The organism is Nocardia testacea NBRC 100365 (assembly GCF_000308775.1).
Classification (GTDB): domain Bacteria; phylum Actinomycetota; class Actinomycetes; order Mycobacteriales; family Mycobacteriaceae; genus Nocardia; species Nocardia testacea.
Genome location: NZ_BAGJ01000058.1, coordinates 1 through 56,438, shown reverse-complemented (window position 1 = coordinate 56,438; position 56,438 = coordinate 1). Strand labels below are relative to the sequence as shown.

The following is a 56,438-nucleotide window of genomic DNA, read 5'->3' as shown; positions in this document are numbered from 1 at the left end:
GTCCACCCCCGGCACGCCCGACCAGGGAATGGTGTCGTCGATGACTCCGCCCCACAGTTTCGCCAGCTCGTGCACGTCGAACCGGGCCAGGAACTCGAACCACGACCGGGGCGGGTTCTCACCCACCGGTTTGCCGTCGACGACCTTGGCCGGGGCGTCCACGATCAGGTGGATCAGGGTTTCGCGGATCTCGTGGAAGTACTTCTCGGTGTCGCTGGTCGGCACGCTGCCGCCGGAGACCATCGCCGACAGGATCGAGCGCAGGTCATCGACGTTCGGGGTCGACCACAAGTCCAGGCCGGTGCGGTCGGGGAACAGCCCGATCCGCTCCTCCGGAACCCCGAGAGCCTTGAACCACGGCATCAGCCGGTTCGCCGCCTTGCGGGAGTCCGGGCCGCCGTTGCAGTCGATCACCAGCACCAGCGGACGACCGGGACGGTCTGTGCGCCACCACTGCCGGTGCCGCTGCCAGCCGGTCACAAACCAGCTGATCAACGCCCGGTTCATCAGCGTCGACTTGCCCTTACCCGAGGACGCAACGCTGGTGCCGTGCTCGTTCATCTTGATCCACGGCACGATCAACCGGGTCTCGGTGCGGCCCATCAACGCCCGCGCCCGCGACTTGGCCGGCGCCTGCGTGTGCTCCACGGCCAGCCGCCCGATCACCGGGTGCGGGTTCAACCCGCCGGTGGAGAACGGGAGCCGATACCGGCTCAGCCGGGCCGCGGCGCGCTGCTCACGCTGGGCCTGGCGGTGCAGGGCCCGCTCGGTCGCGGCCGGAGACCGGAAACCGGTGGTCGCGGCCTTCACGCGCCGGTCGGTGACCGCGAGGGTCGCGGCCAGCCAGGAGGCCGGGACCAGCAGCACCGACATCAGCAGCAGCCCGTGCACGGGGTTGCCGGCCAGCAGTTCGGTAGCGCCCTGGTGGAACTGGGTCAGCGGCGCGGTGGCCTGCAGGCCGTCGAACACGATCGCCGAGCCGGGCAGCGCCAGCAGCGACGCCATCGTCCAGTTCCGCATCTTGGCCGGAGTCCACGCCAGCAGCGTCGACGGAACCAGCAACAGCAGGGTCAAAAGCAGCACGAACACCAGACCCGCACCGGTGACCACCGTGCCGTCCACGACACCGTCCCACGTCCAGTCCGGCATGTTCAGCCAGTCGAACCACTCACCGTCCGGGTCGATCCCGGGCAGCGACGGGCCGAATTCGGGCATCGGATCACCGTGCGGAGCTTGGGACGGCTCCGCCGGGGTCACCGGCACGGTCGGCATCGAGGTCACATGCGGCCCGCAATCGGCCGGGGTCAACACCGGCTGGCAGCCCGGATCCTGCGCGTAATACTCTTCGGTGCTCATCACGACACCGCCTTTCCGGCCTGGGGCCCGTGATCGGCTGCTCCGCCAGCGATCACCGTCAAGCCGGGCCGAACAGCGGAGTCCCGGTCAGGAAGAAGTTCTGACAAACCCGCCACCCGCACCGAGGGACCCTCGACGGAGGCGGTTTCCCGGGCCGCGGCCCGGATCAGATTGCGGATCTCGTCACTGCGCTGACCGGTCGGATTGCCGTACCGGTCGGTGATCTCGGGATCCGCGCAGTAGTAGGTGATGCCGGCACACACGCCGTGCGCGGCCTGCTTCGCCCGTGCGACCGCCGCTTTCGCGACGTGCGGGGTCTTCGGGGTCAGTTCGATCTCGACCGCCCGCCAGTCGCCGGCCGAGTCCAGCCACCGGCCGTCATGCACATGCGGGCGCGGGGCATCCGGCTTCACCGGCCCCAGCTGGGCCCGCAGTTCACGCTCGGAGATCCAGCGGTCCAGATCCAGGCCCACCAGCGCCAACCGGGCTTCCAGCACGGTCACCACGTGGGCGGCCATCTTCGGGGTCGGGGTCCAATACCGGGCCCAGAACGGCAGCAGTGCCTCGACCGCTGATTTGGTCGGGAACACCCAGGTCGGGCCGGGCACCGGGCGGATCTTCAGATTCGAGACCATGTGCGCGCCGCGCCATTTCCGCACGATCCGATACGCGCTCGGCAGCGAAACACCCAGCATCCGGGCCACCACATCCAGCGGTGCGCCGTAATGCTCGGCCAGCACCGTCAACACGACCATGTCGCGGGGATTCAGCAGGTGAATCGTCATCGTTCCATCTCCTCTCGTTCTCGATTGCTGGTCAGGTCCGCGAACGGGTGACCCGGGATCGGTTCCCGCTTCGCCTGTTCGGCCTGCTCGATCTCTTCCTCGGTCCAGTACTGCGGCCGGACCGGCCGCAACTTCTGCCCCGAGCCGAGCCACTGGCCCGCCGCCCGGCCCGGAGTCCGGACCTGCTGCGGGGCCGGGAGATCCACCAGGACCTTTCGATCCGTCTCCCCGCGGCGAACTGCGGCGGCTGCCAGGTGCGGCAACTCGGTGACCGGGACCATCTGCTGCCCGTGAGCCTGGGACTGCTCCTCACGGACCGCAGAGGTCCTCGACCGGCGGCGGGTCACCGCTCCAGCCCTTCCCGCTCCCGACCCTCGACCAGATCGGCGAAGGCGTGACCCGCGATCCGTTGAGCCGGTGTGGAATCGGTCCACCCGGGACCGGGATCTCCGGCCGACTCCATCTCCTCGCGCCCGAAACCACGGCGCTCCGCCGCCCGCAGCTGCCGCTCCCGGGTCGCCCGCTCCAGCGCGGCCAGTTGCACCGGAGACGCTTCGCGCTTCGACGCCGCCAGCCGGATGTCGTAGAGGTAGGCCGTCAACGGCTCACCACGACGCCGAGGACGCTCGACCCGACCCGCGATGTCCTGGCTGTTCGGACGCAAACCCTCCGCGGCCAGCTGACGACGGGTGCGCAGATGATCGGGGGCGCACCGCCACGGGTAGACCGGGACTGCGTCGCGATACTGCTGCTCAGCCGACATCACGGCCGCCCCACCGGGGACTGCACCTGCGGCGCCGGCCGGACACAACCCAACTGCTCCGCATACGGGGCCTGATCGACCCGGCACACATTCGGCGACGGCTGATACGACTGCTGATCAATCCACGCCGCCGTGCAACCGCACATCCCGACCAGGATCAGAACCGCCCACACGATCAGCTGCACACCGATCGGCAGGGCCCGGACCGGAGCGAACACCGAGCTCGTACCCGTGAACTCCGGACCGGCCATGCTCTGGAACGCGTAATTGCCGCGCACCCGGTCGTAGTGTGTGACGGCGTACCTGCTCGGCTCCTGGCCGTTCTGCTGGCCGTTCACCGCCGCACCCCCTTCCGAGGGCGGATCCGCCAGAACGCAATAGCGCCCAGCAGCATCACCGTGAACCCCACAACCTCCGGTGCGGTCAACATCAGGAACCCGATCGACACGGCTGCCACCGCGAGACCGAATGTGCGCGCCCTCATCACGCAGCCCTCCGATCGGCGCTACCGAGAACGGCCGAGAGCCGGGCCCGCGCTATGGCCGATATGGGCGGCGCCTGCTCGACCACCTTGGCGACGTACTCCGCCAAGCGATCGGCATCGACCCGGCTCGGCGCTGCGGCTTTCTTCTGGTTTGTCATTCCGCCTCCCCCGCCAGAGGCACGCTTACCGGCTGCACCAGCGCCAGCAGTTCGGCGTGGTTGACCCGCAGCAGATGACCGTTGACGCGGAACCCGCGCAGCTGGCCGGCGTGGATCCAGTTGCGGATCGTCTTCGCATCGACGTCGACCAATGAGGCCGCCGTCTTGAGGCTGATCAGTCGGCGGGCGTCGGTCCCGCTGGCCTGACCGAAGTGCTTGTGCGACACGGTTGCTCTCCTTCGAAAAGTAGGAAATGCCTTGCAATCCGTTACTTTTCGGGAAATCGGATGTCGCAATGACCGCATAGCTGGACGGCTGAGGACGTCTCACCTACACTTAAGAAGTCCCTAGTCGTCCCTTGGGAGTTGAGATGCCGAACGATCGGTTGCGAGAGGCGCTTCTGCGCAATGGCCTGGATATCTCCGACGTCGCGGCCGATGTCGGAGTCGAAGAGAAGACCGTCGAGCGATGGATCACCAAGGGGCGAACGCCGTACCCACGCCATCGACACAAGCTGGCCGCGATGGTGCGCGAGACCGAGAACTATCTCTGGCCCGATGCGCTCGCACCGGAACGCCGCACCGAGGTGGCGCAGTCAGAAGTCATCAACGTTTACCCTCATCGGAGCGCGATTCCGCATGATCTGTGGACGCGCCTGCTGTCGCAGGCAACCGAGCAGATCGACGTCCTGGTTCTCGCCGGGCTGTTCCTCACCGAAGAGCCGTTGTTCGCGCGGACCATCAAACAGAAGACACGTGAGGGCATGAAAGTCCGAATGCTGTTCGGGGATCCAGACGAAGACGAAGCGACCAAGAGAAGCGGGGAAGAGCGGCTGGCGGCGGCTACCGTGCCCGCGCGGATCCGGAACGCGCTCGCCCTGATCGAACCGCTGGCGGCGATCGACGGGGTCGACATCCGGTACCACAAGACGACGCTCTACAACTCCATCTTCAGGTTCGATGACGAGATGATCGTCAACATGCATGTGTACGGGCAGCCGGGGGCCTACGCGCCGGCACTTCATTTGCGGCAGCTCCCAGCGGCCGACCTCTTCGAGACCTACACGACCAGCTTCGAACAGGTCTGGACAGAGAGCTACGAAGCCGACTTCGGGAACCGAGCATGAGCAGAACGGACTACTTCCACGATCCGGCCGCGCCGACACCCAACACCGTCAAGGTGGCGGTAAGCGCTCTCGTCCAGGATCGCAAGGGCCGCATTCTGCTGATCCGGCGCTCTGACAACGGCAAGTACTCCGTACCCGGTGGCGGGCTCGAGGCTGGCGAGACGGTTGCTCAGGCCGTTGTTCGAGAAGTCCGTGAAGAGACCGGCATCGAGGTCGATGTGATCGAACTGGTGGGCGTCTTTTCGAACCCTGAGCATGTCATCGCATATGACGACGGCGAGGTACGTCAGGAGTTCTCGATCTGCTTCCGCGCGCGGCCGATCGGTGGCGATCTGCGGACGAGTGAGGAATCCACGGAGGTCGAATGGGTCCGTCCGGCGGAGTTGTCCGAGCGGGATATCCACCCATCCATCCTGCTCAGGATTCAGAAAGGGCTCGAGGGCTCCGACAGCCCATACTTCACTTGATCGATCGGGCTCCGAGCCTGGCTTCCGTCCGATCGGACGCTCCGAGCAGGTACGGCGCGGCCTCCGCTACCGACTGAGCGACAACGTGCTCGGGTCCGTACCGGGCCTGAACCTCGGCAATCCGCTCACGAACCGCAGTAGTGCCACCGGTCGGCGTCGTGGTCATATCGGCCCACCACAGGGCATCCCGGAGCTCTGTTTCCTCGTCGGGCCACTCGATCTGCACTCCGCGGCGTCGGGCCTCGACGCACGCGCAAGAGTGATTCGCGACCAGGGCGCACAACCGATCGCTGACTCCGCGGTCACGCAGAAACTCGGCACCGTCGACCGGGTGAAACCCGAGTCGCTCGATATTCGGCGCATAGCCGATATCGTGCAGCCACGCCGCGGCGACCAGCAGTGCTGGATCGTCCACTACTTCTTCAGCGCGAGCAGCCTGCCGGGCCACCCCTTCCACATGGGCCAACCGTCGGGGCAGCGGCGCCAGGTGCTTACGGGCCAGCCTTTCAGCCCATACCGGAGTCTCACCGCCGCTCATAATGCGACCGTATCGACCTGCGGCGACAGACGACACCGTGAACGGGCCAGCCGAGTTGGCCGGCCCGCCGGAATCCGTTCTCCGCTCACCATCCCCGGCTCTGCCACTCCGCCAGATGTGGCCGTTCGGCGCCGAGTGTGGTGTCATCTCCGTGCCCGGGATACACAGCGGTGTCGTCGCCGAACCGGTCGAAAACCTTGCTGGTCAAGCCGGTGAACAGCGAATTGAAGTCTTCCGGATTTGTTGTCCGCCCAGGACCCCCCGGAAAGAGGCAGTCACCGGTGAAGAGGTGGGTCCGGCCGGACCCGTCGGTGAGGGCCAGGGTGACCGATCCCGGGGTGTGGCCGACCAGGTGGATCACTTCGAGGGAGAGGTCACCGACGGTGACCGTGTCGCCTTCGGCCAGGATGCGCTGGGGGGTCACCGGAAGCGGGCCGGCGTCGAGTGCGTGGGCCGCTGTGGGGGCCGCGGTGGCCGCGGCGACGGCTTCGAGGGCCTGCCAGTGGTCGCCGTGCTGATGGGTGGTGACGATCAGCCCGACCCCGTCGGTGGCCTCCTGCTCGATCAGCTCGATGATCCGGTCGGCTTCGTTGGCGGCGTCGATGAGCAGGGCGGCGCCGGTGGTGGCGCACTGGACGAGGTAGGTGTTGTTGTCCATCGGGCCGACCGACATCTTGGTCACCCGGGCGCCGGGGACCTCGCGGCGCTGCGGCGCGGAACCCGGTGAGACATGGCCGGTGTAGGTGGTATCGATGGTGATCACACCCCGATGCTAGCGAGCGGGGCGGCCGTGTTCGTGGCTTGCGGGTCTCCCGCGGTGTTGCCGTTCCGGTCGTCGCCCGGACACGGTGTGCTCCTTCCGCTCCCCGCCCACGCGGTACCCGGAGTGGGGCAGCGGATACGGCGAGGAGCGGAAGGAGCGCAGGTCAGCAGCCGATCAGTCGTTGCGCCAGATATCCCTCGACCTGATCGAGAGCAATCCGCTCCTGGGCCATGGTGTCGCGTTCCCGCACCGTGACCGCCTGATCGTCGAGGGTGTCGAAATCGACGGTGATGCAGAACGGGGTGCCGATCTCGTCCTGGCGGCGGTAGCGGCGGCCGATGGCGCCGGCATCGTCGAACTCGACGTTCCAGTTCTTGCGCAGTTGTGCGGCGAGTTCCTTGGCCTTGGGGGTGAGGTCGGCATTGCGCGACAGCGGCAGCACCGCGGCCTTGACCGGCGCGAGACGACGGTCCAGGCGCAGCACCGTGCGGGTGTCCACGCCGCCCTTCGCGTTCGGGGCCTGGTCCTCGGCGTAGGCGTCGACCAGGAACGCCATCAGCGACCTGGTCAGGCCGGCGGCGGGCTCGATCACGTACGGGACATAGCGTTCCTCGGTGGTCTGGTCGAAGTAGCTCAGCTCCGCGCCGGAATGCTTGGCGTGCGTGGACAGATCGTAATCGGTGCGGTTGGCGATACCTTCCAGCTCGCCCCATTCACCGCCCTGGAAACCGAACCGGTACTCGATATCGGTGGTACCGGCCGAGTAGTGCGAGAGCTTCTCTTTCGGGTGCTCGTAGAGGCGCAGGTTCTCCGGGTCGATACCCAGATCGGTGTACCAGGAGAAGCGGGTGTCGATCCAGTACTTGTGCCATTCGGCGTCCTCGCCGGGTTTGACGAAGAACTCCATCTCCATCTGCTCGAACTCGCGAGTGCGGAAGATGAAGTTGCCGGGAGTGATCTCGTTGCGGAAGCTCTTGCCGATCTGCGCGATACCGAACGGCGGCTTCTTACGCGCGGTGGTCATCACGTTGGCGAAGTTCACGAAGATGCCCTGGGCTGTCTCGGGGCGCAGGTAGTGTAGGCCTTCTTCGTCGTCCACCGGGCCCAGGAAGGTTTTCAGCAGGCCGGAGAAGTTCTTCGGCTCGGTCCAGCTGCCTGGCTGGCCGGTTTCCGGATCGTTGATATCGGCGAGACCGTTCACCGGGGGATGGCCGTGTTTGGCTTCGTAGGCCTCGAGTAGATGGTCGGCCCGGTAGCGCTTGTGGGTGTGCAGGGATTCGACGAGCGGATCGGAGAAGGTCTCGACATGGCCGGAGGCCACCCAGACCTGACGCGGCAGGATCACCGACGAGTCGAGGCCGACCACATCCTCGCGACCGGTGACCATGGACCGCCACCACTGCTTCTTGATGTTCTCCTTGAGCTCGACGCCCAGCGGACCGTAGTCCCACGCCGATTTGGTACCGCCGTAGATCTCACCACACGGGTACACCAGGCCCCGGCGCTTGGCGAGGTTGGCAACGGTGTCCACCTTCGACTTGGGTGCCACGCGAGAATTCTCCATCCACTACGAATCGCCAGTAGTTACGCTGCCCGGATCGGGCTACGTGATCGCAGTTGCCCACGGTAGCTGCTCTGCCGTGCGCGGCTGATCGGGTACAGCCTAGTAGGTGCCCGCGGGCCCGCCCCATCCGCAGCCCGCGCGTGCCCGGCGTCTGCGCGCGAGCACGATTCGGGCGGGCATCGGCACGGATATTTGACATGCATACCCATGCATATCAAAATGGGACCGGTTTCCAATAAGGAGTGGACGATGACAACCGACACTGCCGCCGCCGGGCAGCACAATCCCTACCGCTCCCCCGCACCGGTCCCCATACCCACCCGGACCGTGCTGGAGAACGCCGGCGAGCTGCTGCGCGCACTCGCGGCCCCCGTTCGCATCGCCATCGTGCTACAACTGCGGGAGTCGCCGCGCTGTGTGCACGAGCTGGTGGATGCCCTCGGCGTTACACAACCGCTGGTCAGCCAGCATCTGCGGATTCTCAAATCGGCCGGGGTGGTACACGGTGAGCGATCGGGCCGGGAGGTCCTCTACGAACTGGTCGACGACCATCTGGCGCATATCGTGGTCGACGCAGTAGCGCACGCCGAAGAAGAAGGGTAATTCGTGTCCGAGAACCTGGTCACCGGCAAAGGGACCGCCACACAGCGAGCTGTCGGCATTCGCACCACGCGGCAACGCAACGCGATCGCGGCGCTACTGGAGGACATCGACAGGTTCCGGTCGGCTCAGGAGTTACACGACGAGCTACGCCGGCGCGGCGAGGGAATCGGACTGACCACCGTCTATCGCACACTGCAATCGCTGGCCGACGCCGGAATGGTCGATGTCCTGCGCACCGACAACGGCGAATCGGTCTACCGGCAGTGCTCGACCGGTCATCACCATCACCTGGTGTGCCGCCACTGTGGTCGCACCGTCGAGGTCGCCGGACCGACCGTGGAGGCGTGGGCCGCCAGCACCGCCTCCAGCCACGGGTTCACCGAAGTCAGCCATACGCTGGAGATCTTCGGCACCTGCCACTCCTGCTCGGTGGTCGGACGGGGCTAGTACTCCGGAGAAAACCTCCGAAGATGCGGCGAAGGCCGCTACCACCCGGTGGTAGCGGCCTTCGCCGTATGCGCTGCGTGGGTCACGCGGTGACCGGGACCGGCGCCGGCTCTGCGGGCGATGCCGGCTCGGGACGAGCGCGGTCGCGGAGCGCGCCGATACCGAGCAGGACGAGGGCGAACCCGGCCCACGCCAGCAGCACCAGCAGCGGCCGCTGCGCGCCCGCGCCGTCGAAGAACGCCACCGAGCGGAGCAGCGAGGCCGCGGCGCCCGGGGGCAGCAACTGCCCGATCGTGCCCCACGGCTGCGGCAGCAGTTCGGGAGCGGCGGTGGCGGCGGAGAAGGGATTGCCGATGAGCAGCATGGTCAGGGCGGCGACCCCGATACCGGCCCGGCCGATCACAGTGGCCAGCCCGGCGACCGTGCCGGCGACCGCGAACGAGACCAGCCCGGCCACCACCGACAGGGCAAGATAGCTACCGGGCACGATGGACAGCCAGGTCTGCGTGACGAGCATGCTCAGCAGACCACCGGCGATACCGAAGACCAGCACTCCGAGCGCACGACCGCCGGCGGAGGGAACCAGGAGGGTCAGTAGCACGCCACCCGCGATACCGGCCATGACCAGCGGAAGTGCCATGGCGCCGAACCCCGCCCCGCGCGGGTCGTCGGGATCGGCGGGTACGACGTCCTCGACCGGCGCGGCAGGCGCACCCGACATCTGCTGGCCGATCTGGGTGAGCTGTTGAGCGACGGCGGGAGCCGCGCCCGAGGCGACCAGCACCCGGGGCGCGCCGCCACCGGTCACGATCGCGCCGTAGACCTCACGGTCCCCGATGGCCGCGCGGGCCGCCGCTTCGTCGGGGACGACCGTCAGTTCGAACGCGCCGGGATTCTGGCCCGTCAGCCGGGCCTCGACCATTTCGGCCTGCGGGCCGGCGACGGCGAGCGGTAGGTCGCGGGGCGCGATATTGGTCGCCGGCCACGCGAAGGCGATCAGCATCAGCGCTTGTAGCAGGGCCGCGCCCACCCCGAGTGCCACAGCGCGCTGGATGACGTTCATGACGTTCTCCCCAGAAAATCGAAGGCTCGTTCTCTTTTGGTGCCCTCACCGTCCCACCGCCCCCGCGGCTTGTCAAGAACGAACATTCGTTTTAGTTTGGAGTCATGCCCCGAGTCAGTGACGAACACCTGGAACGCCGCCGCCGGCAGATCCTGGACGCCGCCCGCATCTGCTTCGTCCGCAAGGGCTTCCACCAGACCTCCATGCAGGACGTCTTCACCGAATCGGGCCTGTCCGCGGGCGCTGTCTACCGATATTTCAAGAGCAAGGACGAACTGGTCATCGCGCTCGCCTCGACCGCCGCCGGTGATATCCGCGCGCAGATGACAGCCGTCATCCAGAGCGACCCGCTCCCCACCCCGGCCGAACTGCTCGCACGGATGACGAAATGGATCGACGCCCAGAGCGGGCCCGAAGGCCGAATCCGGCTCGCGCCGCAGGCATGGTCACTCGCCCTCGTCGACGAAGAGGCGGCCGCACCCGTGCGCCGGACCCTGGCGGGCATCCGGGGCATGTGGCGCGAATACGCCGAACGGATGCTCGTGGCCGGATGGCTACCGCCCGATACCGACGTGGACGCGGTCGCCGCCGCGCTCTTCGGCCTGCTCCCCGGATACGTACTACAGCACCTGCTGCTGGGTGACCTGGTCCGCGACCAGTACCTGCGCGGCGTCGACGCCCTGTTCCCCTACGGCGACCCGGAAGGCCGCCGCACCCCGCCGGCGACCGAAGTCGCCGACCCGGCCTGATCGGGTCAGGGCAGCAGCCCCTTGCGGGCCTCACCGGCGCCACCGAGCACCAGCAGCAGCATCGTGGTCAACGCCATATCGTCCAGACCGGCCGCCGGGAAGGTGTAACGGAGGATCACATCGGCGAGTTTGTCGTGCGCGATCACCGCGATCGAACCGAACTGCAACGAGGCATTCCGTTCGGCCACCCGCTTGTGCAGCTGCGGTTTGAGCGGCCGATCCCAGGCCAGCACACAGGTCAGCGACAGCACATCCAGGCCGGGCGTCAAAGTGAACGCGCTCAGCGAACACAGCGCACCCTGGAAATCGAAACGCAGCGAACCGTCGTTGTCGACCCGGACGTCGATATCGTAGAGCCCCAGCCCCGCACCGGCCCGGGCCTGCAACTCCAGATCCGGTGCCAGCGCACCCGATTCGGCCTCGCCACTCATTTGGTACCCCCGAACCGGCGATCCCGCCGCGCGTACTCGAGACAAGCATCCCACAGATTGCGCCGATCGAAATCCGGGAACAGCGTCGCCTGATAGACGAACTCGGCGTACGCCGACTGCCAGATCAGGAAATTCGAACTACGGAACTCCCCGGACGGCCGCAGGAACAGATCCACATCCGGCATATCCGGCTCGTCCAGGAACCGGGCGATCGTGTCCTCACCGACCTTCTCCGGATCGATCTCCCCCGCCGCCACCCGGCGCGCGATCTCCCGTGCCGCATCGGCGATCTCGGCACGACCCCCGTAGTTGACGCACATGGTCAACGTCATCACGGTGTTGTCCTTGGTCAGCTCCTGCGCCGTCTCCAACTCCCGGATCACACTGCGCCACAGTCGCGGCCGCCGCCCCGCCCAGCGCACGCGCACCCCCATCTCATGCATCTCGTCGCGCCGCCGCCGGATCACATCCCGGTTGAACCCCATGAGAAACCGCACCTCATCGGGGCTGCGCCGCCAGTTCTCGGTGGAGAACGCGTAAGCCGACAACCACTTCACACCGATCTCGATACAGCCCTCGACGGTGTCCATGAGCACGGCCTCGCCCTTTTCGTGACCCGCCGTCCGCGGCAGCCCGCGCTCCTGCGCCCAGCGCCCGTTGCCGTCCATCACCAGCGCGACATGCCTGGGGATGAGCTCCGCGGGAATCTCCGGCGGGCGGGCCCCGGAGGGGTGCGGTGACGGCGGTCGGATGGTACGGACGGTATCGGACGCGGATACGTCCGAACCGGTGGTGTCACGACGCAGGATCACGTCCAAAGACTAGCTGTGTTCATGGCTCCGCTTCCGGCCGGGCGGGCGGGGGGTGCATGCCGGTGCGGTCGGCCCACTCCAAGGACCAGGGCGGGCGGCCGGCCAAGGCTGGAGCGGGCGGCGGGAGGTAGGCGTGGCGGTTCGAGAAGGCGAGAAGGCGGGCTCACCTCCGATGGGGAGATGGCGGGCTCACCCACAATGGCCGGCATGTGGAGCCGTGCGGGAAGGGCGGGTTGTGGGCTTGTTCGTGAAGGTGCTGTGTTTTTTGGCGCCGCCTGCGGCGGCGCGGGGTTGAGGCCCCCTTGGTCTCGCCGTTTCGGCCTCGAGACTTGCGCCTTCGGCGCGGGCGCTTTCGAGGCCGAAACGGCGAGACGGGCCTCAACCCTTGGAGGTGTCTCGCAACACTCGACACATGCAGTTGCGTCGGCAGCCGATCTCCGGGTCCGCATGTAGACCTCGCCGGTGAGCCGTCGTCGGTTCTCTCGACGGGGGCGCCGGCCATCGCGGAGCGAGCCGGGCCGATTCAGCACTACCGTGTGCCCGCCGCACCGGCAACCCGGTCTGCGCCGCGCAGTTCTTCGCCGGTGTTCGCCGGTGCTCCGGGGCGGGGGGTTCCACCGCTGCGCTCCACCAGCGGGAGGGTGCGTAGTTTGTGTTCCAGATGCCATTGCAGGTGGGCCGCGATGAGTCCGCTGGCCTGTCGGCGGGCCGATTCGGGGATGGTTTCGACGCGGTCCCAGCGGCCGTGGCGCAGTGCCAGCAGATGGTCGAAGACCGCGGGGGCGGGGGTGACGGCGCCGGGTGGGCGGCAGTGGACGCAGACCGCTCCCCCGGCGCCCACATGGAACGCGCGATGCGGGCCGGGGGTGGCGCAGCGTGCGCATTCGTCGACGGCGGGGGCCCAGCCGGCGTAGTCCATGGCGCGCAGCAGGAAGGCGTCGAGGATCAACTCGTGGGGTCGCTGCCCCTCGGCGATCGCGTGCAGCGCGCCCGCGGTGAGGGTGTGCAGGCGGGGGACGGGGGCGCGTTCCTCACCGGCCAGGCGTTCGGCGGTCTCCAGTACGGCGCAGGCGGTGGTGTAGCGGCCGTAGTCGGCGATGATGGCGGACGCGTTGGCCTCGACGGTGTGGACCTGGGTCACGATATCGAGGCTGCGGCCGGGATGGAGTTGCACGTCGATGTAGGCGAACGGCTCCAGCCGGGCCCCGAACTTCGATTTGGTGCGGCGCACCCCCTTGGCCACGGCGCGCACGAGACCGTACTGCCGGGTGAGGAGCGTGACGATGCGGTCGGCTTCGCCCAGCTTGTGCTGGCGCAGCACGACGGCATGGTCACGGTACAAACGCACGTGCCCAGTCTTGCATGTGCCCGACCTCGCCGCTTCGCCTCGTCCCGGCCGGGTCGCGCACACACCGCGCGCCCGCTCCACCGGCTACGCAGGCGCGCTCGGAGCCTGGCGCCAGGTCGTCGCGGACAGGAAGTGGACGTCGTAGCGCTGTTGCTCGGGTAGCAGGCTGTCGAAGTCCGCCCGGCCGTGCTGGATCCGGCCGAGCTGACGGAAGTATTCGAACCGCTGGACACCGGGAGTGAGGACGATGAGCAGATCGACCGGGGAACCGGGTGCGGCGCCGAAAGCGTGCGGCACACCCGGCGGGACCACGACGAGACTGCCCGCGCGAGCAGTCGTCGAGGTGCCGTCGAGAGAGAATTCCGCGGTGCCGGCGAGGACGTAGAAAAGCTCCGTGGACCGCGCGTGATAGTGCGGTGCGGCCCCGTCCGCACCGGCGCCGAGGGCGAGCCGGTTCGCGCCCAGTGCGCCGCCGGTGTCCACGGCATCCGCGAGCAGATGGAAGGCCCCTCCGTGGGGCAGGTCCACGATTTCCGCGGTCTCGGCGGGTACGACCAGGACATCGGGGGTGCGGTGTGGCATCTTGTCTCCTTCGTTCACTGTCGCTCCCAGTGCACACCGGGAAGAAAGCGCGAACCAGACGCAGTTGTGCCGGGCAGTGATCACGGATCCAGATGGATGGAGGTGCAGTGGAACTGCGGCAGCTCGAGTACTTCGTGGCCGTCGCCGAGGAGGGCGGCTTCGGCCGGGCGGCCCAGCGGATGAATATCGTGCAGTCCGCGGTGAGCCAGCAGATCGCACGGCTGGAGCGAGAATTCGGGATCCTCCTGTTCGACCGATCGACCCGGCATGTCCGGCTCACCGGGGCCGGCGAACGACTGCTGGACGAGGCGCGGGCCGTACTCGCGGCCGCACGGGGGATGCGGCGCGTCGCCGAGGATATCGCGGCGGGCGACGACGGCACGCTGCGATTGGGCACCGTGCACGGACCGGGCGATCGTCTCTATCGCGCGTTGAACACGCTGGCCGCGATCGCACCGGGCCTTCGGGTCCGACCCCGGCGACTGGCACCGGCCGAACGACTCGCCGCGGTGCGGGCCGGGGAACTGGACGCCGCTCTGGTGCGGGCCCTGCGCCCCTCCGCCGGACTCGAGGCACTCGAGGTGTGGACGGATCCGCTGTATGTCGCGCTACCGGCCGACCATCCGCTCGCCGCCGCACCCCGGTTGCGGCTCGACCGGCTCGGGCACCTGCCGCTGCGCCTGGCCGCCCGGGCGGCCAACCCGCCTTTCCATGATCTGATCACCGAAGCATGCGCGGCCGCGGGTATCGACCCACCCGTGGGGCCGCCCTTCACCACCCTGCAGCAGACCCTCGCCGATATCGCCGCGGGTCCGCCCTCGTGGACGGTGTTCTACGAGGTGGCCACGTTGCCGACCGTCCACCGGATAGCGATCCGGCCCCTCACCGATCTCTCGGTGACGACATCGCTGGCCGTCGCTCCGGGCCCGCCCGGGCCGGCCCTGCGCCATCTGCTCGACGCACTCCACCGAACCGCGGACACCCCCGTGGAGTCCACCACGACCTCGGCGTAATCCGCTCGACAGCCGAGCCGCCCGCGGTCGAGGCCCGGTGCGACCGGCGTGCTAGTTCCCCAGCCGGACGGGGAAGGCCGCCGGATCGTTCTGGGTGAGGACGGGCAGGTTGCCGATCTCGCTCAGCGGCATGGCGCACCGCAGGTCCGGGAATCGGTCGAACAGCGCGGGCACGGCGATGGACGCCTCGAGCCGGGCCAGGGCCGCGCCGGGGCAGATATGCGGGCCGTAGCCGAAGGAGATGTTGCGGTTGGCGGTGGGGCGGGTGATGTCGTAGATGCCGGCGTCCTCGCCGTGCAGGGACCGGTCCCGGCCGATCGCTCGATAGGACATGACGACGCCGTCACCTTTCTCGATGGTGCAGCCGTCGACGGTGATGTCCTCGGTCGCGAAGCGCATCAGCAGGTGGATGACCGGGCCGTCCCAGCGCAACGTCTCCTCGATCGCCTCCTCCCAGGCGCGGTCGCCGGAGCGGATCGCCGCCAGCTGTTCCGGGTGACCGAGCAGCGCACGAACGGTGGTGATGATCAGGCTGACCGTGGTCTCGTGCCCGGCGGCGACGAGCGCCTTCAGGTTGCCGTGCACCTCCGCCTCGGTGAGCGGGGTCTCGCCCTCGGCGACATCGTGGATGAAATCCGAAGTCAGGTCATCGGCGGGCCGGGCGGTCTTCTCCTTGATCAGAGCGGTGTAGTAGTCGTCGAGTTCGGCGAAGACCCGCATCCGTTCCTCGTGCGGGGTGAGCAGGGAGAAGAAGGCCTTGTAGGACTCCAGCAGCATGGTGTGATCGGAGCGCGGAACACCCATCAGCTCACTGACCACCCGCATCGGCAGCGGATAGGCGAAGATCTGCTTGAGATCGACCACCTCGTTCCCCGTGCCCGCGGCGGCCAGGTCGTCGAGGAGTTCGGCGGTGAACTGCTCGATCTTCGGTCGCAGCGCGCCCAGCCGGCGCGGCGCCAGCGCCCGGGTGGTCTTGATCCGCAGCCGGCGGTGTTCGGCGCCGTCCACCGTGAACATGGAGCGCCCGGCGTCGATCATGCCGATCAACGGCCACTCCCGGGTCACCGCGCCGGACTGCCACAGATTCCACTGCGTGTGGTCCTTCACCAGGCGGGTGTCGGTGAGCAGTTGCCGGGCCAGATTGTGCCGGGTGACGGTCCAGGCGGGCGCACCGAGCAGTTCGATCCGGGTGAGCGCCGGACCCTCGGTCAGGGTGCGGGTCTCCCCCGCGAGATCGGCGACCATCGGGTCGATTGTCAGGGCCGCGCTGCGCGGGCATTGCTGGCTCAAGAGCCACCTCCAACGGCTGGAACAGGGGTGAAATCGACCGGTAACGCGGTGAATCCGCGCAGGAAAGGAGAAGGCCGCCGAACCAGGGACTCGACCGGGACCGCGAGGTCCAGATCGGGCAGCCGGTCGAGCAGCACCTCGATCCCGGTCCGCGCGATGATCTCGGCTATCTGCTGTGCCGGATAGGGGCAGCGGTATTCGCCGTGACCGAAGGCGAAATGCGCGGCATTGCCGGAGTGGGCGGGTTCGGCGCCGTCGCCGGAGTACTGCCGGATATGCGGATCCGCGTTCGCGGCGGCCAGACCCAGCAGCAACATATCGCCGCGACGCACCAGGGCTTCACCGAGCCGGGTATCGCGCGACACCCAGCGCCCGGCCAGGATCTGAGTGGGGGTGTCCTCCCACAGCACTTCGGTCATGGCCTGGCCGATACTGTGCCGGGCGGCGCCGAACGCGGCGGCGAACCGGTCGTCGACGAGCATGAGCCGGATCGAGTTACCGATCCAGTCGGCGGTCGGCAGATGACCCGCGGCCATCACCGACTGCATGTTCAGGACGTATTCCTCGTCGGCGAACGGTTCGCGATGCGCCAGCATCCGCGACACCAGATCCTGCCCGGGGGCAGCCTTCTTCTGCACCAGAAGTTGCTGCATGTACTCGGCGAACCGCTGGTAGGCCGCGGGCGCCTCCGGGCCGCCGTCGCACAATGTCTGCATGGTCTGTGCCAGATATGGGCCGTCGGATTCCGGCACGCCCATGATCCACGCCAGCGTCAGTACCGGGAGCAGCTCGGCGAATTCGGTGACCACATCGGCGTAACCGCGACCGCAGAAACGGTCGATCAGCCCGTCCGCGAGTTGTTCGCAGGCGGTCCGCAAGGCGAACGGGTCCACCGATTCCAGGGCCGGTTCCACCAGGCTCACATGCCGCGCGTGCGCGGCACCGGCGGTGAAATAGATCCCCGGCTGCGGCCGGCCGACCATGGGCAGCAGCGGCCAATCCGGGGTGATCACCGGCCACTGGTTCCACAGGCTCGAATCCCGGGGGAACAGCAAACCGTCCGTGGTGACCTGGTGTAGTTCCCGATAACCGATCACCAGCCAGGCCGGGATACCGCCGATGAGCTCCACCGCGACGACCGGCCCGAATTCGGACCGCATCCGCGTATAGAGAAGGGCGGGATCGGCGTGGAAACCGGGGCCGTCCAGCGTGACCGCTCCGCTCGGGGCGACCGGGCAACCGCCCGGCGACATCCCGGTGTTGTACTCGAGACGGGTCACGATCGGGCCTCCGCTGTCGCCACGGGCGGGGTCTGCCGCTCGATGAGGTGTTCGACGAGACCGATCAACACCTTCTTGCTCGACTCCCGCGAGCGCGCGTCACAGGTGAACAGCGGCACGTGCGGATCGAGGTCGAGAGCGTCGCGGACCTCGTCCGGCGCCGGCGGAATCGGCTCGAAGGAATTGCAGGCCACCACGAACGGGGTGCCCTGGTATTCCAATCGATCGATCGCGTACCACGAATCGCTGATCCGGCGCGGATCGACGAGCACCACCGCCCCCAGGGCCCCGGTGAACAACCGGTCCCACAGGAACCAGAACCGTTCCTGACCGGGCGCGCCGAACACGTACAGCACGTATTCGTCGGTGAGGCCGATCCGGCCGAAGTCGAAGGCGACGGTGGTGGTCGATTTCCCGGTCACTCCCGCCAGATCGTCCACCCCCACACCGGCGTTGGTCATCACCGCCTCGGTGTCCAGCGGCTGGATCTCGCTCACCGCGCGGACCATGGTCGTCTTCCCGACGCCGAAGCCGCCGACGACGACGATCTTCAGGGCGTGCCGCACCGAACTGCGCAGTGGCGCCCGGGCGCGCGTGGGGCGGTCGTCATAGGCTACGGAGTCCAACTAGCACCTTCTCGAGCATGTCGATGTCGAACGTGTCACCGTAAGGGCCCGTATCGAGTTCGGGGTGGCGAACGGTGACTTTGCCTGCGTGCAGCAGATCCGCGACCAGAACCGTCGCGATACCGATCGGCAGCCGGAGCTCGGCCGCGATCTCCACCACCGCGGTGGGCTGCAGGCACATGGACAGGATCGCCGCGTGTTCGTACTGCATGGCCGCCGCGGGCGCGCATTCACTGACCACCAGGGTCACCGGATCGAATTCGTCGGTGGTGGGGGCGGCGCGACCACCGGTGAGCGTATAGAAACGGTCGGGTTCGTCGTCGCGGCCGGGGCGGTTCACAGCAGCCTCGCTCGGCTCCCTCGCGGCGGCGCGGACAGATACTCCCCGACCTGCTCGATCAGCGCCGCCATCTGGGCGCCGACCAGGCCGGCGTCGGCGTCGTCGTCGGCCAGCACCGCGATCTGGGCGCCTGCGCCGGCGCCGACGATGAACAGGATGCCGCCGTAGAACTCGGTCATCGACTGGCGGACCCCGCCGCGGCCGTTCCCGAACTCGGCCGAGGCGCTACCCGCCAGGGCCTGCACGCCGGAGGCGATCGCGGCGAGCCGGTCGGCCTGGTCCATGGACAGTCCCGCGGTATGGCACATCTGGATACCGTCCGCGGCCAGCAGCACCGCGTGCCGCGCCCCGGCGGTCTCGCTCAGCAGCCGCTGCAACAGCCAATCCAGTTGCGCTGGATCCGATGTCATCGTCATCGATCGTTCTCCCAGTCGGTTGTCATGGAGTGACGGGACGGTCGCGCGGCGCCGCTGCCGGGCGACAGGATCGGTCCGCCGAACGGCTGGGCCTCCTCTCCGGCACGGCCGGTGACCGCCCGTTGAAAGGCAGCCAGCGACGACGCCGACGACCGGTGTTTCGGGGCCGTGTCGTGCGCGGCGGCACCCTCGAAGGAGTCGGTCTCGGGTAGACCTTCCGGATGCGCGGCGGCCAGGGTGCTGCCCCGGCGCCGCTTGGGCAGGACGCTGGTCGTGGTCGCGTCGGACTCGGCCCCGGCCACCGCGGAGAATTCGCCGAAACCGTGCTGCGGGACGCTGTGCCGGCCCGACGCGTACTGCGCCGACGTATTCGCGGAGCCGGACCGGGAACGGTCCGCCTCGGCGCCGGCGGCTTCCGCCGGGGCGGCACGGTACCGCGCGCCGGTCTCGGGCACCACGGCGAACGGCCCGGAATCGAGTGCGTCCCCCGCACCGGGCGGAAGTATGGCCTGACCTGCCGAATGCCCGGTCGGCAGGGCCGGGGTGGCCGGTGGCTCGATCCGGGCGGTGAGCTCGCGCGGGATCATGACGACCGCCGCGGTCCCGCCTATCGCGGAGGGCCGATAGCTGACGGTGAGGCCGTGTTTGCGCGCCAGTCGCCCCACGACCGCGAGACCGAACCGGGTGCCGTTGAGCGAGGAGAGCCCCTCCGCCGCGTCTCCTTCGGCACCAGAGACGGTGAGCTGCGCACGCTGCAGCGACGATTCGCTCATCACCAGGCCGCTGTCCTCGATGGTCACCACCAGACCGGCCGGGATCTCCGCGGCGTAGATGTGCACCTCGGTGGTGGGCGGGGAGAACCGGCAGGCATTGTCGACGAGTTCGGCCAGTGCGTGGATCACGCCCTCGGCCGCATGGCCGGCGATGGCGATATCGACGATCGCCCGCAGCCGCACCCGCTGGTATCCGCCGACTCGCCCGATCGCGGCCCGCAGGACCCGTTCCATCACAATCGGTTTGGCCCAGCGCCGGCCGGTGCGGGCGCCGCTGAGGATGGCGATGCTGTCGGCGAGTCGTCCGGCCTGAGCTGTGGCGTGGTCCATTTTCAGCAGATCGGTGAGCACCGCCTGATCGGCATACCGGTGTTCCAACTCCTGCAGATTCGCCAGCATGCTGGTGGTCATGGCCTGCATCCGGCCGGCGGCATTGGCCAGCGCCGCGATGGCCGCCAACCGGCGGCGTTCGCTGGACGCGCTGATCTCCTTCTCCGCCGCCACCGCCTGTGCGGCGGCCGCGGCCCGCTGCTCGCTGCGCACGAGCAGGTCCAGCGCTTCGGCCGCGCGGCGCTGCTCGGTGGTGATCAGGCCGCGGAAGTAGACGGCGGTGGCGACGGCGGTACACGCCGCCACCACCGCGATCGAGACCCATACGGCCGTGACCATCCGGTCCGCCGGCGCGACCGACAGAATGGCGGCGGCCAGCAGCCCGATCCCCAGCGTGACCGAGATTCCCAGGGCCAGCGCCGGAGCCAGTAACTGCTTCCGGCTCGCCGCCACCGCCGAGGCCGCCGGCACCGATTCGTACATATGTCGGGTCCCCCCGCTCGTGCTTGGTCCTGCCGACCCAAAGCCGAGCCCGCATCCGGCACCACATCGTGCCCGTTACCGAATCGTCGGACGAAAAATGGTTTCATCCCGGCGAATTCGGGTACGGGCCGAAGCATATCGGTCTGGTCCAACCTCCGCCACCCTGAGAAGGTCAAACCTCGGCTAACTTATGGCGTCCGCAACGCGTCGTGATCGGCATCGCCGACGGGGCCTCACCAGAGAATTTCCGGCCACCAGCTGTCGTACAGATCCCACCCCGATGTACCCCGCGTAGGCGCGTCCTCGCCCGGGGCGAGCGGCGAGCTCGTCGCCCGGCGCGGTACCGAAGGCCGGTCCGGAGCGGACGCGGACTCCGAGCGCGGCGTCAGAAACCCAATTTGCCCAGCTGTTTCGGATCGCGCTGCCAGTCTTTGGCGACCTTCACGTGCAGATGCAGGTAGATGCGGCTGCCGAGAATGTGCTCGATCTGTTTGCGCGCGTTGGTCCCGACCTCTTTGAGCCGGGCGCCTCCCTTGCCGATGATGATCGCCTTCTGACTCGGCCGCTCGACGTACAGCAGGGCGTGCACGTCGAGCATGTCCTCGTTCTCCTCGCGCGGCAGGATCTCTTCGATCACCACCGCCAGCGAATGCGGCAGCTCGTCGCGAACCCCTTCCAGCGCCGCCTCCCTGATGAGTTCGGCCATCAGGGTTTCCTCGGGCTCGTCGGTGAGTTCGCCGTCGGGATAGAACGCCGGTCCCGGCGGCATCCGGGAGGCGATCACATCGACCAGGACCTCGACCTGTTCCCCCTTGGCGGCCGAAACCGGCACCACATCGGTTTCCGGCCCGAGCAGTTGCGATACCGCCATCAGCTGACGCGCGATCTGGTCCTTACCCACCTTGTCGATCTTGGTGACCACACCGAGCAATGTGGTCTTCGGCGCCATCTGCCGCACCTGCTGCACGATCCAGCGATCCCCCGGGCCGATCTTCTCGTCCGCGGGGATACACAGCGCGATCACGTCGACCTCGGAATACGTGTCGCGCACCAGATCGTTGAGCCGCTGGCCGAGCAGGGTCCGGGGACGATGCAGCCCGGGGGTATCGACCAGGATCAGCTGGGTGTGCGCACGGTGCACGATGCCGCGAATGGTGTGCCGGGTGGTCTGCGGACGCGAGCTGGTGATCGCGATCTTCGCGCCCACCAGCGCATTGGTCAGCGTCGACTTCCCGGTATTGGGCCGGCCGACGAAACAGACGAAGCCGGAACGGAACTCACCCTCGGTGGGCTCAGGCATCGGTCGCCTCATAACCCTCGGCGATATCGAACACCGCGCCCGAGGCGTCGGCGAAAATGATCTTCGCTCCGGCGGATACCTCACGCACCGCAGCCACCCCGGCGTCCGCGAATTTCCCGCCGATCACCACGGCGGCCTCGAACCCCTCCGCCCCGCTGGAGATCGCGGCCGCCACCGCGGACTGCAGGGCCGTGAGCCGCAGCGCCTGCAACCCGACCTCCCCGGCAGCGTAGGTGCGGCCGTCGGTATCGCGGATCGCCGCGCCCGCCGAGCCGCCGGTACGGCCGAGCGCGCCCCGGGCGAGCACCAGCAATTTGTTGTCCTCGGCATCCAGTTCACTCATCGGCTGCTCCCTCGTCGTAGCGGGCGGACGCGTTCTCTCGCGCCGGTCCCGGATCGGTCTCCGTATTCTGCTCGGGCGCCCGGCCCACCACCACGGTGTGCACCCGGACCCGCCCGCGCGCGTCGGCGCCGCCCTCGCCACGCAGCTCCAGGCCGTGCGCGACGACCTCGGCGCCCGGTAGCGGCACCCGGCCCAGTTCGTGCGCGAGCAACCCACCGACGGTATCGACTTCCTCCTCGTCGATCGGCAACCCGTACAGTTCGCCCAGGTCCGCGATCGGCAGCCGCGCCGACACCCGGAACCGGCCCGGCTCGATCTCCTCGATCGGGGGCGTCTCGTCGGTGTCGTATTCGTCGGCGATCTCCCCGACGATCTCCTCGAGCACATCCTCGATGGTCACCAGTCCCGCGATACCGCCGTACTCGTCCACCAGCAGTGCCATATGGTTGCGCCGTCGCTGCATCTCGTCGAGCAGATCGTCGAGCGGTTTGGAATCGGGCATGAACACCGCGTCCCGCATGACCTCGCGCACCCGGATACTGCGCCCGCGATCGGCGTAGGGCACGAGATCCTTCAGGTAGACGACGCCGAGAATATCGTCGACGTTCTCCCCGATCACCGGAATCCGCGAGTGACCACTGCGCACCGCCAGCGACATCGCCTGCGCCACCGATTTATCGGCCTCGATCCACACCATCTCGGTCCGCGGCACCATGACCGCGCGCGCCGCGGTATCACCGAGTTCGAACACCGACTGGATCATCCGGCGCTCGTCGTCGGCGACCACCCCGCGTTCCCGCGCCATATCGACCACTTCGCGCAGTTCGATCTCCGAGGCGAACGGGCCGTTGCGGAAACCCTTACCCGGCGTGATCGCGTTACCGAGCAGGATCAGCAACCGGCTCACCGGGCCCAGCAAAGCCCCGATGAACTGCAGCGGCAGCCCCGCCGCGAGCGAGATCGAATACGCGTGCTGACGCCCCAGGGTGCGCGGCCCCACCCCGATCACCACATAGGAGACCAGCACCATCACCACGGCGGTCACCAGCAGCGCCCACCCGCTGTCCAGGAAACTGCTCAGCGCGGCGGCGAGCAATACGGTCGCGGTGATCTCGCACAGAATGCGCAACAGCACCATGAGGTTGACATAGCGGGGCCGGTCGTCCACGATCCGGCCCAGCCGCACCGCCCCGGGGCGGTCGCTGCGCGCCATATCGTCGAGCCGGGCCGGTGACAGCGTGTTCAGGGCCGAATCCACCGCGGCGAAAACACCACCCACGGCAGCGAGCAAAACGGCGACCAGCAGCAGAGTCATCTCGTTCACGCGTGCGCGTCACCCGGCCACGTGCGATCGCCCTCCGGGGCCGCGAACCCCGTCTTGCCCAGCAGGCGGGCGTCCCGGGCGGCCAGTTCGGCCCGCCGCTGCGCCTCCCGCAATTCCTCGTACCACTGCTCGAGCAGCCGGCCCTGAAGTGCGAACATCTCCTTCTCCTCGGCCGGTTCCGCGTGGTCGTAACCGAGCAGATGCAGCACCCCGTGCACCGTGAGCAGGGCGAGTTCGTGATCGAGGGAATGCCCGGCCTTGGCCGCCTGGTCCAGGGCGAACTCCGGGCACAGCACTATATCGCCCAGCATCGACGGCCCCGGCTCGGGACTGTCCGGCCGGCCACCGGGCTCGAGTTCGTCCATCGGGAACGACATCACATCGGTGGGGCCGGGCAGGTCCATCCAGCGCATGTGCAGGTCGGCCATGGTGTCGAGATCCACCAGCACCATGGACAGTTCGGCGGCCGGGTGCACATCCATCCGGTCGATCACGAACCGGGCGACGCCCACCAGGTCCTCTTCGGGGACTTCCATACCCGACTCGTTGGCGATCTCGATACTCACCTGGTCAGCCTAATGGGTGCGGCCGGGCGCAGCCCATTCGCACTCGCGCACGGCCGAGTCGCTCCGGAGGTTCACACGCTGGAGGTAGGCCTACCGCCGCGCCGTACGACCCGCTGCCCGCCGCTGCGCCCGGTTGCCCGACATATGCGGCGGGCCCACCGGCGGCCGGGTCTCGGCCTCGAACTTCTCGTAGGCGTCGACGATATCGGAGACCAGCCGGTGCCGCACAACATCGCTGCTGGTGAGCTGGGCGAAATGGATGTCCTCGATATCGCCGAGTATCTCGGTGGCGGCCCGCAGACCGGACCGGGAGCCGTGCGGCAGATCCACCTGGGTCACGTCACCGGTCACCACGATCTTCGATCCGAACCCGAGCCGGGTGAGGAACATCTTCATCTGCTCGGCGGTCGTGTTCTGCGCCTCGTCCAGAATGATGAACGAATCATTGAGCGTGTTGTGGGTGAGCAGGAAATCCTCGGTCACGTACAGCGAGTCCTGCGCGGCGACTTGAATGCAGACCGCCTCCTCCGTACCGGCGGGCTCGATCCGATCGATGAACCGCATGGGCCGGCCTCCACCGGCCGAGTACTTCGCGGCCTTACGAGCGAGCCGGAAGGGTTCGATTCCGGCGGGCAGGCGGATATCGACACTGTGCGCGTTGTGCCGGTAGAGCACCGGGCGGTTGTTGGCCCGTCCCGGCTTACGCCCGGCGGCGGGCCTTGTCCGCGTGTAGGCGACGCCACCCAGCGACCGCACCAGGAACACGATATCGTCGCGAAGCCGATCCGAGACAGTGGTGAACTGGATCCGGCAGGTACGGCCTTCCTGCACGACGGGCCCGCCGTCGGAATCGAGAAGGCCCTGCAACACGGCGAGCCGCACCGAGGCGTCGTTGTAGAGATAGAGCTCGGGCACGAACTTCGTGTTCGAGCGGGTGCCCGCGAGCCCGAGCCGACGGGCGACCCCGGTGATCGGGTTCTCGAGCGTCACCACTTCGCCCGGCTGCCGGTCCCGCTTCAACACGTAATCGACCCGCGAGGTACGCCGTACCGCGATGCCGGGTACAGCTTCCACCAGCGTCTCGACGAGCTCGGGATCTTCGGTCGAGAAGGCGGGCGTCGTGCTCCCGGTGAGGCAGCCGTCGCCGAGCAGGAGCCCGAGCGCATAGGCGTCCATCGGTACCGGACGCGACGGAAGGCAGACCGGCTCGCTCAGCAGCGGCAGTTCGTAACGGTGATAATGCGCCGCGCGCAGGTTTCCGACCATTTCTCTGGTCTCGAGCACGCGTGGTGGCTTGTTCCGACGGCGATCGCTCCGGGTGTAGACCGACCACAGGTGATCCGCGGAGGCGAGCGTGCACGCGCCGTCCTGGGTGTGGACGCGATAGATCTCCTTGGGGCCCTGCGGGTAGACCCCGAGAACCGGAGTCGGACGACCGTCCGAACCGATCACCAGGTCCCCGACCAGTAGGTCACCGATCGGGCGGAAACCGTCCGGGGTGAGGACCTTGGTGAACAGCGGCTGCGCGCGACCGCGCATGTATGCCAGGGGCGCGACCTCGATTACGCCGGCCGCCATCAGCTTGGGGATGGCTTCCGGGTCCATCATGTCGTGCAGCGCGTCGTAGAGCGGGCGCAGATACGGGTCGATCTTCTCGTTCAGGGTGCCCGGCAGGAAGCCGAGCCGCTCCCCGGCCTCGACCGCGGGACGGGTGAGGATGATGCGGTTGACCTGCTTGGTCTGCAGCGCCTGCACCGCCTTGGCCATGGCCAGATAGGTCTTACCGGTACCGGCCGGACCGATACCGAAGACGATCGTGCTCTCGTCGATCGCGTCGACATAACGCTTCTGGTTCAGCGTTTTCGGGCGGATCGTCTTCCCGCGACGGGACAGGATGTCCAGGCTGAGTACCTCGGCCGGCGCTTCGGAACTGCCCTCGGTGAGCATCGAGACGGTATGCCGCACCGCTTCGGGCGTGATCACCCGGTTGCGTCCGGTCAGCGCGACCAATTGCTCGACGACCCGCTCGGCCAGGGCCACATCGGCCGCCGGACCGGTGAGGGTGACCACATTGCCGCGAACATGGATATCCGCGACGAGCAGTTCTTCGAGTTCCCGGAGATTTTCGTCCGCGGAGCCGAGGAAGGGGAAAACCGATTCGGGCGCGAGCTCGATACTGGAACGGACGGTGCGTGCCGCGGGCCCCGAGGCACCGTTCTCGGCCGCGGTGGGATTCTGGTCGCCGCTATCGCCTTGTGATCGCACGTAGTCGCTATGGCCTGCTTTCCGGTCTCGGAGCTGCGGTGATGCGCCGCTGGTGGAGAGGGGGGCGAACGCTGTCGCTGGCACGAGTCTAACTCCCGGCCCCGACAGGTCCCAGTGGAATTCCGGCCGACCACGGCGCCGCGCACCGCCATGGCCGGCTGTTCACCCGCTGGTCACCACCGTGAAGTGAGAGCCCCCAGCGCCCCGAGCGCCACCGCGGCTGCCGTCGAAGTGCGCAGCACGGTGGGCCCGAGCCGGACCACCTCGGCTCCCGCCGCGGCCAGCACGGTCAGTTCGGCGTCGTCGAGGCCGCCCTCGGGGCCGACGATCAGCGTGACCGCCGCGGCGCCGCGCCACGGCAGCTCGGTGAAGGCGCTCGTACCCGATTCGTGCAGGGCCGCCACCACCGCGCCCTGGGCCGTCGCCGTGCGGACGGCGGCCACCACCTCCGGCGTCCGGTGCAGGGCGGTGACCTCGGGGATGTAGGCGCGGCGGGACTGCCTGGCCGCGGCCTTCGCCGCCGACCGCCATTTGGCCACGCCCTTGTCCGCTTTGGCCTCCCAGTTCGAGACACAGCGGGCGGCCTGCCACGGCACCACCACATCCGCCCCGGCCTCGGTCATCAGCTCGACGGCCAGCTCCGAACGCTCGGATTTCGGCAATGCCTGGACCACGGTGACCGCCGGCGAGGCCGGCTCGGCGCGGCGACGGTCGCGGACCAGCAGTTCCAGCCGGTCCTTCTGCGCGGCGACGACTTCCGAATCGGCCAGCACACCCCGGCCGTCGGAGAGCGTGACGGGTTCGCCGGGCCGGATCCGGCGCACCGTGGCCGCGTGGCGGCCCTCGGCGCCGTCGAGCACCGCGACGGCGCCCGGTTCCGGGATCTCGTCCAGGTAGAAGACCGTCGCGGCCATCGGGTCAGCGTCCGCTGAACGACGCGCGCAACCGGGCGAACAGGCCGCTGTTGTGCTCGGACTGCGCCGACATCACCTCGGCCTTGTCCTTGGCCCGCAAACCCTTGTACTTGCGCAGCAGGTCGGTCTGCTTACTGTCCAGCTTGGTCGGCACGACAATATCCAGGTGCGCCATCAGATCACCGCGCGCGCTCGACCGCAGCCGCGGCATACCGTGCCCGCGCAGTACCGAGATCTCCCCGGGCTGGGTACCGGGGCCGATGGTCAGCTCGGTGGGGCCGTCCATGATGGTGTCGATCACCACCGTGGTGCCCAGCGCCGCGTCCACCATCGGGACCCGGACGGTGCAGTGCAGATCGTCGCCGTCGCGAACGAACACGTCGTGCGGCTGTTCCACGATCTCCACGTACAGGTCGCCGGCGTGTCCGCCACCGGGGCCGACCTCGCCCTGCGCGGCCAGGCGCACCCGCATCCCGTTGGCCACCCCGGCCGGGATGGGAGCCGCGATCTCGCGGCGCGCCCGCACCCGGCCGTCGCCGCCACATTTGTGGCAGGGGTCCGGTATGGTCTCGCCGGCACCGCGGCAGGTCGGGCACGGACGCGAGGTCAGCACCTGGCCGAGGAACGATCGCTGCACCGACTGCACCTCACCGGCGCCGCCGCAGGTCTCGCAACGGACCGGGCTGGAATTGCCGTTGGTCCCGGCGCCCTGGCACAGGTCGCACAGGATCGCGGTATCGACGGTCAGATGTTTGGTGACCCCCACCGCGCACTCGGCGAGGCTCAACCGGGTCCGCACCAGCGAATCCGCGCCCGGCTGCACCCGCCCACGCGGTTTACGGGCGCCGGTGCCACCGCCGCCGCTCATACCACCGAAGAACGCTTCGAACACATCGCCGAGGCCACCGAAACCGGCGCCGCTGAACCCGCCGGCACCGCCACCGGAGTCCAGCGGGTCACCGCCCATATCGACGATGCGGCGCTTCTCCGGATCCGACAGCACCTCGTACGCCGCGGAGACCTCTTTGAACCGGGTCTGCGCCGCTTCGTCCGGGTTCACATCGGGATGCAGTTCGCGAGCCAGTTTGCGATACGCGCGTTTGAGCTCTTGGTCGGAGGCGTCCCTGCCTACACCGAGCAATCCGTAGTAGTCCCGTGCCACTTGAGTTCTCTTAGTCCTTGGTCGCTGTCCACGGCTCCGGCTTCGCACGGCCGGCCGCGTGGCTCCTGATGGATTGAGCCGCCCGCCCGTGAGCTTAGTCGGGTCGACTCAACTTTATCTCGGCGGAGAACACGAGCCTAACAGCGCGCCACGCAAGCCCCCTTCCGCGGCGGCAAACCTTCGCTCCCCGCAGTCGGGTCCACCGGCCGCGCCCCCGTAGCGCAAGCACCCCGGTGCCGAGTCTTGCGAGGCCCTGAAAGGGGCGAGGCCCGTCCCGCCGTTCAGGCCTCGAAGCGCATGCGGCGGAGCCGCGAGTCTCGAGGCCTGAACGGCGGGACCGAGGGGGCCTCGACCCCGCGACGCCGCAGGCGGCGCAAATAAACACAGCACCTTCGCGGCCCGGTCCACCCGAACCCACTCCCTCCGGATGGTCGGCACGTGTCCGCAGCCACCAACCGCTGAAGCGACAGAGTGAAACGGGCTCACGGACCCCTATCCGCACACTGGAGCCGGACCCGGATCCGCCCCACCAAAGCACCGGAGCGAAGGCCTACCGCTCGGCCAGCACCTCACCGATGTAGCGGGCGACCGCCGCGACCGAGGCGATGGTGCCCGGGTAGTCCATCCGGGTCGGGCCCAGGACTCCCATACCGCCGAGGACCGCGCCGGCGGCACCGTAGCCGGTGGTGACGACGGAGGTGCCGCGCATCTCCTCGACCTGGGTCTCCTCGCCGATCCGCACCGTCACCATTCCCGGTTGCTGGGCGGCGGCCAGGAGTTTGAGGACCACGACCTGCTCCTCCAGCGCTTCGAGCACGGTGCGCAGGGACCCGTGGATACCGAAGTCGCCGGCATTACGGGTGAGGTTGGCCGTCCCACCCAGGACCAAGCGTTCCTCGGGATGTTCAACCAGCGTCTCGACCAGGACCGTCGACACCTTGATCAGCACGTCACGGAGTTTGGGCGGCGCCTGCTCGGGCAGTTCGGCGACCGCGGCGGAGGCGGCGGCGAGGCGTTTACCGTCCATGGCCGCACCGAGCATGCCGCGCAGCGCGGCCAGGTCCTCGTCGTCGACGACGGTGCCGAGTTCGACGATGCGCTGGTCGACGCGACCGGTGTCGGTGATCACCACCAGCAGGAGCCGGGCGGGATTGAGGGCCACCACTTCCAGGTGGCGCACGGTCGACGCGGACACCGTCGGGTACTGGACGACCGCGACCTGGCGGGTGAGCTGGGCGAGCAGGCGTACGCCGCGGCGCAGGACATCGTCGAGGTCGACCCCCGATTCGAGGAACTGCATGATCGCCTTGCGTTCGGCCGCCGACAGCGGTTTGACCTCGGCGATCCGGTCCACGAACTGGCGGTAGCCCTTGTCGGTGGGGATGCGGCCGGAACTCGTATGGGGCTGGGTGATGTAACCCTCGGCTTCCAGTACCGCCATATCGTTGCGGACCGTCGCGCTGGACACACCCAGGTTGTGCCGTTCGACCAGCGTTTTCGAACCGATGGGCTCCTTGGTGGACACATAGTCGGCGACGATCGCTCGCAGGACCTCGAAGCGCCGATCCTCGGTGCTCGACATCGACCCCACCTCCTAGCTCCGCTGCGCGTCGAGGTGGTCGCCCGGCGCACCGCTACCTGTGAACCCGGCTCACATACCGCTGGGTTCGTCACCCAGTGTAATTGCGCCTGGTCTGTTCACCCGGTGTGCGTCACAGCCCGCATGTCAGCGCCAGGTTTCCCGGCGGTGCGCCACAGCCTTTCCACGAGATGACAAATCGGCCGGTGCGGCGCAGAATCCGCTCGGCCGAAGTATTTCAGAGAGAGGCGCGGCCGATATGTGGTCTGTCGCAGATATCCCCGATCAGCGCGGTCGCCGCGTCCTGGTCACCGGCGCGACGTCGGGACTGGGCCGGTGCGCGGCCCTGCTCCTGGCCCGCGCCGGGGCCGCCGTGACACTGGCCGGACGCGATGAACAGCGCCTCGCCGCCACGGCCGCGGAATTCGCCGCGGACAGCGGTGTCCGGACCGCGGCGGGCTCGGTCGAGACACTGCTGGTGGACCTGTCCGCGCTGGATTCCGTGCGGCGGGCCGGCAACGAATTCCAGGACAGGCATCGGCGGTTGGATGTGCTGCTGAACGCCGCGGGTATGCAGTCGTTCCGGTACGCGCGCAGTGCCGACGGTATCGAGCAGCACCTGGCCACCAACTATGTGGGCACGTTCGCCTTCACCGGGGCACTGCTGCCGGTGCTCGCCGCGACGCCCGGCGCCCGGATCACGACGGTGACCTCGATGGTCTACAAGTGGGGCGATCCCGGGGACCTCGCCGCCTGGTTCGACGCCGCGCCGGAGCCCGGCCCCGACAAGGCCCCCTCCCGGCGGTTCCGGCACCGGTTCGCCTATTCCAAACTGGCGTACTCGAATTCGAAGCTGGCCGTCACGCTGTTCGCCGTGGAACTCGACCGGCGGTTGCGGGCGGCGGGGTTGTCGGCGTCTGCCACGGTGGCGCATCCGGGCACCACGTTCACCGGCCTGCTCCGCGAATGGCCCGCTCCGGTGGCCCGCCTTTATATGGGCACGGCCCGTTTGGTTCGTGCCGCGCACCCGATCGAGCAGGGTGTGCTGCCGCTGCTGCGCGCTGCGACCGCCCCGGAAGCCGACAGCTCGATGATCCACGCGCCCGCAGGCCCGATTCGGGAGCAGGCCGGTCCGCCCGCCACGTTTCCGTTCGCCGGGAACATCGCCGAGGCGATCGCCGAGGGTGCGGCGCAGCGGTTGTGGGAGCTCACCGAGGACCGGATCGGGTATGCCGTGCCGATCCCGAGTTCCCCCGGCAGGTGACCGCGTGGCCGGTGATCAGCCGACCAGACCCCGGACCACCCCGTCGGCCAGCAGGCGACCGCGATCGGTGAGGACGAGCCGCCCACCGGAGATAGTGACCAGTCCGTCTGCGGCGATGCGCCGCGCCGCGGCGTTTCCGTCGGCGTCGAGATCGGCCAGCGCCAACCCGGTGCGCAGGCGCAGCGTGAGCATGACGCGCTCGAGGTAGCGGTCGGCCGCGGTGAGGTCCTCCCAGTCCGCGGCGGGTAGGCCGCCGTGGGCCACCCGGTCGGCGTAGCGGGCCGGATGTTTCACGTTCCACCAGCGCACGCCCCCGAGGTGGCTGTGCGCGCCCGGCCCGGCGCCGAGCCAATCGCCGCCGTCCCAATAACCGAGGTTGTGCCGGCAGCGCGCGGCGTCGCCGGCCGCCCAGTTCGACACCTCGTACCAGGTGAGTCCGGCGGCTTCCAGGCGCGCGTCGATCCGCTCGTAGCGGGCGGCGAGTACATCGTCGTCGGGGGCGGGCAGTTCGCCGCGGCGCACCCGGCGGGCCAGCGCGGTCCCGTCCTCGACGATGAGCGAGTACGCCGACACGTGGTCGACCCCGGCGGCCAGTACCGCGTCCAGGCTGGCGTCCAGATCGCTGTCGCGTTCGCCCGGTGTGCCGTAGATGAGGTCGAGGTTCACGTGGTCGAATCCGGCCGCGCGCGCCTCCCGGGCCGCGGCGACCGCCCGTCCGGGTGTGTGGGTGCGGTCCAGTACGGCCAGCACGTGCGGGGCCGCCGATTGCATACCGAGCGAGACCCGGGTGAATCCGGCCGCCCGGATCGTGTCGAAGAACGCCGGTGAGGTCGATTCGGGGTTCGATTCGGTGGTGACCTCGGCGTCCGGGGCGAGGTCGAATTCGGCGCGGATCGCGTCGAGCACGGCCGCGAGGCCCTCGCCGCCGAGCAGGGAGGGGGTGCCGCCGCCCACGAAGACGGTCGCCACCGCCGGTGTGGCGGTGGGCAGCGCGGCGAACTGCCGGGCGGCGGTCGCCAGTTCCCCGCGCAGTGCCTCCGCCCACGACTGCGTGGAGGCCGAGGTGCCCAGTTCACCGGCGGTATAGGTGTTGAAATCGCAATATCCGCAGCGGGTCGCGCAGAACGGTACGTGCACATAGATCCCGAAGGGACCGCCGCCGAAATCACGCAGCACCGGAGCGGAGGCGTCGGTGTGCGATGCGGTGGTGGCGGTGGGACTCACCCCTCCAGTGTGACCGGGCGCGGATCAGTCCTCGACGATCGGGGTGTTCTGGTTCGCGGTGAGCATCCAGCGGCCGTCTTCCTTGGTCATGACGTACATCGGGGTGCCCTCGCTGTCGAGTTCGCCCGCGGTGGTGAAATAGCGCTGCCGGACCTTGACCGCGGCCACATCGGGCCGCAGGAACAGAATGTGCTCGACCTCATAGGTGGCGTGGCCGTGCGCGGTGGCCCCGGGCAGGACCCGGGCGGTGAATTCGGCGACGGCCGCCCGTCCGTAGAGGCGTTTGCCGTGTCCGGTGGTCCAGATCGCGTCCTCGCGGAAGAGTGCGGCGAATCCCTCGACGTCCTCGTCGCGCTGGGCGCGGGCCACGGCCGCGACCACTGCGTGCAGGGCGGCGGTCTCGGTATCGATATCGGCGGGACGGTGACCGGTATGCGCGGTTTCGATTGTCATGATGGGGAGCCTGCAACCTCGAGTGAACTCGAGGTCAACTCCCCCTGGACCCGGGCGGCCGATCCCGAACCGCACCGGATACCACCGCCGGAGAAAATATGACGGCTGTCACAAATAGACCCGTAGAACCAGGGAATTTCCCGCTTGTTCGCGGGAAATACTGGTAGGGCCATCGGAACGCGCGCTCCGGCATGGCACAATAGACCGCATGCGCGCATCCGGAGTACGACTTGTGGCCCGTCGCCACGTCGACTTCAAGCGTGTCTGCAGCGCCTGTTGTCTGCCCGGTTCCCCCCGGTAGCTCAGCTGCGCCCTCCCCGGATTTCCGGCGATTCCCCTTCGAGGATTTCGGCCCGCTGACACCGCGGGCGCGAGCGGAGTCCCTCGCGCCTTCAGCCCGGAGTACGACCACAAGCAGGAGCCACTTCATGACGTCGAGCACCGACGCCGATCCCACCGCGAAGCCCGAGGCCCCCGCCACGCGGCCCACGCGTGCCCGTACCGGCAAACCGGTGCGCCGCCGCGCCGAGGGGCAGTGGGCGCTCGGTTATCGCGAACCGCTCAATCCCAACGAGCAGTCCAAGAAGGACGACAACCCGCTCAACGTCCGCACCCGCATCGAGAACATCTACTCGAAGAACGGTTTCGACAGTATCGACAAGGGTGATCTGCGCGGCCGTTTCCGCTGGTGGGGCCTCTACACCCAGCGCGAGCAGGGTTACGACGGCACCTGGACAGGCGATGAGAACATCGACCTGCTCGAAGCCAAGTACTTCATGATGCGGATCCGCTGCGACGGTGGCGCGCTGAACGTCGCGCAGCTGCGCACTCTCGGCGAGATCTCCACCGAGTTCGCCCGCGATACCGCCGACCTCTCCGACCGCGAGAACGTGCAGTACCACTGGATCGAGATCGAGAACGTTCCCGAGATCTGGCGGCGCATCGAGAGCGTGGGTCTGCAGACCACCGAGGCCTGCGGTGACTGCCCGCGCGTGGTACTCGGTTCCCCGCTGGCCGGTGAATCGCTGGACGAGATCATCGACCCCACGCCCGCGATCGAGGAGATCGTGCGCCGCTACATCGGCAAGAAGGAATACTCCAACCTGCCGCGCAAGTTCAAGACCGCCATCTCCGGTCAACAGGACGTGGTGCACGAGATCAACGACGTCGCGTTCATCGGCGTCGAGCACCCGGAGCACGGGCCCGGTCTGGACCTCTGGGTCGGTGGCGGACTGTCCACCAACCCGATGCTGGCCCAGCGGGTCGGCGCCTGGGTGCCGCTGGAGGAGGTACCCGAGGTGTGGGAGGCGGTCGTCTCCCTCTTCCGTGACTACGGGTACCGCCGGCTGCGCACCAAGGCGCGGCTGAAGTTCCTGGTCAAGGACTGGGGCATCGAGAAGTTCCGCCAGGTGCTCGAGGACGAGTACCTGAAGCGCAAACTGATCGACGGCCCGGCGCCGGAACAGCCCAGCCGCCCCATCGACCACGTCGGCGTGCAGCGGCTGCGCAATGGACTCAACGCGGTCGGCTTCTCCCCCATCGCGGGCCGGGTCTCCGGCAGCGTCCTCACCGCGGTCGCCGACGCGGTCGAACGCGCCGGCTCGGACCGGATCCGGTTCACGCCGTACCAGAAGATCATCGTGCTCGATATCGCCGATGACAAGGTCGAGCAGCTCATCGCCGAGCTGGAACCGCTGGGTCTGCAGGCGCGTCCCTCGGCCTGGCGGCGCAACCTGCTCGCCTGCAGCGGGATCGAATTCTGCAAACTGTCGTTCGTCGAAACCCGCAAACGCTCTCAGGTGCTGGCACCGGAGCTGGAACAGCGGCTGGCCGATATCAACGCCGAACTCGATGTGCCGATCACCATCAATATCAACGGCTGCCCGAACTCCTGCGGCCGGTCGCAGATCGCCGATATCGGTTTCAAGGGCCAGCTGGTCGACGACGGCGCCGGGAATCAGGTGGAGGGTTTCCAGGTTCACCTGGGCGGCAGCCTCGGCCTGGACAGCGCCTTCGGACGCAAACTGCGCCAGCACAAGGTGACCAGCGACGAACTCGGTGACTACATCGAGCGCGTGGTCCGAAATTTCGTCAAACACCGCGAAGGCGGGGAACGGTTCGCGCAGTGGGCCGTCCGCGCCGAGGAAGCCGATCTGCGATGAAACCCGCGAGCGTCGTGACGGGAGAACCCACTGTGACCACCGAGCAGAAACAGCTGCCCACCAAACTGAGCGCCGACGAACTCCGCGCGCTGGCCGAGCGCGGCGCCGCCGAACTCGGTCCGGATGCCACGGCCGAGGAGCTGCTGCGCTGGACCGACGAAACCTTCGGTAGCGGTTATATCGTCGCCTCGAATATGCAGGACGGGGTGCTGGTGCAGCTGGCGGCTCAGGTCCGGCCCGGAGTGGACGTCCTGTTCCTCGACACCGGATACCACTTCGCCGAGACCATCGGCACCCGGGACGCCGTGGAGGCGGTGTACGGGGTGAATGTGGTGAACGCCCGCCCCGAGCAGACCGTCGCCGAGCAGGATGCGCTGCTGGGCAAGGATCTGTTCGCCCGCGACGCCAACGAATGCTGCCGCTTGCGCAAGGTGGTGCCGCTGCGCAATTCGCTGGCGCCCTACAACGCATGGGTCACCGGGATCCGGCGGGTCGAGGCGCCCACCCGGGCCAACGCCCCGCTCATCTCCTTCGACGAGGGTTTCGGCCTGGTGAAGATCAACCCGATCGCGCCCTGGTCCGACGAGGAGATGCAGAACTACATCGAAAAGCATTCGATTCTCGTCAATCCCCTGGTGGAGGAGGGATATCCGTCCATCGGCTGCGCTCCGTGCACGCGGAAGCCGGAGCCGGGTTCCGATCCGCGAAGCGGCCGCTGGGCCGGCCTCGCCAAGACTGAATGCGGGTTACACGCCTCATGACCGAAGCCATCACCACCGAACGTTCCGTCGGCCTCTCCGATTTCGACACCCTCGCCGCGCTGGAATCGGAAGCCATCCACATCTTCCGTGAGGTCGCGGGTGAATTCGAACGCCCGGTCATCCTGTTCTCCGGCGGTAAGGACTCCACCGTCCTGCTGCATCTGGCGTTGAAGGCCTTCTGGCCGGCACCGCTGCCGTTCGCGCTGCTGCACGTGGACACCGGGCACAACCTGCCCGAGGTGCTCGAGTTCCGCGACCATGTGGTCGAGAAGTACGGTCTGCGACTGCACGTGGCGAGCGTGGAGGACTATCTCGCCGACGGCCGGCTCACCGAACGCCCCGACGGTATCCGCAACCCGCTGCAGACCGTACCGCTGCTGGACGCCATCGCCGACAACCGTTTCGACGCGGTCTTCGGCGGCGGTCGCCGCGACGAGGAACGGTCCCGTGCCAAGGAGCGGATCTTCTCGCTGCGCAATGCCTTCGGCCAGTGGGATCCCAAGCGGCAGCGGCCCGAGCTGTGGAACCTGTACAACGGCCGGCACGCGCCGGGCGAGCACGTCCGGGTGTTCCCGCTGTCGAACTGGACCGAACTCGACATCTGGCGCTACATCGCCCGCGAGAACGTGGAACTGGCCACCATCTACTACGCGCATCAGCGGCCGGTGTACCAGCGCGACGGTATGTGGATGACCCCCGGTGTCTGGGGTGGCCCGCGCGACGGCGAAGTACTAGAGACCCGTTCGGTGCGCTACCGCACCGTCGGTGACGGTTCCACCACCGGGGCCATCCTGTCCGACGCCGCCGACAACGAGGCCATTCTGGCCGAGGTCGCCGCCTCCCGGCTGACCGAACGCGGCGCGACCCGTGGCGACGACCGGGTCTCCGAAGCCGCCATGGAAGACCGCAAACGAGAGGGTTACTTCTGATATGTCCGACCTATTGAGGCTGGCCACCGCCGGTTCTGTCGACGACGGCAAGTCCACACTGGTCGGACGCCTGCTCTACGACACCAAATCCGTACTCGCCGACCAGATCGACGCGGTGACCCGGGCGTCGGTGGACAAGGGCCTGTCCACCCCCGACCTGTCGCTGCTCGTGGACGGTCTGCGGGCCGAACGGGAGCAGGGCATCACCATCGATGTCGCCTACCGGTACTTCGCGACCCCGCGGCGGTCGTTCGTCCTGGCCGACACCCCCGGCCATGTGCAGTACACCCGCAATACCGTGTCCGGGGCGTCGACCGCCCAGCTGGTGATCCTGCTGGTGGACGCGCGCAAGGGCGTGATCGAACAGACCCGGCGGCATGCGGCGGTCCTGGCGCTGCTGGGTGTGCCCAAACTGGTGCTGGCGGTCAACAAGGTCGACCTCATCGGCGTCGACGAGCCCAGCGAAGAGGGCCGGCAGGCCGCGGCCGCCAAGGTCTTCGCGGAGATCTCGGCGGAATTCTCCCATCTCACCCGGACACTGGGCTGGTCGGACGAGGATGTGCTGGAGATCCCGGTCTCGGCGCTGCACGGCGACAATATCGCCACCCGCTCGGACAAGACCCCGTACTACAGCGGCCCGTCGCTGATCGAACATCTCGAATCGGTGCCGGTGGACGCGGACAACTCCGGAGAGCACGCGGTGGGGCTGCGCTTCCCGGTGCAATACGTCATCCGGCCGCGCACCCCGGAATACCCCGACTACCGCGGTTACGCGGGCCAGATCGCGGCGGGTTCGGTGGCGCCCGGTGACGAGGTGGTGGTACTGCCCTCAGGTATCCGCACAACCGTCGAGCGGATCGACACCCCCGACGGGGAACTGGCCGTCGCGCAGGCCGGCCGCAGTGTCACGCTGGTGCTGACCGATGAGGTCGATATCTCGCGCGGTGACACCATCGCCTCCCCCGCCGACGCCCCGGAACCCGTCGACACCTTCGACGCCACGGTGTGCTGGCTCGGTGACAAACCGCTGCGTCCTGGCGCCCGGCTGCTGCTCAAGCACGGCACCCGCACCACGCAGGCGATCGTGGGCGCGCTCACCGAACGTTTCGACGAACAGCGGCTGGCCGCCGAGCCGAACCCGGAAACGTTGTCGCTCAACGATATCGGCCGGATCTCGGTGCGCGTCGCGGAGGCGATCGCGGCCGACGACTACCGGACCAACCGGCACACCGGCAGTTTCCTGCTCATCGACCCGTCGGGCGGGAACACGCTGGCGGCGGGACTCGTCGGGGATGTGCTCACCGCGGTCGAGGTCGGAACCGAGGGCTGATGCCGGGCAGTCCCACGCTGGTGGCGGTGGCCCACGGCAGCCGGGATCCCCGGTCGGCCGCCACCGTCACCGCGCTGCTGGAGCAGGTGCGGGCCGCGCGTCCCAGGACCGCGGCGCACCTCGCCTTCCTCGACCTGAACGCGCCCGTGGTCGGGCAAGTACTGGACTCGGTGGCGGCCACCGGCGAAACCGACGCGGTGGTCGTTCCGCTGCTGCTGGGCAGCGCGTTCCACGCCCGCGTGGATCTGCCCGCACTGCTGGCCGCGGCCGCCGCCCGCAACCCGCGGCTGCGGCTCACCCAGGCCGAGGTGTTCGGCGCCGACCCGCGCCTGATCGGGGTGTTGCAGGAGCGGGTGCGGACGGTACGCGATCGGCACGGCTGGGACGAGCCGCCCGCACGGCTCGGTGTCGCCCTGGCCGCCGTCGGCTCGTCCGCGGCGGCGGCGAACCGCCGGACCGCCCGGCTGGCCCGCAGTTTCGCGGCCCGGACCGGCCATCCCACCGAAATATGCTTCGCCACCGCGCAACCCACACTCGCGCAGGCGACGGCACGACTCCGGGCCCGCGGCGCCGACCGCGTGCTCGTCGCGCCGTGGTTCCTGGCGCCGGGCCTGCTCACCGACCGCCTACGCGACCAGGATCCGCTGCTCCCGCATGCCGAGGTCCTCGGCCCGGACCCGGTGCTCGCCGAGATCGTCTGGGACCGCTACGACGCCGCGCTCGCTCGCGCACTGCCGCTGTCCGCCTGAGAACACCCGCCTCCACCCGGCCGGCGTCCGCCCGAAACCCGATCCGTCCCCGTCACGACCGAGACGACCACCACTGCCGAAGCACGCGACCGCTTCCGTCCGATACGGCGTACCGCCGAACCGTCACGTCACGACCGCGCCCGGGTACGAGAGTTCAGAACCAGCGCTCGAGCACCACCGCCACACCATCGGCCGCGACATCGTCGGTGACCTCGTCGACCAGACCGTGCAGTTCGACGGGCGCGTTCGCCATCGCCACCGAATGCCCCGCCCACGCGAACATCTCGCGGTCGTTGAAACCGTCCCCGATGGCCAGGGTGGCCGCGCGCGGGATATCGAGCAGGCGGCGCAGGTGTTCCAGCGCCCATCCCTTCGAGATGCCGTGCCGGGAAATGGTGAGCCACGGGCCGAACTCGCCGTAGACCCAGCTGATCTCCGGCAGTGCCAGCCCATCCAGCAGCCGGCGCATCTCTTCCGGCGCGCCCTCGGGCCACCAGCAGTTCAGGCGCGGGGTGGGTTCGCTGCCGAGGGTGAGGTCGTCGACCACCACATAGTCGCCACCGGCGTAGTACTCGCCGGGACTCATTCCGGTGGCCCAGAATCCCTCACCCACGCGTTCGGCGGTGAAGACCATATCCGGGAACAACCGGCGCAGTGCGGTGACTGCGGGCGCCGGGTCGAAATGGTGCACCGCGACCGGGAGGGTCTGCTCGATATCGATGTGGACGGCGCCGTTGGAGCAGATGGCATGCCCCTGCACGAGGCCGAGTTCGTCGAGCACCGGACGAGTCGAGATCACGGTCCGTCCGGTGCTCACCACGACGTGCGCGCCCGACCCGACCGCCGCGCGCACGGCGGCGTTCACCCGGGCGCTCACCTGGAGGCCGGTTTTCAGCAGTGTCCCGTCCACATCGAGCGCGATCAGCCGCGGTGGGCCCCCGTCAATGTCCACCTCATCGATTGTGCCGTGCACCGGCGCCGGGCCGCACCGGATTTTCCGGAACCGCGCGGACCGGCCGGCCGTATCCCCGCGGCTCAGCGGTGCGATCCGCCGCGCGAGCTCCCGCCGCGGGCGGACCCACCGTCACCACCGGAGGAAGTCGAGCCCTTGGACTTCGCACCGCTGCTGTGCGAGCCGCCGGAAGAATCCGAACCGGCGGAGGAGATCCCCGCATCCGAGCGACCGCCGGCCGGCCCCGAAGGCCCGCCGAACCCACCGAACCCACCGAATCCACCTGTATCACCGGATCCACCCGACGAGGCCGAATCGGATCCGCCCGAGTGGTCGGAAGAGGTCCCGCCGTGATCGGCACCGGCCCCGGCTCCCCCGCTGTGCGCGCCGCCGGGTCCGCCCGCAGCCCCCGAACCGAAGCCGCCACCACTGTTCTCACCCGCCCCGGCCCCACCCGAACCGAGTCCACCGCCATTGTCCCCACCCGCCCCGGCCCCACCCGGACCGAGTCCACCGCCACCGTCCTCACCGAACCCCGGCTCATCCGAGCCGAGTCCGCCGCCGCTGTCACCGCCCCATCCGGATCCGCCCGGAGTGGGCAGGCCGCCCCCCGGCAGACCATCGGTCCAGCCGCCGCCGGAGCTGTTTCCGGGCCCCGGCGTCTCGATACCGGGCGACCACCCGCCGACGCCACCGGACTCGTCACCGCCACCGGACTCGTCACCGCCGCCGGCCGAACCGCCCGTCTCCCCGCCCGGCTCCTCCACCACCGGTGGATCGCCCGGTTCCGGGCTGCCCGGCGCCTCGTTGCCGGGGGTGGGCAGATCCGGGACCCCACCGGTGCGCGGTGGGAGCTGGACACCGGGATGGCCGAACGGCGGATGGCCGAATCGCACGGGATCGTCGTGTGGGAGCCGGGGTCCGGGATGTTCGTCCTGCGGAGTGTGGTGTGTTCCGGCCCCGCCGTCCGCCGGCGCTCCCGGAGCAGTTCTCGCCGGGGCGGGTGCCCGACCGGGCATGGGTGGCCCGTACGGGCGCGTCATGGCGGCGGACGCGATCACCGCGGGCGCGCGCAGCGGCGCGTAGGACACCGTCCATCCGGTGTCCGACCGTTCCACCTGTGCCTCACCGTGGATCTCGAACTGCACCGCTCCGGGGCTCTGTAGCGGGATCCGGTCCTGATCGAGGTGTTCGGTATCCGCCGGACCGCTGCCGAGAATGGTGGCCGCGGACATGGCGACCGCCGAGAAGAGGGCCGCGCCGGAGAAGATCGGCGGATGCTTCATCCCGCGCGCGGCCGCCGGGGTCACGCTCTCCGCGGCCATCGCGGCGGCACCGAGCGCCACACATTGCCCCGAATCGGCGGCGACGGTCACCGGAAGGCCGAGTTCTGCGAGCGTTTCGGCCACCTGCGGGGGTCGCGCGGCACCGCCCACCACGAGTACCCGATCGATATCGGAGAGCGCGACCCCGGCCGAGCGCACCGCGGCCCGGACCACCTCGAGGGAATCGCGCACGTGTTCACGCCGCAGGCCCTCCGGGTTCACGAACGACATGAGCGATACGGCTCCGGTATCCGGTTCGGCCGGACCGATGGCGCGGTCACCGGCACAGCGCGCGATCATCGCGCCCAGCGGCCGGGCACCGAACTCGTAGGAGCGGACCGCGTTACCGACCACCGGGTGGTCGGGCCAGTCCGGCCCGGTCCGCACCACCGCGACATCCAGACTGTTCCCGCCCAGATCGTAGACCAGGACGAATCCGGTGTCCAGCGGCCCATGCTCGGTATCGAGCCAGTGCGCCGCGGCCACCGGTTCCGGGACCAGCTCGACATGCCCGACGCCGGCGAGATCCAGGCTCTGCCGCAGCAGGCCCAGTTGTTTCCGGGTGTACCCGGCCGGATGGGTGGCGACCACGCCCGCCGCCGGTTCGGCGGTCACGAGTCCCTGGACCACCGAGGCGAAGATGGTGGCCGGCGACCAGATCCGACCGTCCACGTACACCGATTCCGGATTGCGCCCCAGATCGGCGAATTCGTTGATCGCCGTGGAGAACCGGGTGATCCCCCCGAGTCGCGCGGTGCCCCCGCTGTCGAATCCGACGGCGGTCCGTCGGGTCCTGACCACCGGCCGCGCGTCCGGCGCCCCGACCCGCGCCGAAACCACGTTCACCGTACCGATGCTGATACCCAGCCCAGAAGTCATATGCCATCCCGTCAACGCACCGTGACCACGTCCTCGAAAGAGCCATGGGCGCGGTCGTCTTCCAAACAGCGACAACAGGTTAGCTGGAACTGCCTCCGAACACCGAATAATCGAGAAGTAAATCCGAAGTTGCCGAGGGACTTTCCCCCATCCGACCGGGGGCAGCACCCGGGACGTGACAGCGGGTTGATCCAGAAATACCACGCTGATCAGCCGAGATATCGATCTCCGGCAGGGCTTTCGATTCGCCTACGGGCCGTGGGATCCGTAAACCCCGGTGACGCGGCAACACCCGGACACCATTCCTACCCATCGGTAACGGATAGGTAGCCATATCGGCAGATATTATTTGGCCGGAATACCGTCCGCGCAAATACTTTTCACATTCCCCCGAACCCGAGCCCTTCGGGAGCGCCGACGTAGCCGGGACATGTTGCGCTGCAGCGATATTCATGATCCGCATATGCAGTGAAGACGAGCCGGCCCCATGGACCTCGCGCGCGAAGAACCCTCTCTCCACCACGTGGCGTGCCATAGGCCCGGTCATCACTTCGCGCGGGAACGGACGGATCCGGCGGCGACCTATTCTGATCGGGTGGAATCGGTCACGCTGGACACTCTCGACCAGGGCTTGCTGCACGCTCTGCAGATCGACGGGCGCGCGCCGTTCAGCAGGATCGCGGCTGTCCTGGATGTTTCGGACCGGACCGTGGCCCGCCGCTTCTGCCGGCTCCGGGCCGCCGGCGCGCTCCGCGTCAGCGCCGTACCGCGCAGCCAACTCGCCGCGGACACCCAGTGGCTGGTCCGGCTGCGCGTCCATCCCCGAGCCGCCGCCGGCGTGGCGCGCGCGCTGGCCGCCCGCCACGACACCGCCTGGGTCACCGAACTGTCCGGCGGTACCGAGATCGTCTGCCTGTTCCGGGTTCCCGGCGGCGGGGCCGCGCCGCCGGCGATGCTCAGCGCGCATCCCGGCGTCATCGAGGTGACCACCCAGCGACTGCTGCGCCATTTGATGGATCACCGCTGGCGCGGGCGGATGTCCGCACTCACCGAGCACCAGCTCGCCGGTATCCACCCGCCCGATACCGCGTCGCCCGACCCGATCCGGCTCACCGACCTGGACCGCAGGCTCTTCGGCACCCTGTCCGCCGACGGCCGGACGGCGTCCGCGGATCTGGCCCGGCACGTCGGCTGGTCGGAATCCGCCGTTCGGCGGCGGTTGACCGAACTGCGGGCCGCCGGGATGCTGCTGTTCGATGTCGAAGTGGAGCCCGCGCTGTTCGGCTTCACCGCACAGTGCCTGCTCTGGCTGTCGGTCTCCCCGGCGCGGCTGAGCACCGTCGCCGCGAGTCTGGCCGCGGACACCGAAACCGCCTATCTCGGCGCGACGACCGGCAGGCACAATCTGCTCGCCGTCACGATCAGCCGCGATGCCGACGCGCTGTACGAATATCTGAGCGACCGAATCGGGATGCTACCCGGAGTCGAGCAGGTCGAGACCGCGCCGATCACCGCCTATGCCAAACGTTTCGCCCGGCCCGGATGAGCCGCGTGGGCCGGTCGCCTCCGTCCCATGCCGTCCGGCGACCTGGCGTCGTTCCCGATGACGCAGCGCATCGCTTGTGGGCGCAGGTCCGGCACGCCGGACGGCGGATCGCCGTCGAGACGATCTCCGTCGACCGGGGACGCACCGCGATAGGCGAGACCATGTCCGAGAGCGGCGTCGAGGCCCACCCCGGCAGCACGGATCCACCCTCGCTGGACGACTTCCCTTTCGAGGTCTACGCCGGTGGGTTCAGGTGCGGCCGAAGAGGCGGCGGCGCGTCGATTGCCCGGCCCGCAGGACCGCTCCACCCGGCCGCGCCTGCGGCCGGCGCCCACGCAACAGCCGGTCGAAAGCCTCGGCGCCGCCGGCGGGTTCGGGGAGGCGACCCGCGTTGAAATCGTCGGCCAGCTGCTGCACCGTCTCCTGCGCGCAGGACTTGTTGGTACCGATGAACCCGGTGGGTCCGCGCTTGATCCAGCCGGTGACATACGTACCCGGGAACACAGCCCCGTCCGGCGCCTCCAGCACCCGCCCGGCCCGATTCGGCACGACCCCGCGCTGTTCGTCGAACGGCAGACCCGGTGTGGGCACGCCCCGGTAACCCACCGAGGTGAGTACGAGCCCGGTTTCCAGGAGGTCGAGGTCGCCGGTGGGCACCGCGCGAACCCGGCCGTCGTCGCCGGTGACCGGCTCGGTGCGTTCCACCTCGATTCCGGTGACGGCGTCGGGGCCGAGGATACGGCTCGGCGCGGTCCGATAACGGAAGACGATCCGCCGCCGCCCGGACGACGGCCGCTCGGCGGCGGTGCGCAGCAGAACCAGTTTGCGTTCGACCTGGTATGGCAGGCCCTCCGCGACCGGCGGCAGGTCGCCGTCCACCACGATATCCACGTCCGCGCCCAGCAATCCGACGAACTCCGGGACCGTGAACGCCGATTCGGCGGGGCCGCGCCGGCCCAGCACCACGACCTCTTCCACCCTGCTGCGCCGCAGCGCCTCGAGCGCGACAGGCGAGATATCGGTCCCGGCCAGCCGTTCGGGATCACTGGTCAGGATGCGCGCCACATCGAGGGCGACATTGCCGTTGCCGACGATGACGACCCGGCGCTGCGACAGATCGAAATCGTGGTGCCGGTGGTCGGGATGACCGTTGTACCAGGCCACGAAATCGGTGGCGGAGACGTTACCGGCCAGGCCTTCACCCGGGATACCGAGTTTGCGGTCGGTCGACGCACCGACCGCGTAGACGACCGCGTGATGGTAGGCGAGCAGTTCCTCGTGCGAGATGTGCTTGCCCACCTCGACGTCGAAGTAGGACCCGAAGCCCGGCTGCTTCGACATCACATCGAAGAGGTCGGCCACCCGGCGGGTTTTCGCATGGTCGGGAGCCACCCCGTAACGGGCCAGTCCGTACGGCACCGGCAGCCGCTCGAACACGGTCACCTGCACGTCGGGGCGGGTGAGCAGTTCGTCGGCCGCATACATGGCCGAGGGACCCGAGCCGACCACGGCCACCCGCAGCGGCCCGCGCTCGGCGGTGTCGATCACCGGCGCGGGCACCGGCGGCGCCAGCAGCGGGCGTGGGCGCGCCTGCCGGTAGAAGTCGGCATTGATCTCGATGAACGGCTGCTGCTCCGCGGTCAGCTTCTTCGAGGAGGTGATGGCGTCCACCGGGCAGGCCGAGGCACAGGCGCCGCAGTCGACGCAGGCCGCCGGATCGACGTAGAGCATGTCCGCCGTCCGGAAATCCGGCTCGTCGGGTGTGGGATGGATGCAGTTGACCGGGCAGGCGTACACGCAGGACGCGTCGCTACAGCAGGACTGGGTGACGACATAGGGCATCGGAGGTACTACCCGCCGCTCAGGCCGCGGTGCCGCTGACCGCGCGCAGCGGTTCGGAGCGGTACCGGGTGGTGTGGCCGTCGATCCCCAGCGCCTTCCAGACCCGCTTGGCGACCGGGTTCATCAGGCCGATCTCCTCGGCCAGGGCGCGGACGTCACCGAAGTAGTCGCTGAAGGTCTTCTTCGCGTCGTCGGACCCGTAGAACAGTTCCTTGCGCACGCTGTCGGGGATATCGAACTCGTCGAAGAACGCCTTGGGCGGGGTCACGATGGCACGGCCGAGGATCCACATGACGATCGGCATGGCCAGCGAGAGCACGAACTTGTTCCGGGCCGAGGACTCCGGTACGTGCTTTTTGAGGAATTCGTGGGCGAAGGAGATGTGCCGCGCCTCTTCGGCCACATGGATGGCCATGACACCGCGCATGATCGGATGCACTTCCTCGCCGGAGCGCAGGACTTCCTTCTGGATGTGGTCGATCGGCTCCTCACCGCCGAGCACGGCCATGAAGAACAGGTTCGGGAAGGCCACCGCCACCGGAACGGCGATATGCCGGATCTGGCGGACCAGCGGGCCCATACCCGGGACGTCGACCCCGATCCGGTTGACCATCTCCTGGAACATCAGGGTGTGGTTGTGCTCCTCGATCATCTCGTGGGAGCAGTAGCGGAACTCCGGGTCACCGTTGGGCAGGCCGAAGATGTGCTGCATCATGCCGCTGATCAGGATGGCCTCGAACTGCAGGCCCACCTTGGCGACATTGGCCTGGCGGTACTTGCCGAGCGCGATCTTCTTCTCACGCGGCAGCGCCTGGTACCAGGGGTGGCGGCCGACCGTGTCCCCCGAGACGGGCAGGATCCAGCGCTCCGGCCGGGCATCGGCGGCGAAGTCGGGATGGTCCCAGTCGATATCGGTGAACGGATCGAAGTTCCGGTTGACCGAACCCTCGGACAGCAGCAGCAGCTTCTCCGCGTATTCCTGAGCCTGCGCGACCAGCTGGTCGTCGGAGACCGTGGTGGCTGAAGACGTCATCGTCACTGCCTCTCGTCGATGATTCGGGCTTAACTGTTTCCCATAGTTACAGCTACGCTGGGGTACGTCAACACGACTACCCGCGGCGGCCGGGTCACACCGACGACGTGGCGAGTATCACTCCAGCTCAGCCGGGGTGCACAGGGGGAGGCCGGCCCAGAAGTCCGGAATACGAGTCGCGGACCGGCCCGAGGCGCTCGATCAGCGCGACGGCAGCTCGGGGATCCGGGTGGCGCGGGCGTAGACCGTCTCGCCCTCCGCCAACCGCAGCGCCTCGGCATCACCGCGGGTGACCTGGGCGGTGAAGAGGTCCCCGGTGGCGGCATTGCGCAACTCCACCCGGACCTCGAAGCCCAGCCGTACCACCCGCTCGACCGTCGCCCGGGTGACCCCCGCCGATTCCGCGGTGCCCTCGTAGGCGGCCAGCGCCATATTCGCGTCCCGGCCCACCCGGATATCGTGCGGCCGCACCAGATGCCCGTTGAGCCGCGCCACCGCACCCAGGAACGACATGACGAACTCGCTGGCGGGCCGGTCGTAGACATCCTCGGGACTACCGACCTGTTCGATGCGACCGGCGTTCATCACCGCGATCCGGTCGGCCACATCCAGCGCTTCCTCCTGGTCGTGGGTGACCAGCACGGTGGTGACGTGCACTTCCTCGTGCAGGCGCCGCAACCAGGTCCGCAGGTCGGCGCGGACCTTGGCGTCGAGCGCGCCGAACGGTTCGTCCAGCAGCAGCACCTGCGGATCCACCGCCAGCGCCCGGGCCAGCGCCATGCGCTGCCGCTGGCCGCCGGACAGCTGCGCCGGATACCGGTGCTGGAAACCGTCCAGGCCGACGATGCCCAGCAGTTCGTCGACCCGTTTCGCGATCTCCGGCTTGGGCCGCTTGCGGATGGTCAGCCCGAAAGCCACATTGTCGCGGACGGTCATATGTTTGAACGCCGCGTAGTGCTGGAAGACGAAACCGATATCGCGTTTCTGCGGCGGTACCCGGGTCACGTCCCGGCCGCCGATGGTGACCACCCCGGAATCGAGATTCTCCAGCCCCGCGATCGACCGCAGCAGCGTCGACTTCCCGGACCCCGAGGGACCCAGCAGCGCGGTCAGCTCCCCCGAAGGGATATCCAGGCTGACATCGTCGAGCGCGGCGAACGAACCGTAGTTCTTACGCGCATTGGTCACGGTGATCACGGGCGGCCTCCGGCATACACAGTCGAGCTGTCCTTCTTCGAAGCTGATACATGCGGCCCGCGGAGGCCGAGGAGTCGGCGGAGGTATCGCCTCATGACGCCTTCCGCTTACGTTCCAGCAGCGTCATCAACAGCAGGGTGACGAGCGCGAGACCCATCAGCAGAGTGGCGGCGCAGTACGCGCCGAAATCGTTGTGATCGTTGATATAGCGCTCGTGCACCAGCAGGGTGAGCGTCTGCGATACCCCCGGGAACCCGGACGAGACCATGATGACCGCGCCGAACTCGCCCAGCGCACGGGCCACGGTGAGCACCACGCCATAGGTCAGTCCCCAGCGGATGGCGGGCACGGTGATCCGCCAGAACGTCTGCCAGCGGGAGGCCCCCAGGGTCGCCGCCGCCTGCTCCTGGTCGTCGCCGATCTCGTGCAGCACCGGTTCCACCTCGCGCACCACGAAGGGCATGGTGACGAAAATGGTCGCCAGCACCATCCCGGGCAGCGCGAAGATCACCCGGAAACCCCAGTCGGTGACCACACCGAACCAGCCCTCGACCCCCCACAACATGATCAACGCGACACCCACCACCACCGGCGAGACCGCGAAGGGCAGATCCACCACGCCCTGCAGCAACCGGCGGCCGGGGAATTCGCCGCGTACCAGCGCCAGGGCGATCACCACCCCCAGGACCACGTTCACCGGTACCACGATCACCAGGATGATCATGGAGAGATTGAAGGCCGAGATGGCGGCGGGCGTGCTGATCTGATCGATGAACGCCCCGATCCCCTGGCCGAACGCCCGGTACAGGATGATCCCGAGCGGCAGCACCAGCAGGACGAACAGGTAGCCGAGAGCGAGCACGCGCAGCGTGATCCGGCCGGGAGCGGACAGTTTCATCGGGCCTCACGTTCCTTGCGCGCCGTCCGCTCGGCGAACACCCGCAGCACCAGCAGCGCGACGAACGCGATCACCAGCAGCGCCACCGATACCGCCGCGGCGTGCACCGGCCGGTCGATCTCGATCTGCTGCTGGATGTACTGGGAGGCCACCTGCGTCTCGCGCGGGATATTGCCGCCGATCAGCACCACCGAGCCGAATTCGCCGATGGCGCGTGCGAACGCCAGGCCGCCGCCGCTGATGATGGCCGGCGCCAGGGCCGGGAGCACCACGCGGCGGAAGGTCGTCCAGTTGTCGGCGCCCAGCGACAGCGCCGCCTGTTCCACCTCCCGATCGGCCTCGATGAGCACCGGCTGCACCGAGCGCACCACGAACGGCAGCGTCACGAAGGCCAGTGCCACCACCAGGCCCGGCCGGGTGGCGTTGAGATGGATATCGACCGGACTCTGCGGTCCGTACAGGGCCAGCAGCACAATGCTGGCGACGATCGTGGGCAGTGCGAAGGGCAGATCGATCAGCGCGTTCACCAGGCCCTTGCCCGGGAAGTCGTCCCGGACCAGGACCCAGGCGATCATCGTGCCCATTACGACGTTCAGCAGCGCCACCACCAGCGATACCAGCACCGTCACCCGCAGCGACGCCAGGGCCGCCGGATCGGTGACCGCGTCCCAGAAACCCGACCAGCCGTCGTCGAACGCGCTGAAGGTCAGCGCGGCCAGCGGCAGCAGCACGATCACGCTGAGCCACAACATGGCGGTGGCGATACCGAGTGGGCCCACCGACCCGGTGAACCGCAACCACGACCCGAGCGGCCGGCGGGTGGACACGTCCGGGCCGGCGGGCGCGCGTTCGGTGGCGGTGCTGCGTTCGGTCACGAGTATCGAGTATCGCGTGTGGGCCGGGTCACCCGGCTACTCGGTCGCGTTGTCGTAGGCGACGGCGATGGTGCCGGACTCGGGCGCGAACAGTTCCGCTTCCACGGTCTCCCAGCCGCCGAGGTCGGCGACGGTGTACAGGGTGGGCGGTTGCGGGAAGACGTCGGTGTACTCGGCGGCGACCCCCGGATCGACCGGACGGAAGCCCGCCTCGGCCCAGGCCCGCTGCGCCTCGGTCGTGTAGAGGAAATCGCGGAAAGCGATCGCCTTCTCCGGATGCGGGGCGTGTTCGAGCACCGCGACCGGGTTCTCGATCTTGAAAGTGGCCTCCGGCACGATGTGCTCGACCGGGTCGCCGTGCCGTTCGGCGAAGATCGCCTCGTTCTCGTAGCTGATCAGCACATCGCCGGTGCCCTGCAGGAACGACTCGGTGGCCTCCCGCCCGGATTTCGGCTGTACCCGCACATTGGCCAGCATCCGGTTCAGGTAGTCCACCCCCGCCTGCGGGTTCCGCCCGCCCTCGCTGGCCACGGCGTAGGGGGCGAGCAGGTTCCATTTCGCCGAACCCGAACTGAACGGGTTCGGCGTCACCACCTCGACATCGGGACGCAGCAGATCGTCCCAGGTCCGGATGTTCTTCGGATTCCCGGACCGCACCACCAGCGCCACCACCGAACCGAAGGGCACTCCGCGGGTGGCGTCGGCGTTCCAGTCCGGATCCACCAGACCGGCGTCGACCAAACGCGTGATATCGGGTTCGAGGGAGAAACTCACCACATCGGCGGGCGCACCGCGCGCGATCTTGCGGGACTGGTCCCCCGACGCGCCGTAGGACTGGCGCACCTCCACGCCCTCGCCCACCTCGGTCTGGTTGAACTTCGGGATCACTTCGTCGTAGCCGGGCTTGGGGATGGCGTACGCGTACAGATCGACGGTGCCGCCGCTACCGTCGGCTCCGCCACCGCCCACCTCGTCACTGGAGCCGCCGGCGCACCCGGCCAGCAGCACCGGCACCGCGACCAGGACCGCCAGCAGACGAGGTACTCGGGTGCGGGCCCGCTCACCGATTCCGCGCCCGCCCGGTACGGACCGGGCACCGGCGCGCACGACAGCCCGCGTCACCGGGTGAACAGCCAGGCGACGATCACCAGCACCAGCAGTGCCAGCAGTGCGATCTGCACCCGTGAGCGCGGCATCAGCACACCTCGTTTCCGGCATCGCGGTCGGCACCGTCGGCGTCGTCGCGGCCCAGCGCGACGCCCGCCACGTGCAGGAGCCGGTCGATCAGGTAGGCGATCGCGAAACTGATCGGCACCATACCCACCAGCACCACGAGGAACTGAGGTATGAACGGCAGACCCGCCACCCACATCTCGAACCCGTCCCACCAGTCGGCAATACGCTCCACGGCGACCAGCGTAGAACACCGCCCGGTCGCCGTTCCGACCCGTGCCTTGACCTCAACCCGACTCGAGATTGCAGGCTGAGGTCATGACACAGGCACCAGAGGTATGGAACTCCGCCTACGACAACGACACCGCTCCGTGGATCATCGGCGAACCCCAGCCCGCGATCGTCGCACTGGAACGTGCCGGCCGGATCCGCGGCCGCGTCCTGGACCCCGGCGCGGGCGCCGGCGAGCACACCATCGCGCTCACCGCCCTCGGCTACGACGTGCTCGGCGTTGACCTGTCCCCCAGCGCGGTCGCCTACGCGCGCCGCAATGCCGCCGTCAAGAACGTACCGGCCGCGCGCTTCGAGGTGGCCGATATGGTCGCCCTCGCCCATACCGGGGACAACCCGCTCGGCACCTTCGACACGATCGTCGACAGTGCGCTGTTCCATGTGTTCCTCGCCGACGCCGACGCCCGGGCCGACTACGTCCGGACGCTGCACCGCCTGTGCGCGCCGGGCGGATACGTGCACATCCTGGCGCTCTCGGACACCGAGGCCGGGTTCGGTCCGCGGATCGGCGCGGCGATGATCCGCGACTCCTTCGCCGGCCCCGGCTGGGAGGTCGAGGACCTACGGCCCGACCACTACTACGGCCGGATCACCGAGCCGGTCGCCGACCGGGCCGGGGACCTCACACCGGACGCGGCGGGCAAGGTGGAACTCGCCGCCTGGCTGGCCCGGATCCGGCACCTGGGCCGAACCGTGGTGGACGGCTCGGGGCCGCACGACACATGATGGGGTATGCCGAGTCCCGAGCACGCACCGTCGGCCGACGGAAAACCGGGCACCTTCCCGGCCCTTCCGCCGGAGACCAAGCTGCCGCAGAGCAACTTCCCGGTCATCGACGACTACGCGTTCCTGTCCGACTGTGAGACCACCTGCCTGATCGCCAGCAACGGCTCGGTCGAGTGGATGTGTGTCCCGCGCCCGGATTCACCGAGTGTTTTCGGTGCCATCCTGGATCGCAGTGCCGGCCATTTCCGGCTGGGCCCCTACGGGCGCACCGTACCCGCCGCCCGCCGCTATCTACCCGGCGGGATGATCCTGGAGACCACCTGGCAGACCCCGACGGGCTGGCTGATCGTCCGGGACGCGCTGGTGCTGGGTCCGTGGCACAACACCGAACAACGCAGCCGTACCCGCCGCCGCACGCCGACCGATTGGGACGCCGCTCATATGCTGCTGCGCACGGTCAAATGCGTCAGCGGCACGGTCGAACTCGAATTGAGCTGTGAACCGTCGTTCGACTACCACCGGGCCCAGGCCAGCTGGGAGTACACGGGCAAGGTGTACGAGGAGGCTTCCGCGGTCTGTGCCGCCGACCCCACGGCCGGGCCCACCCTGGTACTCACCACCGATCTGCGCCTGGGCCTGGAAGGTCGCGAGGCCCGGGCGCGGACCCGGATGACCGAGGGCGACTGCGCCTATGTCGCGCTGACCTGGTCGGAGCTGCCGGCGCCGCAGACGTTCGCCGAGGCCGCCGAGAAGATGTGGACCACCATCGATTGCTGGCGGCAGTGGATCACCCTCGGCGATTTCCCGGACCATCCATGGCGTCGCTATCTGCAACGCAGCGCCCTCACTCTGAAGGGCCTCACCTACGCTCCCACCGGCGCCCTGATGGCCGCCGCCACCACCTCCCTGCCCGAGTCGCCCGGCGGCGAGCGCAACTGGGACTACCGCTACTCCTGGGTGCGCGACGCCAGTTTCGCCCTGTGGGGCCTGTACACCCTGGGCCTCGACCGCGAAGCCGACGATTTCTTCGCCTTCCTGCACGACGCGACCACCGGACCCGACGGCGAGGCGATACCACTTCAGGTGCTGTACGGCATCGGCGGGGAGCGCGAGCTCACCGAACGCACTCTCGACCACCTGTCCGGGTACGGCAACGCCCGGCCGGTCCGAATCGGTAACGGCGCCTACAACCAGGAGCAGCACGATATCTGGGGCACCATGCTCGACGCGGTCTACCTGCACGTGAAATCCCGCCAGCACGTCCCGGAGACACTGTGGCCCATGCTGGAACGCCAGGTCGGCGCCGCCATCGACCACTGGCGCGAACCCGACCGCAGCCTCTGGGAGGTCCGCGGCGAACCCCAGCACTTCACCTCGTCGAAGGTGATGTGCTGGGTGGCGCTGGACCGCGGTGCGCGGATCGCCGAGCTGCACGGTCAGGCGCATATCGCCCAGGAATGGCACCGGATCGCCGAGGAGATCCGGGCCGATGTGCTGGCCCACGGTGTGGACGACCGCGGTCGCTTCACCCAGGTGTACGGCGGCACCACCCTCGACGCCTCCCTGCTGCTGGTGGTTCTCACCCGGTTCCTGCCCCCGGACGATCGGCGGGTCCGAGCCACCGTGCTCGGGATCGCCGAGGAGCTCACGGAGAACGGCCTGGTACTGCGGTATCGCAACGAGACCACCGACGACGGGCAGGTGAGCCCGGAGGGCAGCTTCACCATCTGCTCGTTCTGGCTGGTTTCGGCGCTCGTCGAGATCGGCGAGATCGGCCGCGCCCGCCGGCTGTGCGAGCGGCTGCTCACCCACGCCAGCCCGCTCAAGCTCTACGCCGAGGAGCTCGACCCGTCCACCGGCCGGCATCTGGGCAATTTCCCGCAGGCGTTCACCCACCTGGCACTGATCAACGCGGTCACCCATCTGATCCGGGCCGAAGGGCCCCAGGAGGCCGGAACGTTCCGGCCGGCCCACAGCAAGACCGGTGGCGGCACCCCGTGGCGCAGCCGGCCGCGGCGATAGGTGGGAGGGTCAGGCGGCGACGAAACTGTCGGCCTGCTGGCGCAGGTCGCGCAATTTACCCATCTCGCTGTCCAGCCGGGCGAGGCGCTCCGCGCCCCGATCTCCGTACTGGGCGCCCGCTTCCTCGGCGACCCGCAGTGCCTCCTCCGCCGTGCGCAACGCGTCGGTGGCTATATCGGTGAAATGATCGCGCAACACCCGCTGCACCTCGCGCAGGCGGGTCCGGGATTCCTTGCCGACCTGGAAGATCACATCGTCCATCAGGCGCGCCACCGCTACCTTGGCCTCGGCCTGCCGCCGCTGCCGGCGGGTGCGCCGGTCCTCCCACAGGGCATGCAGACCGAGCAGGATGCCGGCCCCGGCCGAATACCAGTTCACCAGGGACATACCGAGCAGACTGGTGGCCAGGCCGACCATCAGGATACCGCCGTAGGAACCGCGCAGCGCGGACAGGAACTGCTCGGTGACACCGGCTTTCGCGCTCTGCAGCGGCTCCAGCGGGGCGACGTTCTCCAGCAGTTCGGCCGGATACGGCGGCCGGATATCGGGCAGATCCGGCCGGCGGTGGTCGGCGGGGAACCGGGCGGCCACCTGTTCGCCCAGTTCCTCGGCGCGATAGTTGGCCGTTTCGAAATTCTCCGCGATCGCGTCGGCGATCTTGGTCTCGAGGTCGGTACCGAAACGCGCCCAGCGGGTCGCCGGATCGGTACGCGAGATCTCGGCCTCGGCGTCGCGCACCAGGATCCGCAGCCGATGCCGGAGATCGTGCTCGATATCGGCCATGAGTTCGGTACTGCCGTCGGCGAGCGTGATCTGCCAGGTCGCGGTGCGCTGTCGCAACTGATCGGCCTGATCGCGTGCGGTCGCCAGCTGCTGGGTGACATGGGCCCGGCGGCGCGGATCGCGCAGCGCGTCGGCCTCGGTGCGCAGCGTGACGCCGAGATGATCGCCGACCAGCCGGATATCGCGCACCGCGGACTGGACCGCCGCCGCGTCGGCGTGGGCGACCACGTAGTCACGCAGGTGCTCGACCAGTTGCGGCAGGCCCGATTCGATCGCACGCTGCTGATCGCCCGACTGCTGCGCCTCCTGATGGAGGGCGGCCGAGACCGGCGCCACCGCGAAACCCAGTCCGGCGGCGTCGAGCAGTTCGCGATTGCGTTCCTGCACATGTGTCCAGTGCGGGTTCCGGTCGATTTTGTTGAGCACGCAGATCACCGTGGGGCACACCTGCCCGATCCGGCGCAGATGCGCGATCTGCTCCCGGCTGTACTCGGTATCCGCGTCGCTCACGTAGAGCACGGCGTCGGCAGCGGCGATCATCGACCAGGTGCTGCGGTCCTGCACGGCCGAGCCGGGAGCATCCATCAGCACGATCCCCTCGGCCAACAGGGAGCTGGGCTGGGTGAAATCGGCCCGGATCACGCCCTTGGCGGTGAGCGCCGGAGTGGGATTCAGCGGATCGACGGGCTGGCGGCGGATCCGCCCGCCGCCCTCGCGGCGAATGAGGGTGGCGGAGGGTTCCGGACCGTACTCCACGATCGCGGGCACACTGATCGCGCTGTCGGTGGCACTGATCGGCGCCCCCGCCATGGTGTTCACCAGGGTGCTCATCCCGCTCTTCGGCGGACCGACCACCACCAGCCGCACCCTGGTATCGGCCACCCGGGCGCGCACCATCCCGAGTCGACCGCGCAGGTCGTTACGACTCGCGGTGCGTGATACGTCCCGCAGCTCATCGATGATCTGGATGAGGGGGGCCATCACATCCGGGTTCTTCACCGTGGCAGCCCGCGGTCCGGCTACGGCAGCCAAGCCCTGCTCCTCACTCTCGGTCACAACATCGGCGTCATCGACCGCGCTCGGCCGAATCGTCCCTCCCGTACGACCTGACGGAACCCCCCGCCGGTCGTGAACCGTCACATGATTACCCAGTGGCCGTGATCGGCAACCGGGTTCTCGGTCACCGCCACTGTATGTGGCAGCAATCCACCCGACAGATCACCGGTCAGCCCACCGCCCGCGATACCGAGCGAGGTGTGCTCGGTATGCGGCGTGACGGCCACCGCGTGCACATCGTACGGAACCGGCGAACCGTGGTCGGCGATCGGCTGCACCTGGGGCGCCACCGGCAGCGGAGTCGGCAGCGGATGCGGGGCCACCGGTGCCGGAGCATCCGGCAGTACCGGCTGCTGGGTCGGCACACTCACGGTGGGCACCGGGGCCGTCGGCTGGTCCGCGGTGGGCACCTGCTGAGTGGGGACATGTTGAGTAGGGATCTGCTGAGTGGGGACGTCCACCGTGGACGGCGTCCCGTCCGATGACGGGCTTCCCGGCTCCGTGCCGTTCGGGCTGGTGCCACCGATCGGGTCGGTGGTGGTCCCGCCGGTCGCCGTCTCTCCGGTGGAGGGGGTGCCGGGGCTCGTGGTGGTGGCCCCGCTCGATTCACCGGTGCTGCCGGTGGATCCGCCTTCGGAGGTGGTGGTTTCCGGCGAGGTGCTCCCGGTGGACGGGCCCTCGGTGCCTGTGGTGGTTCCCGGCGAGGTGGTCGAACCGTCCGGCGAGGTGGTGATACTCCCGCCGATCGACGGCGTGGTGCTGCCGTCCATCGTCGTGCTGCCGTCCGGGGACGTGCTCGTGCTGCCGTCGGGGCCGGTGGTCGTGGGGCCGGTGGTGGACGTGGCGTCGCCGGTGGTCGTCGGCGCGGTGGTGGTCGGCACGATGGGGGTAGCGGACCCGGGCAGGACCGGCTCGGCCGGCGGCT

58 protein-coding genes and 1 pseudogene (1 of these 59 running past the window's edge) are annotated in these 56,438 nt (G+C 68.7%); 17 read left to right on the top strand and 42 right to left on the bottom strand.

The window, feature by feature from the left end; translation table 11 throughout:
- The 7 genes from ON38_RS07470 to ON38_RS07445 all read right to left on the bottom strand — a co-directional run.
- Positions 1–1,356: the 5' portion of a type IV secretory system conjugative DNA transfer family protein gene (locus ON38_RS07470; protein WP_039823467.1), read on the bottom strand. Its footprint begins 771 nt before the window's first position; the window shows 1,356 of its 2,127 coding nt (coding positions 1–1,356); it begins with the start codon at positions 1,354–1,356; its stop codon lies beyond the left edge, outside the window.
- Positions 1,356–2,141, bottom strand: a complete 786-nt coding sequence (locus tag ON38_RS07465) for a hypothetical protein (protein ID WP_039823466.1) — start codon at positions 2,139–2,141, stop codon at positions 1,356–1,358. Before ON38_RS07465 ends, ON38_RS07470 begins: the two co-directional genes overlap by 1 nt.
- Positions 2,138–2,422, bottom strand: a complete 285-nt coding sequence (locus tag ON38_RS07460) for a hypothetical protein (RefSeq protein ID WP_039823465.1) — start codon at positions 2,420–2,422, stop codon at positions 2,138–2,140. Before ON38_RS07460 ends, ON38_RS07465 begins: the two co-directional genes overlap by 4 nt.
- 62 nt (positions 2,423–2,484) lie before the next feature.
- Positions 2,485–2,904, bottom strand: a complete 420-nt coding sequence (locus ON38_RS07455; RefSeq protein WP_039823463.1) for an RRQRL motif-containing zinc-binding protein — start codon at positions 2,902–2,904, stop codon at positions 2,485–2,487.
- On the bottom strand, positions 2,904–3,242 hold the full coding sequence (locus tag ON38_RS07450) for a hypothetical protein (RefSeq protein WP_039823461.1): 339 nt from the start codon (positions 3,240–3,242) through the stop codon (positions 2,904–2,906). Before ON38_RS07450 ends, ON38_RS07455 begins: the two co-directional genes overlap by 1 nt.
- Before the next feature lie 145 nt (positions 3,243–3,387).
- Positions 3,388–3,546 (bottom strand): hypothetical protein, encoded by a 159-nt coding sequence (locus tag ON38_RS35895; RefSeq protein WP_157181692.1) that lies wholly within the window; start codon positions 3,544–3,546, stop codon positions 3,388–3,390.
- Positions 3,543–3,773 (bottom strand): helix-turn-helix domain-containing protein, encoded by a 231-nt coding sequence (locus ON38_RS07445; protein WP_039823460.1) that lies wholly within the window; start codon positions 3,771–3,773, stop codon positions 3,543–3,545. The genes ON38_RS35895 and ON38_RS07445 overlap by 4 nt, the downstream gene beginning before the upstream one ends.
- A 143-nt stretch (positions 3,774–3,916) precedes the next feature.
- On the opposite strand from ON38_RS07445, the gene ON38_RS07440 reads away from it, so the two are divergent.
- Positions 3,917–4,672, top strand: coding sequence for a helix-turn-helix domain-containing protein (locus tag ON38_RS07440; RefSeq protein ID WP_039823458.1), 756 nt, complete (start codon positions 3,917–3,919; stop codon positions 4,670–4,672).
- Positions 4,669–5,139: an NUDIX hydrolase gene (locus ON38_RS07435; protein ID WP_039823456.1), complete on the top strand. Its 471-nt coding sequence runs from the start codon at positions 4,669–4,671 to the stop codon at positions 5,137–5,139. The genes ON38_RS07440 and ON38_RS07435 overlap by 4 nt, the downstream gene beginning before the upstream one ends.
- Here the strand turns inward: ON38_RS07435 and ON38_RS07430 are convergent.
- From ON38_RS07430 to ON38_RS07420, 3 genes are all read right to left on the bottom strand, one after another.
- Positions 5,132–5,677 (bottom strand): HD domain-containing protein, encoded by a 546-nt coding sequence (locus ON38_RS07430; protein ID WP_039823454.1) that lies wholly within the window; start codon positions 5,675–5,677, stop codon positions 5,132–5,134. The two genes, ON38_RS07435 and ON38_RS07430, sit on opposite strands and share 8 nt — an antisense overlap.
- Before the next feature lie 85 nt (positions 5,678–5,762).
- Complete coding sequence (locus ON38_RS07425; protein ID WP_039823452.1) at positions 5,763–6,440, bottom strand: MBL fold metallo-hydrolase; 678 nt, start codon at positions 6,438–6,440, stop codon at positions 5,763–5,765.
- Between the two features lie 163 nt (positions 6,441–6,603).
- On the bottom strand, positions 6,604–8,004 hold the full coding sequence (locus ON38_RS07420) for a glycine--tRNA ligase (protein WP_174372400.1): 1,401 nt from the start codon (positions 8,002–8,004) through the stop codon (positions 6,604–6,606).
- Between the two features lie 249 nt (positions 8,005–8,253).
- On the opposite strand from ON38_RS07420, the gene ON38_RS07415 reads away from it, so the two are divergent.
- Both ON38_RS07415 and ON38_RS07410 read left to right on the top strand, forming a co-directional pair.
- On the top strand, positions 8,254–8,607 hold the full coding sequence (locus ON38_RS07415) for an ArsR/SmtB family transcription factor (protein WP_030523140.1): 354 nt from the start codon (positions 8,254–8,256) through the stop codon (positions 8,605–8,607).
- 3 nt (positions 8,608–8,610) lie between these two features.
- Positions 8,611–9,054 (top strand): Fur family transcriptional regulator, encoded by a 444-nt coding sequence (locus tag ON38_RS07410; RefSeq protein WP_174372399.1) that lies wholly within the window; start codon positions 8,611–8,613, stop codon positions 9,052–9,054.
- Positions 9,055–9,136: 82 nt separating this feature from the next.
- Here ON38_RS07410 and ON38_RS07405 read toward each other — a convergent pair whose 3' ends face one another.
- Positions 9,137–10,117 (bottom strand): hypothetical protein, encoded by a 981-nt coding sequence (locus tag ON38_RS07405; RefSeq protein WP_039823448.1) that lies wholly within the window; start codon positions 10,115–10,117, stop codon positions 9,137–9,139.
- A gap of 104 nt (positions 10,118–10,221) precedes the next feature.
- On the opposite strand from ON38_RS07405, the gene ON38_RS07400 reads away from it, so the two are divergent.
- Positions 10,222–10,866, top strand: a complete 645-nt coding sequence (locus ON38_RS07400; RefSeq protein ID WP_039823446.1) for a TetR/AcrR family transcriptional regulator — start codon at positions 10,222–10,224, stop codon at positions 10,864–10,866.
- 5 nt (positions 10,867–10,871) lie between these two features.
- On the opposite strand, the gene ON38_RS07395 is transcribed toward ON38_RS07400, so the two are convergent.
- The 4 genes from ON38_RS07395 to ON38_RS07380 all read right to left on the bottom strand — a co-directional run bounded on the left by ON38_RS07395 (position 10,872) and on the right by ON38_RS07380 (position 14,039).
- Positions 10,872–11,297 (bottom strand): CesT family type III secretion system chaperone, encoded by a 426-nt coding sequence (locus ON38_RS07395; RefSeq protein ID WP_051164469.1) that lies wholly within the window; start codon positions 11,295–11,297, stop codon positions 10,872–10,874.
- Entirely contained in the window at positions 11,294–12,109 is an 816-nt protein-coding gene (locus ON38_RS07390) for an isoprenyl transferase (protein WP_039823445.1), read from the bottom strand. Before ON38_RS07390 ends, ON38_RS07395 begins: the two co-directional genes overlap by 4 nt.
- A gap of 529 nt (positions 12,110–12,638) precedes the next feature.
- Positions 12,639–13,457, bottom strand: coding sequence for a DNA repair protein RecO (gene recO, locus ON38_RS07385; protein WP_051164468.1), 819 nt, complete (start codon positions 13,455–13,457; stop codon positions 12,639–12,641).
- A gap of 84 nt (positions 13,458–13,541) precedes the next feature.
- Positions 13,542–14,039: a cupin domain-containing protein gene (locus tag ON38_RS07380; RefSeq protein WP_039823444.1), complete on the bottom strand. Its 498-nt coding sequence runs from the start codon at positions 14,037–14,039 to the stop codon at positions 13,542–13,544.
- A gap of 92 nt (positions 14,040–14,131) precedes the next feature.
- Here ON38_RS07380 and ON38_RS07375 point away from each other — a divergent pair, with 92 nt between their 5' ends.
- Positions 14,132–15,052, top strand: a complete 921-nt coding sequence (locus ON38_RS07375) for a LysR family transcriptional regulator (protein ID WP_218000746.1) — start codon at positions 14,132–14,134, stop codon at positions 15,050–15,052.
- Positions 15,053–15,103: 51 nt separating this feature from the next.
- Here ON38_RS07375 and ON38_RS07370 read toward each other — a convergent pair whose 3' ends face one another.
- The 14 genes from ON38_RS07370 to hrcA all read right to left on the bottom strand — a co-directional run bounded on the left by ON38_RS07370 (position 15,104) and on the right by hrcA (position 30,046).
- Positions 15,104–16,297 (bottom strand): cytochrome P450 family protein, encoded by a 1,194-nt coding sequence (locus ON38_RS07370; RefSeq protein WP_083872379.1) that lies wholly within the window; start codon positions 16,295–16,297, stop codon positions 15,104–15,106.
- Between the two features lie 41 nt (positions 16,298–16,338).
- Complete coding sequence (locus ON38_RS07365; protein ID WP_281004599.1) at positions 16,339–17,622, bottom strand: cytochrome P450 family protein; 1,284 nt, start codon at positions 17,620–17,622, stop codon at positions 16,339–16,341.
- Positions 17,619–18,248, bottom strand: coding sequence for a GTP-binding protein (locus tag ON38_RS07360; protein ID WP_051164467.1), 630 nt, complete (start codon positions 18,246–18,248; stop codon positions 17,619–17,621). Before ON38_RS07360 ends, ON38_RS07365 begins: the two co-directional genes overlap by 4 nt.
- On the bottom strand, positions 18,229–18,588 hold the full coding sequence (locus ON38_RS07355; protein ID WP_039823438.1) for a DUF742 domain-containing protein: 360 nt from the start codon (positions 18,586–18,588) through the stop codon (positions 18,229–18,231). Before ON38_RS07355 ends, ON38_RS07360 begins: the two co-directional genes overlap by 20 nt.
- Complete coding sequence (locus tag ON38_RS07350) at positions 18,585–18,998, bottom strand: roadblock/LC7 domain-containing protein (protein ID WP_030523153.1); 414 nt, start codon at positions 18,996–18,998, stop codon at positions 18,585–18,587. Before ON38_RS07350 ends, ON38_RS07355 begins: the two co-directional genes overlap by 4 nt.
- Positions 18,999–19,000: 2 nt before the next feature.
- Positions 19,001–20,590 carry a sensor histidine kinase gene (locus ON38_RS07345; protein WP_083872378.1) on the bottom strand — a complete coding sequence of 530 codons (1,590 nt, stop codon included), beginning with the start codon at positions 20,588–20,590 and terminating at the stop codon, positions 19,001–19,003.
- 385 nt (positions 20,591–20,975) lie between these two features.
- On the bottom strand, positions 20,976–21,890 hold the full coding sequence (gene era, locus ON38_RS07340) for a GTPase Era (protein WP_039823436.1): 915 nt from the start codon (positions 21,888–21,890) through the stop codon (positions 20,976–20,978).
- Positions 21,883–22,233: a cytidine deaminase-like protein gene (locus tag ON38_RS07335; protein ID WP_039823434.1), complete on the bottom strand. Its 351-nt coding sequence runs from the start codon at positions 22,231–22,233 to the stop codon at positions 21,883–21,885. The genes era and ON38_RS07335 overlap by 8 nt, the downstream gene beginning before the upstream one ends.
- Complete coding sequence (locus ON38_RS07330; RefSeq protein ID WP_051164474.1) at positions 22,226–23,548, bottom strand: hemolysin family protein; 1,323 nt, start codon at positions 23,546–23,548, stop codon at positions 22,226–22,228. Before ON38_RS07330 ends, ON38_RS07335 begins: the two co-directional genes overlap by 8 nt.
- A gap of 5 nt (positions 23,549–23,553) precedes the next feature.
- Complete coding sequence (gene ybeY, locus ON38_RS07325; RefSeq protein WP_039823433.1) at positions 23,554–24,123, bottom strand: rRNA maturation RNase YbeY; 570 nt, start codon at positions 24,121–24,123, stop codon at positions 23,554–23,556.
- 90 nt (positions 24,124–24,213) lie between these two features.
- Entirely contained in the window at positions 24,214–26,388 is a 2,175-nt protein-coding gene (locus ON38_RS07320) for a PhoH family protein (protein ID WP_373281191.1), read from the bottom strand.
- A gap of 173 nt (positions 26,389–26,561) precedes the next feature.
- The gene (locus tag ON38_RS07315; protein ID WP_039823432.1) at positions 26,562–27,302 is read right to left on the bottom strand and encodes a 16S rRNA (uracil(1498)-N(3))-methyltransferase; all 741 of its coding nucleotides are present in this window, start codon (positions 27,300–27,302) and stop codon (positions 26,562–26,564) included.
- Positions 27,303–27,306: 4 nt separating this feature from the next.
- Positions 27,307–28,464, bottom strand: a complete 1,158-nt coding sequence (gene dnaJ, locus ON38_RS07310; protein ID WP_039823431.1) for a molecular chaperone DnaJ — start codon at positions 28,462–28,464, stop codon at positions 27,307–27,309.
- 550 nt (positions 28,465–29,014) lie between these two features.
- Positions 29,015–30,046, bottom strand: a complete 1,032-nt coding sequence (gene hrcA / locus ON38_RS07305; protein WP_039823430.1) for a heat-inducible transcriptional repressor HrcA — start codon at positions 30,044–30,046, stop codon at positions 29,015–29,017.
- Positions 30,047–30,302: 256 nt separating this feature from the next.
- Here hrcA and ON38_RS07300 point away from each other — a divergent pair, with 256 nt between their 5' ends.
- On the top strand, positions 30,303–31,307 hold the full coding sequence (locus ON38_RS07300; RefSeq protein WP_039823428.1) for an SDR family NAD(P)-dependent oxidoreductase: 1,005 nt from the start codon (positions 30,303–30,305) through the stop codon (positions 31,305–31,307).
- A 15-nt stretch (positions 31,308–31,322) separates the two neighbouring features.
- Here the strand turns inward: ON38_RS07300 and hemW are convergent, their stop codons facing one another.
- Together hemW and ON38_RS07290 are read right to left on the bottom strand one after the other, a co-directional pair.
- On the bottom strand, positions 31,323–32,531 hold the full coding sequence (gene hemW / locus ON38_RS07295; RefSeq protein WP_039823426.1) for a radical SAM family heme chaperone HemW: 1,209 nt from the start codon (positions 32,529–32,531) through the stop codon (positions 31,323–31,325).
- Between the two features lie 24 nt (positions 32,532–32,555).
- Complete coding sequence (locus tag ON38_RS07290; protein ID WP_039823425.1) at positions 32,556–32,984, bottom strand: SgcJ/EcaC family oxidoreductase; 429 nt, start codon at positions 32,982–32,984, stop codon at positions 32,556–32,558.
- Between the two features lie 208 nt (positions 32,985–33,192).
- Here ON38_RS07290 and ON38_RS38165 point away from each other — a divergent pair, with 208 nt between their 5' ends.
- The 6 genes from ON38_RS38165 (at position 33,193) to ON38_RS07265 (ending at position 38,915) form a co-directional block, all read left to right on the top strand.
- Positions 33,193–33,285: an Ms4527A family Cys-rich leader peptide gene (locus ON38_RS38165; protein WP_355241689.1), complete on the top strand. Its 93-nt coding sequence runs from the start codon at positions 33,193–33,195 to the stop codon at positions 33,283–33,285.
- A 127-nt stretch (positions 33,286–33,412) separates the two neighbouring features.
- Positions 33,413–35,146, top strand: a complete 1,734-nt coding sequence (locus ON38_RS07285) for a nitrite/sulfite reductase (RefSeq protein WP_039823424.1) — start codon at positions 33,413–33,415, stop codon at positions 35,144–35,146.
- Positions 35,143–35,907 carry a phosphoadenylyl-sulfate reductase gene (locus ON38_RS07280; RefSeq protein ID WP_174372398.1) on the top strand — a complete coding sequence of 255 codons (765 nt, stop codon included), beginning with the start codon at positions 35,143–35,145 and terminating at the stop codon, positions 35,905–35,907. The genes ON38_RS07285 and ON38_RS07280 overlap by 4 nt, the downstream gene beginning before the upstream one ends.
- Positions 35,904–36,836: a sulfate adenylyltransferase subunit CysD gene (cysD, locus tag ON38_RS07275; RefSeq protein WP_039823423.1), complete on the top strand. Its 933-nt coding sequence runs from the start codon at positions 35,904–35,906 to the stop codon at positions 36,834–36,836. The genes ON38_RS07280 and cysD overlap by 4 nt, the downstream gene beginning before the upstream one ends.
- Position 36,837: 1 nt before the next feature.
- Complete coding sequence (locus ON38_RS07270) at positions 36,838–38,166, top strand: sulfate adenylyltransferase subunit 1 (protein ID WP_039823421.1); 1,329 nt, start codon at positions 36,838–36,840, stop codon at positions 38,164–38,166.
- Positions 38,166–38,915, top strand: coding sequence for a sirohydrochlorin chelatase (locus ON38_RS07265; RefSeq protein ID WP_039823420.1), 750 nt, complete (start codon positions 38,166–38,168; stop codon positions 38,913–38,915). Before ON38_RS07270 ends, ON38_RS07265 begins: the two co-directional genes overlap by 1 nt.
- 154 nt (positions 38,916–39,069) lie before the next feature.
- On the opposite strand, the gene ON38_RS07260 is transcribed toward ON38_RS07265, so the two are convergent.
- Entirely contained in the window at positions 39,070–39,867 is a 798-nt protein-coding gene (locus ON38_RS07260) for an HAD family hydrolase (protein ID WP_051164471.1), read from the bottom strand.
- 83 nt (positions 39,868–39,950) lie between these two features.
- Positions 39,951–42,071 (bottom strand): Hsp70 family protein, encoded by a 2,121-nt coding sequence (locus tag ON38_RS37885; RefSeq protein WP_051164466.1) that lies wholly within the window; start codon positions 42,069–42,071, stop codon positions 39,951–39,953.
- A gap of 595 nt (positions 42,072–42,666) precedes the next feature.
- On the opposite strand from ON38_RS37885, the gene ON38_RS07245 reads away from it, so the two are divergent.
- Entirely contained in the window at positions 42,667–43,617 is a 951-nt protein-coding gene (locus tag ON38_RS07245; RefSeq protein ID WP_039823418.1) for an Lrp/AsnC family transcriptional regulator, read from the top strand.
- Positions 43,618–43,866: 249 nt separating this feature from the next.
- Here the strand turns inward: ON38_RS07245 and ON38_RS07240 are convergent, their stop codons facing one another.
- From ON38_RS07240 to ON38_RS07210, 7 genes are all read right to left on the bottom strand, one after another.
- Positions 43,867–45,459, bottom strand: coding sequence for an FAD-dependent oxidoreductase (locus ON38_RS07240; protein ID WP_083872376.1), 1,593 nt, complete (start codon positions 45,457–45,459; stop codon positions 43,867–43,869).
- 19 nt (positions 45,460–45,478) lie between these two features.
- Positions 45,479–46,492, bottom strand: coding sequence for an AurF N-oxygenase family protein (locus ON38_RS07235; protein WP_083872374.1), 1,014 nt, complete (start codon positions 46,490–46,492; stop codon positions 45,479–45,481).
- A gap of 201 nt (positions 46,493–46,693) precedes the next feature.
- Positions 46,694–47,689 carry a sulfate/molybdate ABC transporter ATP-binding protein gene (locus ON38_RS07230; protein ID WP_039823415.1) on the bottom strand — a complete coding sequence of 332 codons (996 nt, stop codon included), beginning with the start codon at positions 47,687–47,689 and terminating at the stop codon, positions 46,694–46,696.
- A gap of 91 nt (positions 47,690–47,780) precedes the next feature.
- A complete protein-coding gene (gene cysW / locus ON38_RS07225; protein ID WP_039823413.1) occupies positions 47,781–48,587 on the bottom strand; it encodes a sulfate ABC transporter permease subunit CysW in 807 nt (268 codons plus the stop codon).
- Positions 48,584–49,339, bottom strand: a complete 756-nt coding sequence (gene cysT, locus ON38_RS07220; protein WP_085995360.1) for a sulfate ABC transporter permease subunit CysT — start codon at positions 49,337–49,339, stop codon at positions 48,584–48,586. The genes cysW and cysT overlap by 4 nt, the downstream gene beginning before the upstream one ends.
- A 159-nt stretch (positions 49,340–49,498) precedes the next feature.
- Entirely contained in the window at positions 49,499–50,530 is a 1,032-nt protein-coding gene (locus ON38_RS07215; RefSeq protein WP_373281192.1) for a sulfate ABC transporter substrate-binding protein, read from the bottom strand.
- 127 nt (positions 50,531–50,657) lie between these two features.
- Positions 50,658–50,870: a hypothetical protein gene (locus tag ON38_RS07210; protein ID WP_039823408.1), complete on the bottom strand. Its 213-nt coding sequence runs from the start codon at positions 50,868–50,870 to the stop codon at positions 50,658–50,660.
- An 83-nt stretch (positions 50,871–50,953) separates the two neighbouring features.
- Here ON38_RS07210 and ON38_RS07205 point away from each other — a divergent pair, with 83 nt between their 5' ends.
- Together ON38_RS07205 and ON38_RS07200 are read left to right on the top strand one after the other, a co-directional pair.
- A complete protein-coding gene (locus ON38_RS07205) occupies positions 50,954–51,652 on the top strand; it encodes a class I SAM-dependent methyltransferase (protein WP_051164464.1) in 699 nt (232 codons plus the stop codon).
- 6 nt (positions 51,653–51,658) lie between these two features.
- On the top strand, positions 51,659–53,674 hold the full coding sequence (locus ON38_RS07200; RefSeq protein ID WP_051164463.1) for a glycoside hydrolase family 15 protein: 2,016 nt from the start codon (positions 51,659–51,661) through the stop codon (positions 53,672–53,674).
- A gap of 9 nt (positions 53,675–53,683) precedes the next feature.
- On the opposite strand, the gene ON38_RS07195 is transcribed toward ON38_RS07200, so the two are convergent.
- On the bottom strand, positions 53,684–55,489 hold the full coding sequence (locus ON38_RS07195) for a dynamin family protein (RefSeq protein ID WP_083872381.1): 1,806 nt from the start codon (positions 55,487–55,489) through the stop codon (positions 53,684–53,686).
- A 104-nt stretch (positions 55,490–55,593) separates the two neighbouring features.
- Positions 55,594–55,923 (bottom strand): hypothetical protein, encoded by a 330-nt coding sequence (locus ON38_RS33990; protein WP_157181691.1) that lies wholly within the window; start codon positions 55,921–55,923, stop codon positions 55,594–55,596.
- Positions 55,924–55,960: 37 nt separating this feature from the next.
- On the opposite strand from ON38_RS33990, the pseudogene ON38_RS07190 reads away from it, so the two are divergent.
- Positions 55,961–56,438, top strand: a pseudogene (locus ON38_RS07190) (hypothetical protein); the annotation flags it as partial.

Bases quoted from the DNA above. Each gene is read 5' to 3' on its own strand.
- ON38_RS07430 (WP_039823454.1), bottom strand. From the start codon at position 5,677: ATGAGCGGCGGTGAGACTCCGGTATGGGCTGAAAGGCTGGCCCGTAAG.
- ON38_RS07270 (WP_039823421.1), top strand. From the start codon at position 36,838: ATGTCCGACCTATTGAGGCTGGCCACCGCCGGTTCTGTCGACGACGGC.
- ON38_RS07350 (WP_030523153.1), bottom strand. From the start codon at position 18,998: ATGACATCGGATCCAGCGCAACTGGATTGGCTGTTGCAGCGGCTGCTG.
- ON38_RS07300 (WP_039823428.1), top strand. From the start codon at position 30,303: ATGTGGTCTGTCGCAGATATCCCCGATCAGCGCGGTCGCCGCGTCCTG.
- cysT (WP_085995360.1), bottom strand. From the start codon at position 49,339: ATGTTGTGGCTCAGCGTGATCGTGCTGCTGCCGCTGGCCGCGCTGACC.
- ON38_RS07465 (WP_039823466.1), bottom strand. From the start codon at position 2,141: ATGACGATTCACCTGCTGAATCCCCGCGACATGGTCGTGTTGACGGTG.
- ON38_RS07315 (WP_039823432.1), bottom strand. From the start codon at position 27,302: ATGGCCGCGACGGTCTTCTACCTGGACGAGATCCCGGAACCGGGCGCC.
- cysD (WP_039823423.1), top strand. From the start codon at position 35,904: ATGACCGAAGCCATCACCACCGAACGTTCCGTCGGCCTCTCCGATTTC.
- ON38_RS07460 (WP_039823465.1), bottom strand. From the start codon at position 2,422: ATGGTCCCGGTCACCGAGTTGCCGCACCTGGCAGCCGCCGCAGTTCGC.
- era (WP_039823436.1), bottom strand. From the start codon at position 21,890: ATGCCTGAGCCCACCGAGGGTGAGTTCCGTTCCGGCTTCGTCTGTTTC.
- ON38_RS07235 (WP_083872374.1), bottom strand. From the start codon at position 46,492: ATGACGTCTTCAGCCACCACGGTCTCCGACGACCAGCTGGTCGCGCAG.
- ON38_RS07345 (WP_083872378.1), bottom strand. From the start codon at position 20,590: ATGTACGAATCGGTGCCGGCGGCCTCGGCGGTGGCGGCGAGCCGGAAG.
- ON38_RS07265 (WP_039823420.1), top strand. From the start codon at position 38,166: ATGCCGGGCAGTCCCACGCTGGTGGCGGTGGCCCACGGCAGCCGGGAT.
- ON38_RS07280 (WP_174372398.1), top strand. From the start codon at position 35,143: ATGAAACCCGCGAGCGTCGTGACGGGAGAACCCACTGTGACCACCGAG.
- hrcA (WP_039823430.1), bottom strand. From the start codon at position 30,046: ATGTCGAGCACCGAGGATCGGCGCTTCGAGGTCCTGCGAGCGATCGTC.
- ON38_RS07455 (WP_039823463.1), bottom strand. From the start codon at position 2,904: ATGTCGGCTGAGCAGCAGTATCGCGACGCAGTCCCGGTCTACCCGTGG.
- ON38_RS07380 (WP_039823444.1), bottom strand. From the start codon at position 14,039: ATGCCACACCGCACCCCCGATGTCCTGGTCGTACCCGCCGAGACCGCG.
- ON38_RS07335 (WP_039823434.1), bottom strand. From the start codon at position 22,233: ATGAGTGAACTGGATGCCGAGGACAACAAATTGCTGGTGCTCGCCCGG.
- ON38_RS07400 (WP_039823446.1), top strand. From the start codon at position 10,222: ATGCCCCGAGTCAGTGACGAACACCTGGAACGCCGCCGCCGGCAGATC.
- ON38_RS07440 (WP_039823458.1), top strand. From the start codon at position 3,917: ATGCCGAACGATCGGTTGCGAGAGGCGCTTCTGCGCAATGGCCTGGAT.
- ON38_RS07205 (WP_051164464.1), top strand. From the start codon at position 50,954: ATGACACAGGCACCAGAGGTATGGAACTCCGCCTACGACAACGACACC.
- ON38_RS07370 (WP_083872379.1), bottom strand. From the start codon at position 16,297: ATGGTCGCCGATCTCGCGGGGGAGACCCGCACCCTGACCGAGGGTCCG.
- ON38_RS35895 (WP_157181692.1), bottom strand. From the start codon at position 3,546: ATGACAAACCAGAAGAAAGCCGCAGCGCCGAGCCGGGTCGATGCCGAT.
- ON38_RS37885 (WP_051164466.1), bottom strand. From the start codon at position 42,071: ATGACTTCTGGGCTGGGTATCAGCATCGGTACGGTGAACGTGGTTTCG.
- ON38_RS07285 (WP_039823424.1), top strand. From the start codon at position 33,413: ATGACGTCGAGCACCGACGCCGATCCCACCGCGAAGCCCGAGGCCCCC.
- ON38_RS07435 (WP_039823456.1), top strand. From the start codon at position 4,669: ATGAGCAGAACGGACTACTTCCACGATCCGGCCGCGCCGACACCCAAC.
- ON38_RS38165 (WP_355241689.1), top strand. From the start codon at position 33,193: ATGCGCGCATCCGGAGTACGACTTGTGGCCCGTCGCCACGTCGACTTC.
- ON38_RS07330 (WP_051164474.1), bottom strand. From the start codon at position 23,548: ATGACTCTGCTGCTGGTCGCCGTTTTGCTCGCTGCCGTGGGTGGTGTT.
- ON38_RS07420 (WP_174372400.1), bottom strand. From the start codon at position 8,004: ATGGAGAATTCTCGCGTGGCACCCAAGTCGAAGGTGGACACCGTTGCC.
- ON38_RS07415 (WP_030523140.1), top strand. From the start codon at position 8,254: ATGACAACCGACACTGCCGCCGCCGGGCAGCACAATCCCTACCGCTCC.
- ON38_RS07375 (WP_218000746.1), top strand. From the start codon at position 14,132: ATGGATGGAGGTGCAGTGGAACTGCGGCAGCTCGAGTACTTCGTGGCC.
- ON38_RS07200 (WP_051164463.1), top strand. From the start codon at position 51,659: ATGCCGAGTCCCGAGCACGCACCGTCGGCCGACGGAAAACCGGGCACC.
- ON38_RS07405 (WP_039823448.1), bottom strand. From the start codon at position 10,117: ATGAACGTCATCCAGCGCGCTGTGGCACTCGGGGTGGGCGCGGCCCTG.
- ON38_RS07395 (WP_051164469.1), bottom strand. From the start codon at position 11,297: ATGAGTGGCGAGGCCGAATCGGGTGCGCTGGCACCGGATCTGGAGTTG.
- cysW (WP_039823413.1), bottom strand. From the start codon at position 48,587: ATGAAACTGTCCGCTCCCGGCCGGATCACGCTGCGCGTGCTCGCTCTC.
- ON38_RS07240 (WP_083872376.1), bottom strand. From the start codon at position 45,459: ATGCCCTATGTCGTCACCCAGTCCTGCTGTAGCGACGCGTCCTGCGTG.
- ON38_RS07290 (WP_039823425.1), bottom strand. From the start codon at position 32,984: ATGACAATCGAAACCGCGCATACCGGTCACCGTCCCGCCGATATCGAT.